At 64.2% G+C, this 57,671-nt stretch carries 52 protein-coding genes and 2 tRNA genes (1 of these 54 running past the window's edge); 19 read left to right on the plus strand and 35 right to left on the minus strand.

Annotation, left to right across the window (positions count from 1 at the left end):
- Window positions 1-189 precede the first annotated feature (189 nt).
- The 9 genes from msrQ to mrcB form a co-directional block, all read right to left on the minus strand.
- The gene (gene msrQ / locus NJF35_RS19420; RefSeq protein WP_225790218.1) at window positions 190-801 is read right to left on the minus strand and encodes a protein-methionine-sulfoxide reductase heme-binding subunit MsrQ; all 612 of its coding nucleotides are present in this window, start codon (window positions 799-801) and stop codon (window positions 190-192) included.
- The gene (msrP, locus tag NJF35_RS19425; RefSeq protein ID WP_225790219.1) at window positions 801-1,814 is read right to left on the minus strand and encodes a protein-methionine-sulfoxide reductase catalytic subunit MsrP; all 1,014 of its coding nucleotides are present in this window, start codon (window positions 1,812-1,814) and stop codon (window positions 801-803) included. Before msrP ends, msrQ begins: the two co-directional genes overlap by 1 nt.
- Window positions 1,815-1,891: 77 nt before the next feature.
- Entirely contained in the window at window positions 1,892-2,737 is an 846-nt protein-coding gene (gene pssA / locus NJF35_RS19430) for a CDP-diacylglycerol--serine O-phosphatidyltransferase (protein ID WP_225790220.1), read from the minus strand.
- Window positions 2,738-2,885: 148 nt separating this feature from the next.
- Window positions 2,886-3,902 carry a ketol-acid reductoisomerase gene (ilvC, locus tag NJF35_RS19435; RefSeq protein ID WP_225790221.1) on the minus strand — a complete coding sequence of 339 codons (1,017 nt, stop codon included), beginning with the start codon at window positions 3,900-3,902 and terminating at the stop codon, window positions 2,886-2,888.
- A gap of 59 nt (window positions 3,903-3,961) precedes the next feature.
- Complete coding sequence (ilvN, locus tag NJF35_RS19440; RefSeq protein WP_225790222.1) at window positions 3,962-4,453, minus strand: acetolactate synthase small subunit; 492 nt, start codon at window positions 4,451-4,453, stop codon at window positions 3,962-3,964.
- A 1-nt stretch (window position 4,454) separates the two neighbouring features.
- Window positions 4,455-6,179 (minus strand): acetolactate synthase 3 large subunit, encoded by a 1,725-nt coding sequence (locus NJF35_RS19445; RefSeq protein WP_253091389.1) that lies wholly within the window; start codon window positions 6,177-6,179, stop codon window positions 4,455-4,457.
- 407 nt (window positions 6,180-6,586) lie between these two features.
- Window positions 6,587-6,919 carry a YqcC family protein gene (locus tag NJF35_RS19450; RefSeq protein WP_225790224.1) on the minus strand — a complete coding sequence of 111 codons (333 nt, stop codon included), beginning with the start codon at window positions 6,917-6,919 and terminating at the stop codon, window positions 6,587-6,589.
- Window positions 6,916-7,665: a tetratricopeptide repeat protein gene (locus NJF35_RS19455; protein WP_225790225.1), complete on the minus strand. Its 750-nt coding sequence runs from the start codon at window positions 7,663-7,665 to the stop codon at window positions 6,916-6,918. The genes NJF35_RS19450 and NJF35_RS19455 overlap by 4 nt, the downstream gene beginning before the upstream one ends.
- Before the next feature lie 28 nt (window positions 7,666-7,693).
- Complete coding sequence (gene mrcB / locus NJF35_RS19460) at window positions 7,694-10,015, minus strand: penicillin-binding protein 1B (RefSeq protein ID WP_253080743.1); 2,322 nt, start codon at window positions 10,013-10,015, stop codon at window positions 7,694-7,696.
- 152 nt (window positions 10,016-10,167) lie between these two features.
- Here mrcB and NJF35_RS19465 point away from each other — a divergent pair, with 152 nt between their 5' ends.
- Window positions 10,168-11,730: an AAA family ATPase gene (locus NJF35_RS19465; RefSeq protein ID WP_253080742.1), complete on the plus strand. Its 1,563-nt coding sequence runs from the start codon at window positions 10,168-10,170 to the stop codon at window positions 11,728-11,730.
- Window positions 11,731-12,116: 386 nt separating this feature from the next.
- Window positions 12,117-12,395 (plus strand): TfoX/Sxy family protein, encoded by a 279-nt coding sequence (locus tag NJF35_RS19470; RefSeq protein WP_225790228.1) that lies wholly within the window; start codon window positions 12,117-12,119, stop codon window positions 12,393-12,395.
- A 193-nt stretch (window positions 12,396-12,588) separates the two neighbouring features.
- Here the strand turns inward: NJF35_RS19470 and NJF35_RS19475 are convergent, their stop codons facing one another.
- The 4 genes from NJF35_RS19475 to NJF35_RS19490 are packed head-to-tail and all read right to left on the minus strand — an operon-like array spanning window position 12,589 to window position 16,174.
- A complete protein-coding gene (locus tag NJF35_RS19475; protein WP_253091390.1) occupies window positions 12,589-13,476 on the minus strand; it encodes a ChaN family lipoprotein in 888 nt (295 codons plus the stop codon).
- A 12-nt stretch (window positions 13,477-13,488) separates the two neighbouring features.
- Window positions 13,489-14,256, minus strand: coding sequence for a heme ABC transporter ATP-binding protein (locus tag NJF35_RS19480; protein ID WP_225790230.1), 768 nt, complete (start codon window positions 14,254-14,256; stop codon window positions 13,489-13,491).
- Window positions 14,256-15,239, minus strand: a complete 984-nt coding sequence (locus NJF35_RS19485) for a FecCD family ABC transporter permease (RefSeq protein WP_253091399.1) — start codon at window positions 15,237-15,239, stop codon at window positions 14,256-14,258. The genes NJF35_RS19480 and NJF35_RS19485 overlap by 1 nt, the downstream gene beginning before the upstream one ends.
- 50 nt (window positions 15,240-15,289) lie before the next feature.
- Window positions 15,290-16,174, minus strand: coding sequence for a hemin ABC transporter substrate-binding protein (locus tag NJF35_RS19490; RefSeq protein ID WP_225790231.1), 885 nt, complete (start codon window positions 16,172-16,174; stop codon window positions 15,290-15,292).
- 152 nt (window positions 16,175-16,326) lie between these two features.
- Between NJF35_RS19490 and NJF35_RS19495 the strand changes: the two genes are divergently transcribed.
- Window positions 16,327-16,644, plus strand: coding sequence for a Rieske (2Fe-2S) protein (locus tag NJF35_RS19495; RefSeq protein WP_225790232.1), 318 nt, complete (start codon window positions 16,327-16,329; stop codon window positions 16,642-16,644).
- Here NJF35_RS19495 and sfsA read toward each other — a convergent pair.
- Window positions 16,634-17,347 carry a DNA/RNA nuclease SfsA gene (gene sfsA, locus NJF35_RS19500; RefSeq protein WP_225790233.1) on the minus strand — a complete coding sequence of 238 codons (714 nt, stop codon included), beginning with the start codon at window positions 17,345-17,347 and terminating at the stop codon, window positions 16,634-16,636. The genes NJF35_RS19495 and sfsA overlap by 11 nt on opposite strands.
- Window positions 17,347-18,519 carry a pyridoxal phosphate-dependent aminotransferase gene (locus NJF35_RS19505; protein ID WP_225790234.1) on the minus strand — a complete coding sequence of 391 codons (1,173 nt, stop codon included), beginning with the start codon at window positions 18,517-18,519 and terminating at the stop codon, window positions 17,347-17,349. Before NJF35_RS19505 ends, sfsA begins: the two co-directional genes overlap by 1 nt.
- Window positions 18,520-18,730: 211 nt before the next feature.
- Between NJF35_RS19505 and dksA the strand changes: the two genes are divergently transcribed.
- The 14 genes from dksA (at window position 18,731) to NJF35_RS19575 (ending at window position 37,467) form a co-directional block, all read left to right on the plus strand.
- Window positions 18,731-19,177: an RNA polymerase-binding protein DksA gene (gene dksA, locus NJF35_RS19510; RefSeq protein ID WP_225790235.1), complete on the plus strand. Its 447-nt coding sequence runs from the start codon at window positions 18,731-18,733 to the stop codon at window positions 19,175-19,177.
- A 65-nt stretch (window positions 19,178-19,242) separates the two neighbouring features.
- Window positions 19,243-20,130 (plus strand): tRNA glutamyl-Q(34) synthetase GluQRS, encoded by an 888-nt coding sequence (gene gluQRS, locus NJF35_RS19515; protein ID WP_225790236.1) that lies wholly within the window; start codon window positions 19,243-19,245, stop codon window positions 20,128-20,130.
- A gap of 153 nt (window positions 20,131-20,283) precedes the next feature.
- Window positions 20,284-20,460: a hypothetical protein gene (locus NJF35_RS19520; protein ID WP_003250005.1), complete on the plus strand. Its 177-nt coding sequence runs from the start codon at window positions 20,284-20,286 to the stop codon at window positions 20,458-20,460.
- Entirely contained in the window at window positions 20,444-23,419 is a 2,976-nt protein-coding gene (locus NJF35_RS19525; RefSeq protein ID WP_225790237.1) for a sensor histidine kinase, read from the plus strand. Before NJF35_RS19520 ends, NJF35_RS19525 begins: the two co-directional genes overlap by 17 nt.
- Window positions 23,420-23,423: 4 nt before the next feature.
- A complete protein-coding gene (locus NJF35_RS19530) occupies window positions 23,424-24,872 on the plus strand; it encodes a sigma-54-dependent transcriptional regulator (protein ID WP_253091391.1) in 1,449 nt (482 codons plus the stop codon).
- A 343-nt stretch (window positions 24,873-25,215) separates the two neighbouring features.
- On the plus strand, window positions 25,216-25,779 hold the full coding sequence (locus tag NJF35_RS19535; protein WP_253091392.1) for a hypothetical protein: 564 nt from the start codon (window positions 25,216-25,218) through the stop codon (window positions 25,777-25,779).
- Window positions 25,773-27,161 carry a polynucleotide adenylyltransferase PcnB gene (locus NJF35_RS19540; RefSeq protein ID WP_253091393.1) on the plus strand — a complete coding sequence of 463 codons (1,389 nt, stop codon included), beginning with the start codon at window positions 25,773-25,775 and terminating at the stop codon, window positions 27,159-27,161. The genes NJF35_RS19535 and NJF35_RS19540 overlap by 7 nt, the downstream gene beginning before the upstream one ends.
- 2 nt (window positions 27,162-27,163) lie before the next feature.
- Window positions 27,164-27,643, plus strand: a complete 480-nt coding sequence (gene folK / locus NJF35_RS19545; protein WP_253080738.1) for a 2-amino-4-hydroxy-6-hydroxymethyldihydropteridine diphosphokinase — start codon at window positions 27,164-27,166, stop codon at window positions 27,641-27,643.
- A 250-nt stretch (window positions 27,644-27,893) separates the two neighbouring features.
- Window positions 27,894-28,694, plus strand: coding sequence for a 3-methyl-2-oxobutanoate hydroxymethyltransferase (gene panB / locus NJF35_RS19550; RefSeq protein ID WP_225790241.1), 801 nt, complete (start codon window positions 27,894-27,896; stop codon window positions 28,692-28,694).
- On the plus strand, window positions 28,691-29,554 hold the full coding sequence (gene panC / locus NJF35_RS19555) for a pantoate--beta-alanine ligase (protein ID WP_253091394.1): 864 nt from the start codon (window positions 28,691-28,693) through the stop codon (window positions 29,552-29,554). Before panB ends, panC begins: the two co-directional genes overlap by 4 nt.
- 214 nt (window positions 29,555-29,768) lie before the next feature.
- Window positions 29,769-31,433 carry a glucose-6-phosphate isomerase gene (gene pgi / locus NJF35_RS19560; RefSeq protein WP_225790243.1) on the plus strand — a complete coding sequence of 555 codons (1,665 nt, stop codon included), beginning with the start codon at window positions 29,769-29,771 and terminating at the stop codon, window positions 31,431-31,433.
- 178 nt (window positions 31,434-31,611) lie between these two features.
- On the plus strand, window positions 31,612-33,546 hold the full coding sequence (acs, locus tag NJF35_RS19565; protein ID WP_225790244.1) for an acetate--CoA ligase: 1,935 nt from the start codon (window positions 31,612-31,614) through the stop codon (window positions 33,544-33,546).
- 40 nt (window positions 33,547-33,586) lie between these two features.
- The gene (locus NJF35_RS19570; protein WP_225790245.1) at window positions 33,587-34,456 is read left to right on the plus strand and encodes an oxygenase MpaB family protein; all 870 of its coding nucleotides are present in this window, start codon (window positions 33,587-33,589) and stop codon (window positions 34,454-34,456) included.
- An 80-nt stretch (window positions 34,457-34,536) separates the two neighbouring features.
- Window positions 34,537-37,467, plus strand: coding sequence for a DUF748 domain-containing protein (locus NJF35_RS19575; protein WP_253080736.1), 2,931 nt, complete (start codon window positions 34,537-34,539; stop codon window positions 37,465-37,467).
- Window positions 37,468-37,526: 59 nt separating this feature from the next.
- On the opposite strand, the gene NJF35_RS19580 is transcribed toward NJF35_RS19575, so the two are convergent.
- A complete protein-coding gene (locus NJF35_RS19580; protein ID WP_225790247.1) occupies window positions 37,527-37,940 on the minus strand; it encodes a VOC family protein in 414 nt (137 codons plus the stop codon).
- Window positions 37,941-38,000: 60 nt separating this feature from the next.
- Here NJF35_RS19580 and NJF35_RS19585 point away from each other — a divergent pair, with 60 nt between their 5' ends.
- The gene (locus NJF35_RS19585) at window positions 38,001-38,303 is read left to right on the plus strand and encodes a putative quinol monooxygenase (RefSeq protein ID WP_225790248.1); all 303 of its coding nucleotides are present in this window, start codon (window positions 38,001-38,003) and stop codon (window positions 38,301-38,303) included.
- A gap of 72 nt (window positions 38,304-38,375) precedes the next feature.
- Here NJF35_RS19585 and NJF35_RS19590 read toward each other — a convergent pair whose 3' ends face one another.
- The 16 genes from NJF35_RS19590 to rlmE form a co-directional block, all read right to left on the minus strand.
- Entirely contained in the window at window positions 38,376-38,726 is a 351-nt protein-coding gene (locus tag NJF35_RS19590; protein ID WP_225790249.1) for a BON domain-containing protein, read from the minus strand.
- Between the two features lie 370 nt (window positions 38,727-39,096).
- Complete coding sequence (gene pnp, locus NJF35_RS19595; protein ID WP_225790250.1) at window positions 39,097-41,202, minus strand: polyribonucleotide nucleotidyltransferase; 2,106 nt, start codon at window positions 41,200-41,202, stop codon at window positions 39,097-39,099.
- Window positions 41,203-41,452: 250 nt separating this feature from the next.
- Window positions 41,453-41,722, minus strand: coding sequence for a 30S ribosomal protein S15 (gene rpsO / locus NJF35_RS19600; RefSeq protein ID WP_225790251.1), 270 nt, complete (start codon window positions 41,720-41,722; stop codon window positions 41,453-41,455).
- Window positions 41,723-41,869: 147 nt separating this feature from the next.
- Complete coding sequence (truB, locus tag NJF35_RS19605; RefSeq protein ID WP_225790252.1) at window positions 41,870-42,787, minus strand: tRNA pseudouridine(55) synthase TruB; 918 nt, start codon at window positions 42,785-42,787, stop codon at window positions 41,870-41,872.
- Window positions 42,788-42,790: 3 nt separating this feature from the next.
- Complete coding sequence (gene rbfA / locus NJF35_RS19610; RefSeq protein ID WP_225790253.1) at window positions 42,791-43,189, minus strand: 30S ribosome-binding factor RbfA; 399 nt, start codon at window positions 43,187-43,189, stop codon at window positions 42,791-42,793.
- A 115-nt stretch (window positions 43,190-43,304) separates the two neighbouring features.
- Window positions 43,305-45,830 (minus strand): translation initiation factor IF-2, encoded by a 2,526-nt coding sequence (infB, locus tag NJF35_RS19615; protein WP_253091395.1) that lies wholly within the window; start codon window positions 45,828-45,830, stop codon window positions 43,305-43,307.
- 27 nt (window positions 45,831-45,857) lie between these two features.
- On the minus strand, window positions 45,858-47,339 hold the full coding sequence (gene nusA / locus NJF35_RS19620) for a transcription termination factor NusA (protein WP_225790255.1): 1,482 nt from the start codon (window positions 47,337-47,339) through the stop codon (window positions 45,858-45,860).
- Window positions 47,340-47,398: 59 nt separating this feature from the next.
- Window positions 47,399-47,857 (minus strand): ribosome maturation factor RimP, encoded by a 459-nt coding sequence (rimP, locus tag NJF35_RS19625; RefSeq protein ID WP_225790256.1) that lies wholly within the window; start codon window positions 47,855-47,857, stop codon window positions 47,399-47,401.
- 130 nt (window positions 47,858-47,987) lie between these two features.
- Window positions 47,988-48,064 (minus strand) — tRNA-Met (locus NJF35_RS19630).
- 98 nt (window positions 48,065-48,162) lie between these two features.
- Window positions 48,163-48,248: transfer RNA gene (locus NJF35_RS19635), tRNA-Leu, on the minus strand.
- 21 nt (window positions 48,249-48,269) lie between these two features.
- Window positions 48,270-48,662 (minus strand): preprotein translocase subunit SecG, encoded by a 393-nt coding sequence (secG, locus tag NJF35_RS19640; protein WP_225790257.1) that lies wholly within the window; start codon window positions 48,660-48,662, stop codon window positions 48,270-48,272.
- Window positions 48,663-48,666: 4 nt separating this feature from the next.
- Window positions 48,667-49,422 carry a triose-phosphate isomerase gene (gene tpiA / locus NJF35_RS19645; protein WP_225790258.1) on the minus strand — a complete coding sequence of 252 codons (756 nt, stop codon included), beginning with the start codon at window positions 49,420-49,422 and terminating at the stop codon, window positions 48,667-48,669.
- A gap of 66 nt (window positions 49,423-49,488) precedes the next feature.
- On the minus strand, window positions 49,489-50,829 hold the full coding sequence (glmM, locus tag NJF35_RS19650) for a phosphoglucosamine mutase (RefSeq protein ID WP_225790259.1): 1,341 nt from the start codon (window positions 50,827-50,829) through the stop codon (window positions 49,489-49,491).
- A 16-nt stretch (window positions 50,830-50,845) separates the two neighbouring features.
- Window positions 50,846-51,697: a dihydropteroate synthase gene (gene folP, locus NJF35_RS19655; RefSeq protein ID WP_225790260.1), complete on the minus strand. Its 852-nt coding sequence runs from the start codon at window positions 51,695-51,697 to the stop codon at window positions 50,846-50,848.
- Window positions 51,698-51,705: 8 nt separating this feature from the next.
- A complete protein-coding gene (gene ftsH / locus NJF35_RS19660; protein ID WP_225790261.1) occupies window positions 51,706-53,613 on the minus strand; it encodes an ATP-dependent zinc metalloprotease FtsH in 1,908 nt (635 codons plus the stop codon).
- A 203-nt stretch (window positions 53,614-53,816) separates the two neighbouring features.
- On the minus strand, window positions 53,817-54,443 hold the full coding sequence (rlmE, locus tag NJF35_RS19665; protein ID WP_225790262.1) for a 23S rRNA (uridine(2552)-2'-O)-methyltransferase RlmE: 627 nt from the start codon (window positions 54,441-54,443) through the stop codon (window positions 53,817-53,819).
- Between the two features lie 102 nt (window positions 54,444-54,545).
- On the opposite strand from rlmE, the gene yhbY reads away from it, so the two are divergent.
- Complete coding sequence (gene yhbY / locus NJF35_RS19670) at window positions 54,546-54,854, plus strand: ribosome assembly RNA-binding protein YhbY (protein ID WP_225790263.1); 309 nt, start codon at window positions 54,546-54,548, stop codon at window positions 54,852-54,854.
- 12 nt (window positions 54,855-54,866) lie between these two features.
- On the opposite strand, the gene NJF35_RS19675 is transcribed toward yhbY, so the two are convergent.
- The 3 genes in view from NJF35_RS19675 to carB are tightly spaced (at most 2 nt apart) and all read right to left on the minus strand, a layout consistent with a single transcriptional unit that may run on beyond the window.
- Window positions 54,867-55,316, minus strand: a complete 450-nt coding sequence (locus NJF35_RS19675) for an MFS transporter (protein WP_225790264.1) — start codon at window positions 55,314-55,316, stop codon at window positions 54,867-54,869.
- The gene (greA, locus tag NJF35_RS19680; RefSeq protein WP_225790295.1) at window positions 55,294-55,770 is read right to left on the minus strand and encodes a transcription elongation factor GreA; all 477 of its coding nucleotides are present in this window, start codon (window positions 55,768-55,770) and stop codon (window positions 55,294-55,296) included. Before greA ends, NJF35_RS19675 begins: the two co-directional genes overlap by 23 nt.
- A gap of 2 nt (window positions 55,771-55,772) precedes the next feature.
- Window positions 55,773-57,671 carry the 3' portion of a carbamoyl-phosphate synthase large subunit gene (carB, locus tag NJF35_RS19685; protein WP_225790265.1) on the minus strand. Its footprint extends 1,323 nt past the window's final position, so 1,899 of the gene's 3,222 nt are visible here — the last part of the coding sequence; its start codon lies beyond the right edge, outside the window; it ends in the stop codon at window positions 55,773-55,775.

Raw genomic sequence — 57,671 nt, forward strand, 5'->3', positions numbered from 1 at the left:
CTGAAGCGTTCAACTCGTTGAATATCAAAGAGTTTTTCGTTTCGACTACGTCGGAAGTGGGGCGCATTATAAGGGGATTCGAAACCCCGTCAACCGTTATTTTCATAAATCCTTAATAAACTTCAACAATATGCCCGAGCGCATCGCCGGCAAGCCGGCTCCCCGGGCTCAGCGCAATCCAGGCAGTGCTTATGCCGCCCTACCCCGCCGCCCGAACAAGCGGGGCACACGTCGCCAGACCGCCGGAATCCGCAGCACCAACAAAAAACTCCCGATAGCGGCATACAGCACCCACTCCTTCAGGTCGGAACGCACCACCCACAGGAAATGCAGCAATCCCAACCCCAGGATCACGTAGACGAGCTTGTGCAACGTCTTCCAACGGGCGCCCAGACGCCGCTGGCTGTAGCGGTTGGAGGTGACGGCCAACGCCAGCAGCCCGAGAAAACCAAGGGCGCCGACGATGATATAGGGGCGCTTGCGCAACTCCACGCCCAACTGCCCCCAATCCAGCCCCAGGATGAACACCATGTAGGCCGTCATGTGCAACACGATATAGGCAAAGCACCACAGGCCGAGCTGCCGGCGCACGACGATCCAGCCCGACCACCCCGTCAACCGCTGCAAGGGCGTCATGGCAAGGGTGACCAAAAGAAAGATCAGCGCCCCCAGCCCCAGGCGATCCACCAGGATCTTTCCCGGGTCCGGGCCGAGCAGGTCCATCGCCGCCTCGTACAGCCACCAGGCGGGAAAGAAACACCCCACCAGGAAGATCGCCAAGCGAAACCAGGGGTAGCGCATCAGTAGTGCTTCCGCAGGTCGAGCCCGGTATACAGCGACGCCACTTCATCGGCATAGCCATTGAACATCAAGGTATCGCGCACATTGGGGCTGAACAGGCCACTGGGCAAGCGCCGCTCCCGGGCCTGGCTCCAGCGTGGATGATCGACCGTCGGGTTGACGTTGGCATAGAAGCCGTACTCATCGGGCGCCAGGCTCTCCCAGGTGGTCCGCGGCTGATCCGCTACCAGGCTGATGCGCACGATCGACTTGATGCTCTTGAACCCGTACTTCCATGGCACCACCAGGCGCAGCGGCGCACCGTTCTGGTTGGGCAACTCCCGGCCATACATGCCCACCGCCATGATCGCCAGCGGGTTCATCGCCTCGTCCAGGCGCAAGCCTTCCACGTAGGGCCAGTCGATCAGGGCGAAGCCTGAGCGCTGCCCGGGCATGTTCTGTGGGTCCTGCAGGGTCTCGAAGCGCACATAGCGCGCCCTGGAGGTCGGCTCGACCTGCTCGAGCACCGCCGCCAACGGAAAGCCCAGCCAGGGAATGACCATCGACCACGCCTCGACACAGCGTAGCCGGTAGATGCGCTCCTCGAGCTGGTGAGGCTTGACGAAGTCTTCGAGCGCATAGCGTCCGGGCTTGCCGACCTCGCCATCGACCACCAGACTCCAGGGCTCGGTCTTCAGGCTGCCGGCATTGGCCGCCGGATCGCCCTTGTCGGGCCCGAACTCATAGAAGTTGTTGTAGTGGGTGGCATCCTTGAACGGCGTGATCGCCTCGTCCTTGACCGTCACCGCCTGCCAGCGGGTATCGCCGAGCTTGTCGATGAACCAGCCAGGTGCGGCACCTGGCGCGACATCGGCATAGCGCGACGCCTCGACCGCCTGCGCGATGCCCGGCAACGTACCAAGGGCCAACCCGGCCAGGGAACCACCGAGCAGGGTGCGCCGGGAAAGATAAAGACCTTCGGGGGTGATCTCCGACCCTTTGCAGTCGGACGATCTGGGAAGCTTGATCAGCATGACGGCTCCACAGCACAGGTGACGGATGTACCAGTAAGACTATGGAGCCGGCAGGTTATTGCATCATTAAATCGTTGTCAGGCTTTGCGACGGCGCAGCAGGTACTGCACGGGGCCGGAGATCGCATAGCCGAGGAAGATCAGCAGCAGGATACGTGGCGGGTCGCTGAATACCACGGCGAACACCAGCACCACGGCCAGGATCGCCACGAACGGCACACGGCCCTTGAGGTCCAGTTCCTTGAAGCTGTTGTACTTGATGTTGCTCACCATCAGCATGCCGGCGGCAGCCACCAGCAAGGCCACCAGGAACGACAGCTTCGAGCCCTGGATACCGTAGTCGCTGAACGCCCACACGATACCGGCGACCACGCCTGCGGCTGCCGGGCTGGCCAAGCCGATGAAGTAGCGCTTGTCGGCGGTGCCGACCTGGGTGTTGAAGCGCGCCAGGCGCAGCGCGGCCCCCGCCACATAGATGAAGGCGACCATCCAGCCGACCTTGCCCATGTCGCCCAGGGCCCAGACGAACGCCAGCAATGCGGGCGCCACGCCGAAAGCGGCCATGTCCGACAGCGAGTCGTACTCGGCGCCGAACGCGCTCTGGGTGTTGGTCATGCGCGCCACGCGGCCGTCCAGGCTGTCGAGGACCATGGCCACGAAGATGGCGATCGCGGCGAAGGCAAAGTACTTGCTCGCCTCGCGCGGATCGCCCGCGCTGAGATAACCATGGGCGCTGATGGAGCTGACGATCGAATAGAAGCCGGCGAACAGATTGGCGGTGGTGAACAGGTTGGGCAGCAGGTAGATACCGCGGTGCCGGACCTTGCGTCCTTCGGCGTCGTGCCCTTCCTCGATGTGTTCATCGACAGGTAGCAGGCTTTCGGCGTCGGAGGGCTTGTTCGGCTCTTCGGGACGTTCGCTCATGAAAAATACCTTGCAGGATGGAAAATGTTCGACATGGGCTTGCGAAACAGGTGCTGACAGCAAGCCGTTGGTCGCTTTATACCAGAAGCGGGGCGCGTAAACGAAAAAACGCGGCCGAAGCCGCGTTTTTCATCTCGCCGGACCAGGATCAGTTCTTGGTCTTGTCGACGATCTTGTTGGCCGAGATCCAAGGCATCATGGAGCGCAGTTGCTCGCCGATGACTTCGATGCCGTGAGCGGCGTTGTTACGACGCTTGGCGGTCATCGATGGGTAGTTGGTAGCACCCTCGGAGATGAACATCTTCGCGTACTCGCCGTCCTGGATGCGCTTCAGAGCGTTGCGCATGGCCTTGCGGGATTCTTCGTTGATGACCTCTGGGCCCGTGACGTACTCACCGTACTCGGCGTTGTTGGAGATCGAGTAGTTCATGTTGGCGATGCCGCCTTCGTACATGAGGTCGACGATCAGCTTCAGCTCGTGCAGGCACTCGAAGTAGGCCATTTCTGGCGCGTAGCCCGCTTCGACCAGGGTTTCGAAACCGGCCTTGACCAGCTCGACGGTACCGCCGCACAGAACGGCCTGCTCACCGAACAGGTCGGTCTCGGTCTCGTCCTTGAAGGTGGTTTCGATGATGCCGGTACGGCCACCGCCGACGCCAGCGGCGTAGGACAGCGCGACGTTCTTGGCGTTGCCGGAAGCGTCCTGGTAGACAGCGATCAGGTCAGGGATACCGCCGCCCTTGACGAACTCGGAGCGAACGGTGTGGCCCGGGGCCTTCGGCGCGATCATGATGACGTCGAGGTCGCCACGCGGCACGACCTGGTTGTAGTGGATCGAGAAGCCGTGGGAGAAGGCCAGGGTAGCACCCTGCTTGATGTTCGGCTCGATCTCGCTCTTGTACAGGGCGCCCTGGAACTCGTCCGGGGTCAGGATCATGACCAGGTCGGCAGCGGCGACGGCGGTAGCGACGTCGGCGACTTTCAAGCCATGGGCTTCTGCCTTGGCGACGGTGGCCGAACCTTTACGCAGACCGACGGTAACGTCCACACCGGAGTCCTTCAGGTTGCACGCCTGGGCGTGGCCCTGGGAGCCGTAACCGATGATGGCGACTTTCTTGCCCTGGATGATCGAAAGGTCGCAGTCTTTGTCGTAATAAACTTTCATGAAATACCCCTGTTATATCTCGGCTCACGGAGCCATCACTGATTCTTGTCTTGCAGTATTCAGATGCTGAGCACTTTGTCGCCACGGGCGATGCCGGTGACGCCGCTGCGCACGGTTTCCAGGATCGACGCGGTGCCGATGGCCTGGATGAAGCTGTCCAGTTTGTCGCTGGTACCGCTGAGCTGCACGGTGTACACGCTGGAGGTGACATCGACGATCTGGCCACGGAAGATGTCCGTGGTGCGCTTGATCTCGGCGCGCTGGGCACCGGTGGCCTTGACCTTGACCAGCATCAGTTCGCGCTCGATGTGAGCACTTTCCGACAGATCGACCAGCTTGACCACTTCCACCAGCTTGTTCAGGTTCTTGGTGATCTGCTCGATCACTTCGTCATGACCAACGGTGGTCAGGGTCAGGCGCGACAGGGTTGGATCCTCGGTCGGCGCCACGGTCAGGCTTTCGATGTTGTAGTTGCGCTGGGAGAACAGGCCGACCACGCGAGACAAGGCACCGGGTTCGTTTTCCAGCAGCAGGGAAATGATGTGCCGCATATCAGGTACGCTCCGTCTTGCTCAGCCACATGTCACGCATCGAGCCGTCCTTGATCTGCATCGGGTAGACGTGCTCGGTCCTGTCGACCGCGATATCGATGAACACCAGGCGGTCTTTCATCGCGAAGGCCTCTTCCAGCTTCGGCTTGAGATCCTTCAGGCTGGTGATGCGGATACCCACGTGGCCATAGGCCTCGACCAGCTTGACGAAATCAGGCAGCGACTCCACGTAGGAGTGCGAGTGACGACCGTTGTAGGACATGTCCTGCCACTGGCGCACCATGCCCAGCACACCGTTGTTCAGGTTGACGATCTTCACCGGCAGGTCGTACTGCATGCAGGTGGACAGTTCCTGGATGTTCATCTGGATGCTGCCTTCACCAGTCACGCAGGCCACGTCCTGGTCGGGGAAGTTGAGCTTGATGCCCATCGCCGCCGGGAAACCGAAGCCCATGGTGCCCAGGCCACCGGAGTTGATCCAACGGTTGGGCTTGTTGAAGCGGTAGTACTGCGCCGCGAACATCTGGTGCTGGCCCACGTCGGAGGTGATGAAGGCATCGCCGTTGGTCACTTCGCAGAGGGTCTCGATCACGGTCTGCGGCTTGATCATGCTGCCGTCGCCCTTGTCGTAGGGGAACAGGCCGCGATCGCCGCGCCATTCGTCGATCTGCTTCCACCAGGCATCCAGCGCCGCCTTCTCAGGCTGCTCGCCGATTTCCTTGAGGATGGTCAGCATCTCGTTCAGCACGCTCTCGACCGGCCCGACGATCGGCACGTCGGCCTTGATCATCTTGGAGATCGACGCAGGGTCGATATCGATGTGGATGATCTTGGCATTCGGGCAGAACTTGGCCGAGCCGTTGACCACACGGTCATCGAAGCGCGCGCCGACCGCGAAGATCACGTCGGCATGGTGCATGGCCATGTTGGCGGTGTAGCTGCCGTGCATGCCGAGCATGCCGAGGAACTGACGATCGGTACCCGGGAAGCCACCCAGGCCCATCAGGGTGTTGGTGACCGGCAGGTTCAGCGACTTGGCGATCTCGGTGAGGGCTTCGGAGCCACCGCCGAGAACCACGCCGCCGCCGGAGTAGACCACCGGGCGCTTGGCCGCCAGGAGCATCTCGGCCGCCTTGCGGATCTGCCCGGAGTGGCCCCGAACGGCCGGGCTGTAGGAACGCAGCTTGACCTTCTTCGGGTAGACGTATTCGAACTTCTCGGCCGGGTTGGTCATATCTTTTGGAATGTCGACCACGACCGGGCCGGGACGGCCGGATTGCGCCAGGTAGAAGGCTTTTTTCAGAACTTCCGGGATTTCCGAGGCATGCTTGACCATGAAGCTGTGCTTCACGATCGGCCGGGAAATACCAATCATGTCAGTTTCCTGGAAGGCATCGGTGCCCACCATGGTGCTGGGCACCTGGCCGGACAGGATGACCATCGGGATCGAATCCATGTAGGCGGTGGCAATGCCAGTGATGGCATTGGTCGCGCCTGGGCCGGAGGTCACCAGCACCACGCCGGCCTTGCCGGTGGCACGGGCGTAGCCGTCCGCCATATGGGTGGCAGCCTGCTCATGGCGAACCAGGATGTGATTGATCTCCGGTTCCTTGAACAGGGCGTCGTAAACATGAAGGAGAGCACCACCAGGGTACCCGTAGATGTGCTTAACGCCTTCGTCACGCAAGAAGCGGACGACCATCTCAGCGCCAGATAAAAGCTCCACGTTGTTCACCTCTAAAACGCCAGAATACCGCCCACGCGGGCGGGTCTTAATAGGTTTACTGCCAAGCAGAGCATGAGCGAACGTCAGCACTGACTGAGCAAGTATTGGGATCGCCCCAGAGTGTTGCGGGGTCTTCCCACCCAGCGCGAGGTAACGCGTTGCGGGGTGTAACGAGTCGGCGCGGGTGTGCGCCTCATGATCTGCTTAGCGGGTCTGCTTCTGGCAGTCCCCCTACAGCGGAAACTGGATTCTTCTGATTCGCCGCGCGCAAGTCAAGAAAAATTATTGCCAATTTTCACCCAGGATGAATTCCTGCCACCACGAAAAAGGTAGCCAGCAGCAGAAAAATAAAGATTTCCACAAAAAAGGGCCACAATCTGCGGCCCTTGAAGGAAAAAGAGAAGAAATCAGGCGGAAGGGCTGATCAATTGGTCGAACGCTGCCAGCAGGCGCCGCAGCTCACGACTCTCTTGCGGACGATCGACGAACACCGTTTCGGCCATGACCAGGATGCCGGACGCATTGGGCAGGGGATCGCCGTGCTCGAGGATGAACTTCATGCGCGGCAGGAAGATCCATTGCAACCACTGCTCGAAGCTCATGGTATCGACCGCGAAAGGCGCCACGCTGGCCAGCGCCTGCTCGCTCGGCGGTTCGGCGCTCCACCAGCCCTGGACCTGCAGCTCGCGCTCGATCAATAGCAAATGATCGGCGATATCGAGGATGCGCTGTTCCATCACAGTTTGACCTGCGCCTTCTGCCGCGCCAGGGCGGCACCGGCGCTGTCGCCCTGCTTCTCGCGGGCCTGGGCGATGGTGTTCCACAGCTCGGCCTGTAAGTCGGGACGACCGTTGGCGTAAGTCAGGGCGCGTCGCGCCAGTTGCTCGGCCTGCGCCGCATCCCCTTGCGCCAGGCGTACCTGGGCCAGGCGGAACAGCACCTGCGGCTCGCGCGGGGCGATGCGCTGGGCGCGCTCCAGGCTCGAGGCCGCACCGTTGAAATCACCACCACCTTGCTGTTGCTGAGCGGTGGTCAGCAGCGCCAGAACCGGGCCGTCGAGCTGCTCGTCGGCCGCCAGGCCGCCACTGGAGACGTTGCCCGACGGAATGCCGGTCGGGGCGCTGGATGGACTGGGCGCGCTGTTCATCGAGGCGATGTCGAACGGCTCGTCGGCAACCGGGTTGGGGTTGGTCGTGATCGGCCCGGTGCTGATCGGTGCGGCGCCGCTGCCGGCCGGGAAAGCCTGGATCGGCGTGGAGCCCGTGCCCTGCGGGATCATCACGGTCACCCCGGAGTCCTCGGGCAGCGACTGCGCCTGGCTGGTGCCACCGCTGGTCGGATAGGTCGCGTTACGGTTGGCCGAGACGCGCTCACCGTTGGATACCGGGGAGCCCGAGTCGACCACTGGAATATTGCCGCGCGGCACGCTGGCACAGCCGTGGAGCACAGCCAGCGCCGCCAAGGCAGGAAACCACCACTTGTTCACTTCACACCTCTTCAAATGCAGCCTGTGCTCAATTCATCCAGCCCTTGACCCAGTCCATGACCGACTCGGCCGGATTCTGCTCGCCGCCACAGGCAGCCCCGGCGGGCGGTTCGCTCCCCTGAATATACGGCATCTGCACCGCCCCCGGACAGCTGCGGTCCGAACCCTGCCCGCTATACGGATCGATCCAGGCCTGCACGACATTGTCCGGCTGCGGCATGTCCAGCGGCAGCGGGTCTGCCTTGCGCATGAAGCTGGTCCAGACTTGCAAGGCACCGGTGGCGCCGGTGAAGGGGGTCTTGCCGTTGTCGTCACGGCCCAGCCAGACCACCGCCAGCAGGTCCTGGCTGAAGCCGGAGAACCAGCTGTCGCGCGAGTCGTTGCTGGTGCCGGTCTTGCCCGCCAGGGTCAGGGAGCGAGGCAGCACGTTGTAGACCGAGCGCCCAGTGCCTTCGCGCATGACCCGCTGCATGGCGTTCTGCACCAGGTAGATGGCCCCCGGATCGAAGGTCTGCTGGATCTGGAACGGATAGCGCTTGAGCGGCTCGCCCTCGGCGGTGAGCACGCTGCGGATGCCCCGTATCGGGGTGTTGAAGCCACCATTGGCGATGGTCTGGTACATGGTCGCGACCTGCATCGGCGACATGCCACCGGCCCCCAGCAGCATCGATGGGAACGCCGGCCAGTCGACGTCCACGCCGAGCCGGCCAATGGTCTTGATCACATTGGGCACCCCTACTTCCAGGCCGATCTTGGCGGTGGACAGGTTGTAGGAGTTGGCCAGCCCCTGGTACAGGTAGATGGTGCCGTGGGGACGGCGGTCGTAGTTCTGCGGGCGCCACACCTGGCCGTTGGCCCCTTTCACCGAGAACGGCTCGTCCTGCACCCAGCTGGTCAGTGTGTAGCGACTCGGTTTTTCCAGAGCCGTCAGGTAGACCGCCGGCTTGACCAGCGAGCCGATCGGCCGCACCGCGTCGATGGCACGGTTGAAGCCAGCGAAACCGGACTGACGGCTGCCGATCAACGCCTGGACCTCGCCGGTTTCCGGATTGGTCACCACCATCGCCGACTCCACGGCCTCGGCGCCCTTGCGCCCGGCCAGGCGCTTGAACGTCTCGCTCATGGCCGTCTCGGCCTTCATCTGCAGGATCGGGTCGAAGCTGGTGAAGATGCGCAAGCCTTCTTCGGTCAGGTCTTCGTCGCGGTAGTCCTGGCGCAGCTGACGCTTGACCAGGTCGAGGAAGGCCGGGAACGAGCTGTCGGCCAGGCTGCCGCGCTTGGTCACGCCCAGCGGCATCTTCTTCGCCGCATCGACCACCGCCTGGCTGGCCACGCCCTGCTCGGCCAGCAGGTCGAGCACCAGGTTGCGACGGGCCAGGGCGCGCTCGGGATAGCGGCGCGGGTTGTAGTAGGACGGTCCCTTGACCATGCCCACCAACAGGGCGATTTGGTGCAGCTTGAGCTCCGACAGCGGCTGGCTGAAGAAGAACTGGCTGGCCAGGCCGAAGCCATGCACCGCGCGCTGGCCATCCTGGCCGACGAAAACCTCGTTGAGGTAGGCCTCGAGGATCTCGCGCTTGTCGTAGTGCAGTTCGAGCAACACGGCCATCATGGCTTCGGTCAGCTTACGGCTGAGGCTGCGCTCGTTGGTCAGGTAGAAGTTCTTGACCAACTGCTGGGTCAGGGTACTGCCGCCCTGGCGCATGGCACCCGACGAGGTGTTGACCCAGGCGGCCCGGACGATGGACTTGGGCGAGACACCGAAATGGCTGTAGAAGTCGCGGTCTTCCACGGCCACCAGGGTTTCCAGCAGGTACGGCGGCACCTGGTCGATCTTGATCAGGATGCGGTCTTCGAGGTTCTTCGGATAGATGCCGCCGATCATCAGCGGCTCCAGGCGCACCACATCGAGCTTGCCGCCGTTGGCCCCGGACAGGCCCGCCACGTAGTCACCGGAGAAGCGCACACGGACGAACTGCGCCGGCTCCATGCCCTCGTAGAACTGGAAGCCGCGGGTATTGAGCTCGACGGTATTGCCGTTGACCGAGGCGGCGCCAGGGCCGTTGGCGGCGTTCTCGCGACGATAGCCAAGGGCATCGAGCTCGGTGAGGAAGTCGTTGCGGCTCAGTTTCTGGCCGACGAACAGCTCCAGCGGCCGGGCATACACCTTGGCCGGGATGGTCCAGCGCTTGCCGGAGAACTTCTCCTGGACGACGGCATCGAGGTAGATCGCAAAGCCGGCGACCACGACCAGGCCGACCAGGCTGAGCTTCAGGGCCCAGCCCAGCCAGGCGCGGGAGCGGCCACCGGGGCGTTTCTTGGGGGTACGGGGATTTCGGGTACGAGTCATGGCGGCGGATTATACGCACTTTGCAAGGGCTGGTGGCCTGTGGGCCGATTCGGACAACCGCGTACGATCGCCAGTATTTCCGGCGGTATGCAGGGACGGCACCATTGACCATAATGTCGCTTTCGAATTCCCTGACTCCTGAAGGATTGCCCGTGAGCCAAGCCCTGATCAGCGCACTGCAGAACCCCGCCCTCTACCCGCATCCGGTAGACGGGTTCCAACTCATCGAGACGCATATCTCCTGGGTGCTGCTGACCGGCGAGTACGCCTACAAGATCAAGAAGCCGATGAACTTCGGCTTCCTCGACTTCACCGCCCTGGACCAGCGCCGCCACTTCTGCCACGAAGAACTGCGCCTGAACCAGCGCCTGACCGACGGTCTGTACCTGGAAGTGTTGCCGATCACCGGTAGCCCCGAGGCCCCGCAATTGGATGGCGAAGGCGAGCCGATCGAGTACGCCCTGAAGATGCGCCAGTTCCCCCAGGGCCAGATGCTCGCGACCTTGCAGGCCAACGGTGAACTGAACGCCGGCCACATCGACCAGATGGCCCGGCAGCTCGCCGAATTCCACCTGCAGGCGCCCAGGGTCCCGGTCGAACACCCGCTGGGTACGCCGGAAAGCGTCATGGCGCCGGTGGAGCAGAACTTCGAGCAGATCCGTCCGTTCCTCAACGACAAGGCCGACCTGCAGCAGCTGGACAACCTGCAGGCCTGGGCCCGCGCCAGCTTCGACCGCCTGTACGACCTGCTCGCGGCACGCAAAGCCAACGGCTTCATCCGCGAATGCCACGGCGACGTCCACCTGGGCAACGCCACCCTGATCGACGGCAAGGTAGTGATCTTCGACTGCATCGAGTTCAACGAGCCGTTCCGCCTGACCGATGTCTACGCCGATACCGCCTTCCTGGCCATGGACCTGGAAGACCGCGGCCTCAAATGCCTGGCCCGGCGTTTCATCAGCCAGTACCTGGAACTGACCGGCGACTACGAAGGCCTGGAGCTGCTCAACTTCTACAAGGCCTACCGCGCCCTGGTACGCGCCAAGGTCGCCCTGTTCAGCATGCCGGCCGGAGCCGATGGCGTGCAGCGCGCCACCACCCTGCGTACCTATCGCAACTACGCCAACCTGGCAGAGAGCTACAGCGCCATCCCCTCGCGCCTGCTGGCCATCACCCACGGTGTCTCGGCAGTGGGCAAGAGCCACGTGGCCATGCGCCTGGTCGAGTCGCTGGGGGCGATCCGCGTGCGCTCGGATGTCGAGCGCAAGCGCCTGTTCGGCGAGCAGACGCCGCAGAACAGCGGGCAGGTGCAAACCGGGATCTACGATCAGGACGCCAGCCGCGCCACCTACCAGCGCCTGCATGACCTGGCCGCGATCATCCTGCGTGCCGGTTTCCCGGTGGTGCTCGATGCCACCTACCTCAAGCATGAGCAGCGCCAGGCGGCGGCAGAGGTCGCCAGCGAGACTGGCGTGCCTTTCTTGATCCTCGACTGCCATGCCCCGGATGCGGTCATCGCCAGCTGGCTGGAACAGCGCCAGGCGGCGAACGACGACCCCTCCGACGCCACCTTGGAGGTGATCAAGGCGCAACAGGCCAGCCGCGACCCGCTGGATGCCAATGAACAGCAACACAGCAAGCGTGTGGACACTCAGGAAAGCGCCAGCATGGACCAGTTGATCGAGCAGATCCGCCAGCGCCTGCCGGGTATCTGAGGCACAACCAGGATCCTGGTGGGGCGGCGGGGATCCTGGGGCTGCTAAGCAGTCTTTTCGCGACACAAGGCCGCTCCCACAAGATGCCCCGGCAAGCCGCATCATTCGTGGTTGGCTCGGGCCCTGGGTATGCCCCATCGCCGGCAAGCCGACTCCCCCACAGCCCTCTGCATGGCTGATGATGTGGCGTGAGCACCGCTGCACCCTGCGTGTGGGCTTGCCGGCGATGGACTGCGAAGCAGTCCCGATTCCTGGCATCGCGCAGCCCTACCTCGCCCCTCGCCGATGGCAAAAGGCCGCGTATTTCCCAACCCCCGCTACACTCCTCTCTGACCTGCTCGCGATTTATCCCCACGACACTCGTTCAGCCATCGCAAGGAGGCCCGATGAACGATGAATTGCAGCATCTGAGAAATCTTGGCAAGACCTCCGCGCAATGGCTCCACGCCGTCGGCATCCACAGTGCCTCGGACCTGCGCCGGCTGGGCGCGGTCGGTGCCTACCAGGCCGTGAAGTCGCGGGGCTTCCGGGCCTCGAAGGTGCTGTTGTACTCGATCGAGGCGGCACTGCTCGACATGCACTGGAACGACCTGCCGCCCGAGCGCAAGCAGGCACTCGACCAACAACTGGATGCCAAGAGCCCTACGCAAAAAAAATCAAAATAATCGGAGCGAAGGTATTGACGACGAAATGAGAATCGTTATGATTATCACAACTGGTCGCGAGACTGGTTGGATAAACTGACAGCCCCTGGTTCGGACTTTCAGATTATCTCCTCATCAGGCTAATCACGGTTATTGACCCGGCAATTTGCCGGGTCTTTTTTTGCCTGGAAATTCCGACCCCGGCCGAGCGCGATCAGCGCCGCAACTGGGCACAGTAGTCCTGCTCCGGCAAGGCTGCGGTGTACCACACATAATCGGCCATGCCCGGCCCAACCTGCTCGCCAACCTCCGCCAGCAACAGCACCTTCGTCTCGCCTTGGGCCCCCAGGTCGGCCAGATGCAGTGGTACCCCCAGGTCCTTGCGCGCGTGGTAGCTGCCCGTGAACAGCAAGGCCGGTTGCGCAGCGGCGAGTACCCGCTCGGCGATACGCCGATCACGTTGCTGCTGGACAGCCAGCATGGCGGGTAGCTGCGTTTCAGGCAGCAGGCCACAGTGCCCGGCGCGCACCTGCTCGAGCAGCGCAGCCTTCACGACCGGCGCATTCGAGCGCTCTCCTGGCAACACCGGCGAATCGCGATAGGCCTGGCGTACTTCATCCTGCGACAGGTTGGCCGCCAGCAGCGGGACGGGGCGCCGCAACGCCTCCCGCACGATCGGCCCGTACACCTGCCAGTCCCAGCCCTCCTGCCAGGCCAAGGCCTTGGGCAGGTCCTCGGGCAGCGTCGCCTGGCCTTGCAGCGCATCGACCAGCGGCTGCTGCGAAGGCTGCAGCATCTCCAATAGCAGGCTGCCCTGGGGACGGTGGGCTTCCAGGGCACGCAGCAACCACAGTTGCAGGGCGTGATGATCGGGGTTGTCGTGCTTTTCTCCCACCAGTACCCGTGGCGCCTGGGCCAGGCGCGCCACCAGTTGCCCGGGGCTGAGCACCTCGCCACTGGCCAGGTCACGGATCTGCCCCAGTTGCGTACTGTCGCACCCCTCGCTGCTCTGCCACGCAGGCAGGGCTGGCAAGCTGGCCTGGCAGCCCACCAGCACCAGGGCCAGCAGGATCGGCAGGCCGCACAACAAGGGATGGCGCATGGGGGAAGCCTCCTAGCGGGTGATGATCAGCGGATGACCACGCTCCGGATGCGGCTGGACCAGCACGTCGATGCCGAACACCGCTTTGAGCGCATCGGGAGTCAGGACCCGCTGCGGGGTATCCAGGGCATGGCAGCGGCCCTGCTCCAGCAACAGGATATGGTCACAGTAGCGCGCCGCCAGGTTCAGGTCATGCAGGATCACCAGCACTGCCGCGCCACGGTCGGCGAAGCTGCGCACCGCCTGCAGGGTCGTGTGCTGGTGCAGCGGGTCGAGCATCGAGGTCGGTTCGTCCAGCAGCAGCGTGGTGCCCTCCTCGCCCGGCCACAGCTGGGCCAGGACCCGGGCCAGGTGCACCCGTTGGCGCTCGCCCCCGGACAACGCCAGGTAACTGCGCTCCACCAGATGGCTGGCATCCGCCGCGCGCAGGGCCGCTTCGACGATTTCCCGGTCGCGCTGCTGGCCGCTGGCGTGGGGCAACCGGCCAAGGCCAACCACTTCCTCGACGCGAAAGGCAAAGCCAAGGTTGGAAACCTGCGGCAGCACGGCCAGGCGACGGGCCCGCTCCTGCCCTGTCCAATCCCCCAGCTCGCGCCCCAGCAAGCGTACCCGGCCCTGGCTGGGCGCCAGCTCCCCGCACAAGGCGGCCAGCAGGCTGCTCTTGCCGGCACCGTTGGGCCCGAGCACACCCAGGACCTGGCTGGGGCGCAGTTCCAACCGGATATCGTGCAGCACCTCGGTCGCGCCACGGCGCAGGTGCAGGCCTTCGACTTCAAGCATCAGTGCCGCCCTCGAACCAGCAGGAACAGGAAGAACGGCGCGCCGATGAAAGCCGTGACGATACCAATCGGCAGCTCCGCCGGCGCCAGGGCCAGGCGTGCCACCAGGTCGGCGAACAGCAGCAGCGAGCCACCCGCCAGCAACGAAGCCGGCAACAGCACCCGGTGATCGGGCCCTGCCACCAGGCGTACCAAGTGCGGCACCACCAGGCCGATGAAACCGATGAGCCCGGCAGCAGCGACGGCCGCGCCCACGCCCAGGGCGGTACAGAACACCAGTTCGCGCTTGAGCGACTCCACCTCGATCCCCAGATGGCGCGCCTCCGACTCACCCAGTAACAAGGCATTGAGTGCCTGGGCACGCCGCGGCAGCCACAGTGCCACCGCCACGGCCACCAGCAGCAAGGGCCACAGGCGTTCGTAGCTGGCGCCATTGAGGCTGCCCAGGTTCCAGAAGGTCAAGGTACGCAGGGTGGCGTCGTCGGCCAGGTAGGTGAACAGGCCGACCGCCGAGCCGCCCAGGGCGGTCAGGGCGATCCCGGCCAGCAGCATGGTGGCGACATTGGTCTGGCCGTCGCGACGGCCCAGGCGGTAGACCAGCGCCGTCACCCCGAGGCCGCCGATGAACGCACAGACCGACAACAGGTAAGGTGCGAGCACTTCCGGAATACCGCCCAGCCAGCTACCGCCGACGATCACCACCGCCGCCCCCAGGGCCGCACCACTGGCGACCCCGACCAACCCCGGGTCGGCGAGGGGATTGCGGAACAGCCCCTGCATGGCCACCCCGCAGAGCGCCAACACCGCCCCGACCGCCAGCCCCAGCAAGGTACGCGGCAGGCGGATCTGCCCCAGGATCATCCCGGCCTGCTCCAGGCCCTCGGCGGCGATGGGCAGCCCCAACAGGTGCAAGCCGGCGCGCAAGGTGTCGAACAACGGCAGGCTTACCGGGCCCAGGGCCAGCGACAGCCAGATCGCCAGCAGGCACAGCAGGGTCAGGCAGATGAACAGCGTGCGCGGCTGGACCCGCCGCTTCATTGGGCGAGCGAGCCCTTGGCCGCCGGATAGAAGGCGCCAGCCAGCTCATGCAGGGTGGCCGGCAGGCGCGGCCCCAGGCCACCGACCAACAGGGTCGGATCGAGGGACACCAGGCGTTTGTCACGCACCGCCCGGGAAGCGGCCAGGGCCGGGTTCTCCTTGAGCAGCGCCTGCAAGGCTTGCTCGCCGCTCAGGCTGCGGTCGGAGAACACCACCACATCCGGGTCCAGGGCCGCCAAGGCCTCCACGGAAAAGTTCTTGTAGCCCTGGTGATCGGCCAGGTTGCGCGCGCCGGCCTGGCGCAGCAGCCAGTCGCCGGCCGTGCCTTGCCCGGCGATCAGCGGCTTGGCGCCGGCATGGCCGACCAGCAGCAGCACGCCCGGCGCCTGCTGGCTGGCCTGGGCCTGCTTGACCTTGGCCTGCAACGCGTCGAGCTGCTGGTGGTACCCGGCGGCGAGCTCGGCGGCCTTCTGCTCGGCCCCCAGCAGGCTGCCCAAATGCTTGAGGTTCTCGTCCACGGCCCCCAGTTCGGCCTTGCTGGAGAACAGCTCGACCCGCACACCGGCCTTGCGGATCTGCGCCAGCACCGGTGGCGGGCCCATCTCCTCGGTGCCGACCAGCACATCCGGACGCAGGCTGAGAATGCCCTCGGCAGACAACTGGCGCTGGTAGCCGATGCTGGGCAAGGCCTTGAGCGATTCGGGGTGCTGGCTGGTGGTATCGACGCCCACCAGGCGCTGCTCGCCGCCCAAGGCACTGATCCACTCGCTCAAGGCGCCACCGGCACTGACCCAGCGTTGCGGCAGCTCGGCGGCCAGGGCCTGGGTGGCGAGGACAAGGCCGGCGCACAAGGCGGCCAGGGCAGCGGGACGACGCATCATCGTATTCCTTTGCAGAAGGCAGGCCGCACGCCTTGTGGCGGACGGCGGAACTGCGCACCATAGGCAGGCGTACACAGCGCATGCGGGCAATTTGATAATTATTCGCATTGAAGCGTCAAGCCATCCCTTCGTTACACGAGCCATACCCTGCGATGCATTTTCTCTGCACCTCCACCGACCTCGCCGAAGGCCACAGCCGCGCCTTCAGCGTAGCTGGCGAACGACTGTTCGGCGTGCGCCGCCAGGGCCGGGTCTATCTCTATCGCAACCGCTGCCCGCACCGGGGCATCGCCCTGAACTGGGATGAAAACGCCTTTCTCGACGACAGCGCCAGCCTGATCCATTGCGCCCATCATGGGGCACTGTTCCTGATCGAGAGCGGCGAATGCGTGGCCGGCCCCTGCGAAGGTGACCGGCTACAAGCCTTGGACTGCCTGGAAGACAGCCAGGGCATCTGGCTCAAGGCGTGAGCAGCACCGGCAGCGGGCGGTCGATGACGATTCGCGAGGCATCCAGGCGTGTGCCATAGGCCAGGACCTCGACACCATCCGCCACCGCGGCGCGCAGGGCCTGGGCGTAGGCGGCGTCGATCTCCTCAGCTGGGCGCACCGCTTCTATCCCGGTGAGGTTCACGCAATACAGCTGCACCGCACGGATACCCTGGCGCGCCAGGGCCGCCAACTCACGCAGGTGCTTGGCACCGCGCTGGGTCACCGCATCGGGGAAGGCGGCGACCGGGGTGTCCGGGTAGCCCAGGGTGACGCTCTTGACCTCCACATAGGCCGGGCCCTCGGCGAACTCCAGGCGAAAATCCACCCGGCTGCCCTCCTCGCCATAGGCCACTTCACGCCTGAGCGCGGTGAACCCGGCCAGTTCGGCGATCAGCCCGGCGCGCAGCGCCTCCTCGACCAGGGCATTGGCCCGGCCGGTGTTGACACAGGCCAGGCGTCCCTGGGGCGTCTCGCTGATCTCCCAGGTGCCCGGCAGCTTGCGCTTGGGGTCGTTGGAGCGGCTGAACCAGACCTGCCCGCCTTCACGCATGCAGTTGAGCATGGAGCCGGTGTTGGGGCAGTGGATGGTCAACTGTTCGCCGTTGGCCAGCTCGATGTCGGCCAGGAAGCGTTTGTAGCGACGCAGCAGGCGCGCCTGTTCGAGTTCGGGAAAGAACAGCATCAGCCTTGCCAGCTCCGCAGGCCACGGGCGATACGCTGCACCGCCTCTTCCAGGCGCGGCAGGCTCTGGGTGTAGGCGAAACGCACATGGTGGCTGGCCTGGTGGCGGCCGAAATCCAGGCCCGGGGTGAATGCCACGTGCTCGGTCTCCAGGAAATGCCGGCAGAAGGCGAAGGCATCGCCGCCGAAGGCACTGATGTCGGCGTACAGGTAGAAAGCGCCCTGGGGCTCCACGGCAATGCCGAAGCCCAGCTCGCGCAGGGCCGGCAGCAGGAAGTCGCGACGGCGGGCGAACTCGGCGCGACGCGCCTCGAGAATCGCCAGGGTCTGCGGCTCGAAGCACGCCAGCGCGGCATGCTGGGCCATGCTCGGGGCACTGATGTAGAGGTTCTGCGCCAGCTTTTCCAGGTCGCCCACCGCAGAGGGTGGCGCCACCAGCCAGCCAAGCCGCCAGCCGGTCATGCCGAAATACTTGGAAAAACTATTCAGGACAAACGCCTGGTCATCCACTTCCAGCACGCTCGGCGCGTCCATGCCATAGGTCAGGCCATGGTAGATCTCGTCCACCACCAGGTGGCCATGGCGTTCGCGGGTGGCCTGGGACAGGCTGGCCAGGGCCTGACGGTCGAGCACCGTACCGGTGGGGTTGGCCGGCGAAGCCACCAGGGCGCCCACGGTGTCCTTGTCCCAGTGGCGCTCGACCAGGTCGGCGGTCAGTTGGTAGTTGACTTCGGGGCCCACCGGTACCAGCTGCGCGCCGCCTTCTACCAGGCGCAGGAAGTGACGATTGCACGGGTAGCCAGGGTCTGCCAGCAGCCAGTGCTTGCCAGGGTCGACCAGCAGGCTGCTGGCCAGCAGCAGAGCACCGGAGCCACCCGGCGTGATGAGAATGCGTTCGGGGTCGAGGTCGACGCCATAGCGCTGACCATAGAAGCCGGCGATCGCCTCGCGCAGCGCCGGCAATCCACGGGCGGCGGTGTAACGGGTATGGCCGGCGGCCAGCGCCGCCTGGCCCGCTGCCACGATGGGCTCGGCGGTGGTGAAGTCCGGCTCGCCGATCTCCAGGTGAATGACATCATGGCCGGCCGCCTGCAACTCGTTGGCACGTGCCAGCAAGGCCATGACGTGGAAGGGTTCGATGGCGCGACTACGCGCACTGTGGGGCTGGGCCATGGGCCTTCTCTCAATTGGGTCTAAACTGTTGATTCTACCCTTGCGCAGCATCGAACGCGCGGCTAGCGCTGCTGTCAATTCCTAGGATCGGGCGGGGTAGCGCACCCCCGATCTATCTGGTAAGTTCGGCGGCTCGCAGTCGCAGGGCCGGCGGTCGCCGGAGATGGAGCAGCCTGCGCATTGGATCAGATGAGTGAGAGGCGGTCTATTCATGTCCACCGTAGAAAAGCAAAAAGCCGGTCAGACCATGTACGGTGTCGAACCCTATAAGGAAACACCGGGCGAGGAGTACATGGGTGAACCCATGCGCAAGCATTTCATCAAGCTCCTGAGCGCCTGGAAGCAAGAGCTGATGACCAGTGTGGATCGGACCGTAGACCACATGAAGGATGAAGCGGCCAACTTCCCCGACCCCGCCGACCGTGCCAGCCAGGAAGAAGAGTTCGCCCTGGAACTGCGCAACCGCGATCGCGAGCGCAAGCTGATCAAGAAGATCGACAAGACCCTGCAGTCCATCCAGGACGAAGAGTACGGCTGGTGCGAGGCCTGCGGCGTCGAAATCGGCCTGCGCCGCCTGGAGGCCCGCCCTACCGCCGACCTGTGCTTCGACTGCAAGGAGCTGGCGGAGAAGAAGGAAAAGCAGGTCGGCAAGGGTTGACCTGATTCCCGACCGAACGGGGCGCTATAGGCGCCCCGTTTCATTTGGTAGCCCTGCAAAAAACCATGAACGACTCCCGCTACATTGGGCGTTTCGCCCCCACCCCCAGTGGCTTCCTGCACTTCGGCTCGCTGGTCGCCGCCCTCGCCTCCTGGCTCGATGCCCGCGCCGCCGCAGGCCGCTGGCTGCTGCGCGTGGAAGACACCGACCCACCGCGGGAGATGCCCGGCGCCCGGGATGCCATCCTGCAAACCCTGGAGCGCTATGGCCTGGAATGGGATGGCGAGGTGGTGTACCAGAGCCTGCGCCACGAAGCCTATGCCGAGGTGGTCGAACGCCTACTGAGCATGGGCCTGGCCTACGCCTGTACCTGTTCGCGCAAGCAGCTCGAAGCTTATGGCGGAGTGTACCCGGGGCTGTGCCGCAACGCGGGCCATGCCCGCGAAGGAGCGGCGATCCGCCTGCGGGTGCCGGAGCTGGTCTACCGCTTCACCGACCGGGTCCAGGGCGATTTCCAACAGCACCTGGGCCGCGACGTGGGCGACTTCGTCATCCAGCGCCGGGATGGGCTCTATGCCTACCAACTGGCAGTGGTGCTGGACGATGCCTGGCAGGGCGTCACCGACATCGTGCGCGGCGCCGACCTGCTGGACAACACCCCACGCCAGCTGTACCTGCAGGAACTGCTGGGATTTTCCCAGCCGCGTTACCTGCACATTCCCTTGATCGTGCAGCCGGACGGGCACAAGCTGGGCAAGTCGTATCGCTCGCCGCCACTGGCGGCCGACCAGGCCACGCCGCTGCTGTTGCGCGCCTTGCGGGCCCTGGGCCAGGTCACGGAGCCGGCGCTGGAAAGCGCCAGCCCCGCCGAAGTGCTGGCGGTGGCGCGCCAGCGCTGGCGCCCCGAGGCCATCGCACGGCAGCGCACCCTGCCAGAGGCCGAGCTGCATTGATGGCCAAGGGGCTCCAGGGATAAGTGGAGAGCGCTTGGAAAAGTCCAACAAATTCAAATTGTTGCCGAGCAAGGCTGAATCCCGCTAGCATCGCCGCAGCCATTTGCGCCAATAATAAGTCCAAGCCCGCAGCGCCCAACCATCGAGGCCAGCATGTACATCTATCGTTTGGTCCTGCTTCTGGTCGTGGGGATCTACCTGTTCTCCCCGGCCATCATGGACTGGTGGATCGAACCGACCGGTGCCTGGTACCGCCCCTACCTGCTCTGGCTGATCCTGATCGTCGTCACCTTCATCCTGCAGAGCCAACGAGATGCCGATGAGCTTTAGCCTGACCCAGATGATCCTGATCAGCGCCGCCTACCTGCTGGTGCTGTTCGGCGTGGCCTGGATCAGCGAACGAGGGCTGATCCCGCGTTCGCTCATCCGCCACCCACTGACCTACACCCTGTCGCTGGGCGTCTATGCCAGTGCCTGGGCGTTCTACGGCTCGGTGGGCCTGGCCTACCAGTACGGCTATGGCTTCCTGGCCTGCTACCTGGGGGTCTCCGGGGCCTTCCTGCTGGCACCGGTGCTGCTCTACCCGATCCTCAAGATCACCCGCACCTACCAGCTCTCGTCGCTGGCCGACCTGCTGGCATTTCGTTTCCGCAGCACCTGGGCCGGTGCGCTGACCACCATCTTCATGCTGGTCGGCGTGCTGCCTCTGCTGGCGCTGCAGATCCAGGCGGTGGCCGACTCGATCAGCATCCTCACCGGCGAGCCGGTGAAGGCCCGGGTGGCCTTCGCCTTCTGTGTGCTGATCATTCTCTTCACCATCTTCTTCGGCTCGCGCCACATCGCCACGCGCGAGAAGCACGAAGGCCTGGTGTTCGCCATCGCCTTCGAATCGGTGATCAAGCTGCTGGCCTTGGGCGGCATCGGCCTGTACGCGCTGTACGGCGTGTTCGGTGGCCCGCACCAGCTGGAAGTCTGGCTGCTGCAGAACCAGACCGCGCTGGCCGCGCTGCACACACCCTTGCAGGAGGGGCCATGGCGCACCCTGCTGCTGGTGTTCTTCGCCTCGGCCATCGTCATGCCGCACATGTACCACATGGCCTTCACCGAGAACCTCAACCCCCGCTCGCTGGTCAGCGCCAGCTGGGGCCTGCCGCTGTTCCTGCTGCTGATGAGCCTGGCCGTGCCGCTGATCCTCTGGGCAGGCCTGCGCCTGGGGGCGAGCACCAACCCGGAGTACTTCACCCTCGGCCTGGGGATCGCCGCCGACAACCAGGCCCTGACCCTGCTGGCTTATGTCGGTGGGCTATCCGCTTCCAGCGGGCTGATCATCGTCACGACCCTGGCCCTCTCGGGCATGGCCCTCAACCACCTGGTGCTGCCGCTCTACCAGCCGCCGGCCGAAGGCAACATCTACCGCTGGCTGAAGTGGACCCGGCGCGCCCTGATCGTCGCCATCATCGCCGCAGGCTTCGTCTTCTACCTGACCCAGAACTACCACCAGAGCCTGGCCAACCTGGGTATCGTCGCCTTCGTCGCCACCTTGCAGTTCCTGCCCGGCGTGCTCTCGGTGCTGTACTGGCCGACCGCCAACCGGCGCGGTTTCATCGCCGGCCTGCTGGCGGGCATCTCGGTGTGGATGGTGACCATGCTGCTGCCCCTGCTGGGCAACCTGCAAGGCTTCTATATCCCGTTGCTGAACATGATCTACGTGCTGGACGACACCAGCTGGCACATGGCGGCGATCGCCTCGCTGGCGGCCAACGTCCTGCTGTTCACCCTGATCTCGCTATTCACCAATGCCAGCAGCGAAGAAGTCAGCGCGGCCGAGGCCTGTGCGGTGGACAACGTGCGCCGCCCCCAGCGCCGCGAACTGCACGCCGCCTCGCCACAGGAGTTCGCCACCCAGCTGGCCAAGCCACTGGGCGCCAAGGCTGCGCAGAAGGAAGTCGAACAGGCCCTGCGCGACCTCTACCTGCCCTTCGACGAGCGTCGCCCCTATGCCCTGCGCCGGCTGCGCGACCGCATCGAGGCCAACCTGTCCGGCCTGATGGGCCCGAGCGTGGCCCAGGACATGGTCGAGACCTTCCTGCCGTACAAGTCCGGCAACGAGAACTACGTCACCGAAGACATTCACTTCATCGAAAGCCGCCTGGAAGACTACCACTCGCGCCTGACCGGCCTTGCCGCCGAACTCGATGCCCTGCGCCGCTACCACCGTCAGACCCTGCAGGAACTGCCCATGGGCGTCTGCTCGCTGGCCAAGGACCAGGAGATCCTGATGTGGAACAAGGCCATGGAGGAGCTGACCGGGGTCGCCGCCAAGCACGTGGTCGGCTCGCGCCTGGTCACCGTCGCGGAGCCCTGGCGCAGCCTGCTGCAGAACTTCATCAACGTGCCCGACGAACACCTGCACAAGCAGCGCCTGGCCCTGGACGGCCAGACCCGCTGGCTCAACCTGCACAAGGCCGCCATCGCCGAACCGCTGTCGCCCGGCAACAGCGGCCTGGTGCTGCTGGTCGAGGACCTCACCGAGACCCAGGCCCTGGAAGACAAGCTGGTGCACTCCGAGCGCCTGGCCAGCATCGGCCGCCTGGCCGCGGGCGTGGCCCACGAGATCGGCAACCCGATCACCGGCATCGCCTGTCTGGCGCAGAACCTGCGCGAGGAGCGCGAGGACGATGGCGAGATCACCGAGCTGTCCAGCCAGATCATCGAGCAGACCAAGCGCGTCTCGCGCATCGTCCAGTCGCTGATGAGCTTCGCCCATGCCGGCGGCAGCCACCAGAACAGCGAGGAGCCGGTGTGCCTGGCCGAGGTGGCGCAGGATGCCATTGGTCTGCTGGCGTTGAACCGGCGCAATTTCGAAGTACAGTTCTTCAACCTCTGCGACCCCGACCACTGGGTCGAGGGCGACCCCCAGCGTCTGGCCCAGGTGCTGATCAACCTGCTCTCCAATGCCCGTGACGCCTCGCCGCCCGGCAGCGCCGTGCGGGTGCGCAGCGAAACGAACGAGCACACCGTCGACCTGATCGTCGAGGACGAGGGCAGCGGGATCCCGAAGAACATCATGGACCGCCTGTTCGAACCTTTCTTCACCACCAAGGACCCGGGCGAAGGCACCGGACTTGGGCTTGCTCTGGTCTATTCCATCGTGGAAGAGCATTATGGGCAAATCACCATCGACAGCCCGGCCGATATCGAACGGCAGCGTGGCACCCGGATCCGCGTGACCCTGCCCCGGCATGTCGTAGCGACGTCCCCTGAAATTCGAGACCGTCGAGAGAATTGAATCAATGCCGCACATTCTGATCGTCGAAGACGAAACCATCATCCGTTCGGCCCTGCGCCGCCTGCTCGAACGCAACCAGTACCAGGTCAGCGAGGCCGGCTCGGTGCAGGAAGCCCAGGAGCGCTTCAGCATTGCCACCTTCGACCTGATCGTCAGCGACCTGCGCCTGCCCGGCGCCCCCGGCACCGAGTTGATCAAGCTCGGCCAGGGCACGCCGGTGCTGATCATGACCAGCTACGCCAGCCTGCGCTCGGCGGTGGACTCGATGAAAATGGGCGCGGTGGACTACATCGCCAAGCCCTTCGACCACGACGAGATGCTCCAGGCCGTGGCGCGCATCCTGCGCGACCGGCAAAACGCCACGGCCGCCCCCACCAGCGCCGAACCACGGGCGAACGGCAAGGCCGCCACGGCCGACAAGGGCAGCGCCGCAGTGGCCAACGGCGAGATCGGCATCATCGGTTCCTGCCCGCCCATGCAAGACCTGTACGGCAAGATCCGCAAGGTCGCGCCCACCGATTCCAATGTACTGATCCAGGGTGAGTCCGGCACCGGCAAGGAACTGGTCGCCCGGGCCCTGCACAACCTGTCGCGGCGGGCCAAGGCACCGATGATCTCGGTGAACTGCGCGGCCATTCCGGAAACCCTGATCGAGTCGGAGCTGTTCGGCCACGAGAAAGGCGCCTTCACCGGCGCCAGCGCCGGCCGTGCGGGCCTGGTGGAAGCGGCCGACGGCGGCACCCTGTTCCTCGACGAGATCGGCGAACTGCCGCTGGAAGCCCAGGCGCGCCTGCTGCGTGTGCTGCAGGAAGGCGAGATCCGCCGAGTCGGCTCGGTGCAGTCGCAGAAGGTCGACGTACGCCTGATCGCCGCGACCCACCGCGACCTGAAGAACCTGGCCAAGGCCGGCCAGTTCCGTGAAGACCTTTATTACCGCCTGCACGTCATCGCCCTGAAACTGCCGGCCCTGCGTGAGCGCGGCAGCGATGTCAACGAGATCGCCAATGCCTTCCTGGCTCGCCAGAGCGCACGCATCGGGCGTGATGACCTGCACTTCTCCAGCGAGGCCGAGCAAGCGATCCGCCACTACGGCTGGCCGGGCAACGTGCGTGAACTGGAGAACGCAGTGGAACGCGCGGTGATCCTCAGCGAGAGCGCGGAAATCTCCGCCGACCTGCTGGGCATCGACATCGAGCTGAGCGACCTGGAGGACGAGGAAGCCTTCGACAGCAGCCCGTCCGCATCCAACGCCAGCGCCAACAACGCCAGCCACGAGCCGACCGAGGACCTCTCGCTGGAAGACTACTTCCAGCACTTCGTCCTCGAACACCAGGACCACATGACCGAGACCGAGCTGGCCCGCAAGCTGGGCGTCAGCCGCAAGTGCCTGTGGGAGCGGCGCCAGCGCCTGGGTATCCCGCGGCGCAAGAGCAACGCTACCAGCGACAACTGATCGCCCTTCCTCTATATAGGCAGGAGAGTGTCCTCCTGCCTCCTCCTTGGGCTCCCCCCATTCGCGGGCAAGCCCGTCATCTGTGATCGACTCGGTCCAGTGGCAGATCTCATTTGGGGCCGCTTCGCGCCCCATCGCCGGCAAGCCGGCTCCCACAGGGGACTGCGGTGTCCATCAATCATGTGGCATACAGACGATTCTATGGGAACCGGCTGGCCGGCGACGGGCTGCAAGGCAGCCCCAAGACTCCCCGGAATCTGTTACCCCACCAACCCAGACGTAACATCCGCCGAGGCGTACGGTAACGAAATGTCTACATTTTTTGCCCGCCGAATCCCCCCCGATGCTGCCAACCCCCCGTTTTCATTGGGTTTTAAAAAGTTGGCACGGCATCTGCTATATCTCTGGCACAAGAACAATAACAAGCACTGCAACCCAGAATAAGAACAAGACGAAACGGCTCACGCACAATAAAAACAAGACGGCGGAGGCGCAGCTAACTGATTCTTTTGGAGAGGAGTTGTGTTTGGGCTTGCCCCACAACCAGGCAGAGAACAACAAAAACTGCACTAAAAAGCAGCGCCTGAACTGGTTGGATCGAACGATCAACATAACATCAGCGACCAAAGCAATCCGTTTGCTCTTCACCCCCGGGTTGGGGGTCGTCCACAAGCTTCGAGATTTGTGGGCAGGGCACTCAACAAAAACAAGAAGCCCAGCAGAAGAACAACAAGAGCACGCAACGACTTCTTGGGGAGCCTCGGCTCCCCATGTCGTTTCTCCCGCCTACAGCCCTTGGCGCACCGCCTACACCATTCCCCGAGTAAATGCTAGAATCCCCGCCCATCATGCGGCCATTCTCCTATTCTTGGCCGAACATTCCTTCAAACAGTGCATCCCATGCTGAAGAAGCTGTTCCAGTCGTTCCGTCCTCCCGTTCGTGGTCAACACCACAGGCGCACCACGCCTGAAGTGATCAACAAGAGCCAGCACTCGCTGCAGCGCAGCCAGTTCAGCCGCCACGCGGTGAGCATCGTCGAGCGCCTGCAGAGCGCCGGCTACCAGGCCTACCTGGTCGGTGGCTGCGTCCGCGACCTGCTGCTGGGCATCACGCCCAAGGACTTCGACGTCGCCACCAGCGCCACCCCCGAGCAGGTGCGCGCCGAGTTTCGCAATGCTCGCATCATCGGTCGCCGCTTCAAGCTGGTCCACGTGCATTTCGGCCGTGAGATCATCGAAGTCGCCACCTTCCGTGCCCATCACACCGAAGAAGACCAGAGCGACAGCCACCGTTCGTCGCACAATGCCAGCGGGCGTATCCTGCGCGACAACGTGTACGGCACCCTGGAAGACGATGCCCAGCGTCGCGACTTCACCATCAACGCCCTGTACTACGACCCGGTCAGCGAGCGCATCCTCGACTATGCCAACGGCGTGCACGATATCCGCAATCGCCTGCTGCGCCTGATCGGCGACCCGACCCAGCGCTACCAGGAAGACCCGGTGCGCATGCTGCGTGCCGTGCGCTTCGCCGCCAAGCTCGACTTCGGCATCGAGAAGCACACCGTGCAACCGATCCGCGAGCTGGCGCCACTGTTGCGCGAGATCCCGCCGGCGCGGCTGTTCGAGGAAAGCCTCAAGCTGTTCCTCTCCGGCCAAGGGGCGATCTCCTTCGAGATGCTGGTCGACCTGCAACTGTTCGACCCGCTGTTCCCGGCCAGCACCCACGCACTGGAAGAACGCCCGACCTACACGCACACCCTGATCAGCCAGGCGCTGAGCAACACCGACCTGCGGGTCAAGCAGGGCAAACCGGTGACTCCGGCGTTCCTGTTCGCCGCCCTGCTCTGGCCGGCCTTGCCAGGCCGCGCCCTGTACCTGCAGAGCCAGGGCGTGCCGCCGATCCCGGCGATGAACGAAGCCGCCCACGACCTGATCGCCGAGCAATGCCAGCGCATCGCCATTCCCAAACGCTTCACCCTGCCGATCCGCGAGATCTGGGACATGCAGGAGCGCCTGCCACGGCGCAGCGGCAAACGTGCCGATGCCATGCTGGACAACCCGCGCTTCCGCGCCGGCTACGACTTCCTGCTGCTGCGTGAAAGCGCCGGTGAGCAGACCGACGACCTCGGCCAGTGGTGGACCGACTACCAGGAAGCCAGCGACAGCGAGCGGCGCGACATGATCCGCGAGCTGGGCAGCCGCGACGAGGGTGCCGCCGCTGCGCCTCGCAAGCGCAAGCGCAGTGGTGCAAAGCGCAAGCGCAGCACTGACGAGACCTGGGACTGAGCATGACGACGCGCGCCTACATCGGCCTGGGCAGCAACCTGGCCGATCCTGCCGAGCAGTTGCGCAGCGCCCTTGGGGCGCTGGACAGCCTCGCCGCTAGCCGCCTGGCGGCGGCGTCCGCCTTCTATGCCAGCGACTCGCTGCTGCCCGGCCAGCCACGCTACACCAATGCCGTGGCCGCCCTGGACACCAGCCTGGAACCGCTGGCCCTGCTCGACGCCCTGCAGGCCATCGAGAACGATCAGGGCCGCGAGCGCAAGGAACGCTGGGGCCCGCGTACCCTCGACCTGGACGTGCTGCTGTACGGCGACCAGGTGATCGACGTACCCCGCCTCAAAGTCCCGCACTACCACATGCAGGCCCGCCCTTTCGTGCTCTACCCGCTGGCCGAGCTGGTACCGGCCGACTTCCGCCTCGCCGACGGCCGGGCCTTGGCGCAACTGCTGGCAGATTGCCCGTTCGTCGGCCTGGAACGCCTGTAGACCGGGCGTTCCCCCTGGCGGTAACGCCAGTAACACCCTGATCGTAACAATGCGGTAACAGGGTGATTGACTTCCCCCCCCTCGCTCACGACTATAGGCGTCCCGTGGCGCCGATGTGCCGCATATCACCTATTTAGGCTCGGACGGACCTGTGCCCCGAACATCACACGCGATGATGTGCCGCTCCGGAAGATGAATACACGCGTTGTACGCAGTCGTTTTTCACAGCGCCTGAACGAGGATTTCCTACATGCCTGAAGTAACCCTGACTACCCTGCACGGCCTCAAGGCCAAGGGTGAGAAAATCACCATGCTGACCTGCTACGACGCGACCTTCGCCAAGATCGCCAGCCAGGCCGGCGTGGAAGTCCTGCTGGTGGGGGACTCCTTGGGGATGGTCCTGCAGGGCCATGACAGCACCCTGCCCGTCACCACCGCCGAGATGGCCTACCACACCGCCAGCGTCAAGCGTGGCAATGACGGTGCGCTGATCCTCGCCGACCTGCCGTTCATGGCCCACGCCACCCCCGAGCAGGCCTTCGCCAACTGCGCCACGCTGATGCAGGCCGGCGCCCACATGATCAAGATCGAAGGCGCTGCCTGGCTGGCCGAGACCATCCGCCTGCTGGCCGAACGCGGCGTGCCGGTGTGCGCGCACATGGGCCTGACCCCACAGACGGTCAACGTGCTCGGTGGCTACAAGGTCCAGGGGCGCCAGGAAGCCCAGGCGCGGCAGATGCGTGCCGATGCCATCGCCCTGGAGCAGGCCGGTGCGGCCATGCTGCTGCTCGAATGCGTGCCCAGCGAGCTGGCCGCAGAAATCACCCAGGCGGTGGGCATCCCGGTGATCGGTATCGGCGCCGGCAGCGCGACCGATGGCCAGGTGCTGGTCATGCATGACATGCTCGGCCTGTCCCTGAGCGGCCGGGTGCCGAAGTTCGTGAAGAACTTCATGGCCGGCCAGGCGGACATCCAGGGCGCCTTCGCCGCCTATGTCGCAGCGGTCAAGGACGTCAGCTTCCCAGGCAGCGAACACGGGTTCAGCGCATGAACACAGTCAAGACCGTCCGAGAATTGCGCGCCGCCGTAGCGCGTGCCCGCGGCGAGGGCAAGCGCATCGGCTTCGTACCGACCATGGGCAACCTGCACAGCGGCCACGCCGCCCTGGTGACCAAGGCCGCCCAGCGCGCCGACTTCGTGGTCGCCAGCATCTTCGTCAACCCGCTGCAATTCGGCGCGGGCGAAGACCTCGACAAGTACCCGCGCACCCTCGCCGCCGACCAGGAGCGCCTGCTCCAGGCCGGTTGCCACCTGCTGTTCGCGCCTGGCGTCGAGGAGATGTACCCCGACGGCATGGCCGTGCAGACCCGGGTCAGCGTGCCGCAACTCTCCGAAGGCTTGTGCGGTGCCAGCCGCCCCGGGCACTTCGAGGGCGTGGCGACGGTGGTCAACAAGCTGTTCAACATGGTCCAGCCCGACCTGGCCGTGTTCGGCGAGAAGGACTTCCAGCAACTGGCGGTGATCCGCGCCATGGTGCGCGACCTGAACATGCCGATCCAGATCATCGGCGAGCCCACCGTACGTGCCGAGGACGGCCTGGCATTGTCGTCGCGCAACGGTTACCTGACCCCGGAACAGCGGGCCACGGCGCCTGCCCTGTACCGCGTGCTGAGCGAACTGGGCGAGGCCCTTCGACGCGGGCGGCGCGACTACCCGGCGCTGCTCGCCGAAGGCCAGGCACAACTGGTGGCCGCGGGCTTGCGCCCGGACTACCTGGAAGTGCGCCACGCCCTGACCCTGCGCCCGGCCATGCTGGACGATCGCGACCTGGTGATCCTGGCAGCGGCCTACCTGGGCACGACCCGCTTGATCGACAACCTGTACGTGCATCTGGACGAAAAGACCGCGTAATCCTCGCAGCCCCTCGCGACACAAGGCCGCTCCCCCAGGCAACCCAGTTCGGTGTCTGTGGGAGCGGCCTTGTGTCGCGAAAGGGGCGCACAGTGCCCCAGCTCCTCTCCCCCATTCCCCCCAAGCCGCCAATGCCTATAATGATGGCCACCCTGCAACTGGCAGCAACTGCCAGTGTCCAAGGCCAGACCACGCACCAAGGAAAACATCCGCAATGGCGTATTACCGTACCCCCCACGATGTGACGGCGCTGCCCGCCTGGCAGGCGCTCCAGCAACACCGCGACGCCATGCAGGGCTTCAGCATGCGCGAAGCCTTCGCCGCCGACGCCAAGCGCTTCGAACAATTCTCCCTGAGCAGCTGTGGCCTGTTCCTCGACTACTCGAAGAACCTGATCACCGAACAGACCCGCGACCTGCTGGTGAACCTGGCCAACGAGGTGGGCCTTGCGCACGCCATCAGGTCGATGTTCGACGGCGAGATCATCAACGCATCGGAAGGTCGCCCAGTGCTGCACACCGCCCTGCGCCGCCCGGTGGGCGACAAGCTCAGCGTGAATGGCGTCAACGTGATGCCGGAAGTGCACAAGGTACTCAACCAGATCACCGAGCTGGTCGGCCGCATCCATGACGGCCTGTGGCGTGGCTACAGCGAAAAGCCGATCACCGATGTGGTGAACATCGGCATCGGCGGCTCGTTCCTGGGCCCCGAGCTGGTTTCCGAGGCCCTGCTGCCGTACGCCCAGCGTGGCGTGCGCTGCCACTACCTGGCGAACATCGACGGCAGCGAATTCCATGAACTGTCGGCCAACCTGCGCGCCGAGACCACCCTGTTCATCGTCTCGTCGAAATCGTTCAACACCCTGGAAACCCTGAAGAACGCCACCGCCGCGCGTACCTGGTACCTGGCCCAGGGCGGCTCGGAAGCCGAGCTGTACCGCCACTTCATCGCCGTCTCGAGCAACAAGGCCGCCGCCGTGGCCTTCGGCATCCGCGAAGAGAACATCTTCCCCATGTGGGACTGGGTAGGCGGGCGCTACTCGCTGTGGTCGGCCATCGGCCTGCCGATCGCCCTGGCCATCGGCACAGCCAACTTCAAGGAACTGCTGTCGGGTGCCTACACCATGGACCAGCACTTCCAGACCGCGCCGTTCGCCAGCAACATGCCGGTGCTGCTGGCCCTGCTGGGCGTGTGGTACGGCAATTTCTGGGGTGCCCAGAGCCACGCGATCCTGCCGTACGACCACTACCTGCGCAACATCACCAAGCACCTGCAGCAATTGGACATGGAGTCCAACGGCAAGAGCGTGCTGCAAGATGGCAGGCCCGTGAAGACCGACACCGGCCCGGTGATCTGGGGCGGTGTCGGCTGCAACGGCCAGCATGCCTACCACCAGTTGCTGCACCAGGGCACCCAACTGATCCCAGCGGACTTCATCGTCCCGGTGGTGAGCTTCAACCCGGTGGCCGACCATCACCAATGGCTGTATGCCAACTGCCTGTCCCAGAGCCAGGCCCTGATGCTGGGCAAGACCCGCGCCGAAGCAGAGGCCGAGCTGCGTGCCAAGGGGCTCAACGATGCAGACATCGAGAAGCTGGCGCCGCACAAGGTGATCCCGGGCAATCGCCCGAGCAATACCCTGGTGGTCGAACGCATCAGCCCACGCCGTCTCGGCGCGCTGGTGGCGATGTATGAGCACAAGGTGTTCGTGCAGAGCGTCATCTGGGGCATCAACGCCTTCGACCAGTGGGGCGTGGAACTGGGCAAAGAGCTGGGCAAGGGGGTCTACCAGCGCCTGGTCGGCAGCCTGGAAGACAGTGCCGAAGATGGCTCGACCCAGGGGCTGATCAACTACTTCCGCGGTCGTCACCGCGGCTGATCGTCCCTTCCCTGGGCCCCAACTGCCAGTTGGGGCCCATCAACCCAGGAACGTCTCCTATAGCTACACTGTCCAATCGAATAGCCGTTGCACCTCATCCTGCCGGCGATCGAGTCATTGCCTTGCCCGCCGGCATGTCGTGCAGTCCATCGCCCCGACAAGAGCAGGACAACCCGCCATGTTCGATATCCGCGATTATCCCCAGGCCCAGGCCGTCAGCCAGTCCGCCCAGCTCACCCCCGAAGAATACCGTCGCCTGTACCGCCAGTCGGTGGAGGATCCCGATACCTTCTGGGCCGAACAGGCCAAGCGCCTGGACTGGATCAAGCCCTGGTCGACTGTACAGCAGTGCGACCTCAGGACTGGCGCTGCGCGCTGGTTCGATGGAGGGCAGCTGAACGTCAGCCATAACTGCATCGACCGTCACCTGGCCACACGCGGCGAGCAGACCGCCCTGCTCTGGGAGGGCGACGAGCCGAACGACTCCAGGGCCATCAGCTACCGCGAGCTGCACCGCCAGGTCTGCCGCCTGGCCAACGCGCTCAAGGCGCGCGGGGTCGGCAAAGGCGACCGGGTGTGCATCTACATGCCGATGATCCCCGAAGCCGCCTATGCCATGCTCGCCTGCGCGCGCATCGGCGCCATCCATTCGGTGGTGTTCGGTGGCTTCTCGCCCGATGCCCTGCGCGATCGCATCCTCGATGCCGACTGCCGTACCGTCATCACCGCCGACGAAGGCATCCGTGGCGGCAAGCGCATCCCGCTCAAGCAGAACGTGGACAAGGCCCTGGCCAGTTGTCCCGACGTCAGCAGCGTGCTGGTGGTGCGCCGTACCGGCGCCGAGGTGGCCTGGAGCGAGGGCCGCGACCTCTGGTACCACGAGGCCACGGAAAAGGCCGGCGACGACTGCCCGCCCGAAGCCATGGCGGCCGAAGACCCGCTGTTCATCCTCTACACCTCCGGCAGCACCGGCAAACCCAAGGGCGTGCTGCACACTACCGCCGGCTACCTGCTGCAGGCCACCCTGACCTTCCAGGTGGTGTTCGACTACCGCGACGGCGAGGTGTTCTGGTGCACCGCCGACGTCGGTTGGGTCACCGGCCACAGCTACATCGTCTACGGCCCGCTGGCCAACGGGGCGATCTCGCTGATGTTCGAAGGCGTGCCGAACTACCCGGACAGCTCGCGTTTCTGGCAGGTGGTGGACAAGCACCAGGTCAACATCTTCTATACCGCGCCCACCGCCTTGCGCGCTCTGATGCGCGAAGGCACAGGTCCCTTGCAGGGCACCTCGCGGCAGAGCCTGCGCCTGCTCGGCAGCGTGGGCGAACCGATCAACCCCGAAGCCTGGGAATGGTACTTCGAGGAGGTCGGGCTCAAGCGCTGCCCGATCGTCGACACCTGGTGGCAGACCGAAACCGGCGGCATCATGCTCAGCCCGCTGCCGGGCAACCGGCAGCTCAAGCCAGGCTGCGCCACCCAGCCGCTGTTCGGCGTGCAACCGGTGCTGCTGGACGACAAAGGCACGCTCATCGAAGGCCCCGGCGCCGGCCTGCTGGCGATCAAGGCCAGTTGGCCCGGGCAGATCCGCAGCGTCTACGGCGACCACCAGCGCATGGTCGACACCTACTTCAAACCCATGCCCGGTTATTACTTCACCGGCGACGGCGCTCGCCGCGACGCCGATGGCGACTACTGGATCACCGGGCGCGTCGACGATGTGATCAACGTCTCCGGCCACCGTATCGGCACCGCCGAGGTGGAAAGCGCCCTGGTGCTGCACGACAGCATCGCCGAAGCCGCGGTGGTCGGCTACCCACACGACTTGAAGGGGCAAGGCATCTACGCCTTCGTCACGCCCATGAACGGCGTCACCCCGGACGACACGCTCAAGGCCGAACTGCTGGCCCTGGTCAGCAAGGAGATCGGCAGTTTCGCCAAGCCAGAGCTGATCCAGTGGGCCCCGGCCCTGCCCAAGACCCGCTCGGGCAAGATCATGCGGCGTATACTGCGCAAGATCGCCTGCAACGAGCTGGACAACCTCGGCGATACCTCGACCCTGGCCGACCCGAGCGTCGTGCAGGGGTTGATCGACAAACGCTTGAATCAATGACGGCAGCTCCATGGCGGGCTGCCTTTTACAGCAGGTCACCATGGAAACCTTACGCCGCCGTATCGAAACCCAGGTCATGAGCCTTACCGGGCTGGCCCTCGGCCAGCTCGACCTGGAGTCGCCCAAGGGCGATCCGGGGTTGTTCGGCCCACAGAGCATCAGTTGGCAGGTGCACGGCGACTTTCCCAGCATGCTGGTCGGTGGCATCAGCGCCCTGATGCTGCAGTTGCTGCACCCCCTGGCCCTGGCCGGGGTCTGGGACCACTCCAACTTCCGCCAGGACCTGCTCGGCCGCCTGCGCCGCACCAGCCAGTTCATCTCCGGCACCACCTTCGGCTCGACCCGCGACGCCGAATGGCTGATCGACAAGGTCCGCACCATCCATCTCCAAGTGGTCGGTACCGCGCCCGATGGCCGCTCCTACGCCGCCAGCGACCCTGACCTGCTGACCTGGGTCCACGTCGCCGAGGTCAGCAGTTTCCTCGCCGCCCACCTGCGTTACCGCAACCCCAACCTCTCACTCGCCGACCAGGACAGCTACTACGACGAGATCGCCCTGATCGCCGAACGCTTGGGGGCACGCGACGTACCGCGCTCCTGTCGCCAGGTGGATGATTACCTGCGACGCATGCGCCCACAGTTGCAGTGCGATGCGCGCAGTCATGAAGTGATGAAGATCCTGCTCGAAGCGCCCGCGCCCAGCCGCCTGGCCGAACCGGTGGGCAAGCTGATGCTGCGTGCCGGCATCGACCTGCTGCCGGACTGGGCCCGTGAAATGCTCGACCTGCACCAGGGCCCCTTGCAGCGCCGCATGATCCGCCTGGGCATCGAACGTACCGCGCCAGTGCTGCGCTGGGCCATGCGCGACGGTTCGGCGCACCGTGCCAGGCGGCGCATGGGCATCGAGTGAGCTATTCTGCTCGTTTCATTGGAACCGTTTTAACGTGCCATACTCCAAGGCACCCCTGCTCCAGATAGATGACGCCATACATGCCCAAAGGATTGACACGCGCCCTCGGCGCCTTGCTGGCCATCGTAGCCTTGTACAGCCTGCTCGGCTTTTTCATTCTTCCCGGCGTCGGCCTGCGTATCGCCAACCAGCAGTTGGCCCAGTACGCCACGGTGCCGGCGCACTTGCAGCGCATCGAGCTCAACCCGTTCAGCCTCGAACTCACCCTCCACGGGCTGCAGATCGGCGAGCCCGGCAAGGAACAGGTGGGCTTCGAACGCCTGTATGCGAATCTTTCGCTCGACAGCCTGTGGACCGGAGCCCTGCACCTGGAGGCGGTCGAACTGGACAAGCCGCGCAGCGAGGTGCTGTTCGCCAAGGACGGTACCCTCAACCTGACCCAGCTGTTCAAGCTGCCGCCCAGCGAACCCGAGCCGCAGGAGCCGGCAGGCGACCCGTTTCCGCTGCGCATCGGCAGCATCAAGCTCAGCGAAGGCTACCTGCACTTCCAGGACCTGCGCCCGAGCGAGCCCATCGAGTTCCTCTACGACTCCATGAACCTGGAGCTGAAGAACCTCAGCACCCTGCCGGACGACAACGCCGACATGAGCCTGGTGGCCAACGGCCCGAACGGCGGCCGTATCGACTGGAGCGGCACCCTGAGCCTGGCGCCCATCGCCTCGGAAGGCACCCTCAAGGTCACCGAAGGCAAGATGAAGGCCTTCTGGCCCTACGTGCGCGACGCCGTGCCCCTGGTGCTGGAGGACGGCGTGGTGAGCCTCGATACCCACTACAAACTCAACCTGGCCAAGGAAACCGAGCTGTTGCTGGACAAGACCTCGGTACGCATCGCGCCGTTCGCCATCAAGGCCCCGGACGGTCGCCCACTGGCGCGCCTGGCCACGCTGGAGGTGAGCGAGACGTCCATCGACCTGGCCAAGCAATTGGTCACCGTCGGCAAGGTGCGCAGCGAAAAACTCGAAACCTGGGCCGCGCTGGAAGCCGACGGCCAGCTCGACTGGCAGAAGCTGTTCGCCAGCCAACCGGCCAAGGCCACCCCACAGGAAAAGACCGAACCGGCCGCCGCCGAGCCCAGCCCCGAGGAAAATGCCGCGAAAGCCCCTGCCAAGCCCTGGCAGGTGCTGCTCAAGGACGTGCAACTGCGCAACTACCTGGTGCACCTGGCCGACCGTAGCCAGAAGGAACCCGTGGCGCTGGACGTCGGCCCGCTCAACCTCGACGTGCAGGGCTTCGACAGCCTCAACCAGTCACCCTTCACCCTCAAGCTCGACACCGGCGTCGGCAAGCAGGGCAAGCTGCAGGCCGCGGGGCAGGTGAACCTGGACCCGGTCACCGCCAAGCTCGACGTCAGCACCCGCGACATCGACCTGCGCGTGGCCCAGGCCTACATCAGCCCGTTCATCCGCCTGGAGCTGCGCAGCGGCATGCTCGCCAGCGACCTGAAGGTCGATCTCAAGAGCACCGAGCCACTGGCCTTCAGCGTTGGCGGCAAGGCCCAGGTCAGCCAGTTGCACACCCTCGATACCCTCAAGGACCGGGACTTCGTCAAATGGCAGCGGCTGGACCTCGACGGCCTGTCCTATGTCCACGGCGATGCCCTGTCGATCGACAAGGTGAGCCTGCTGCAGCCCTATGCGCGCTTCATCATCAACGAGGATCGCACCACCAACGTCGACGACCTGCTGATCCCGCAACCGGCCAGCCCCGCGTCCGCTCCCAGCCAAGCCAGTGCCAGCGCCGAGAAACCGCTGGGCATCCGCATCGGCGGGATCGACATCGACGACGGCTCGGCGAACTTCGCCGACCTGACCCTGCGGCCCCACTTCGCCACGGCGATCCAGCAGCTCAACGGCCAGATCGGCACCATCGACAACCGCAAGCCGGCACCGGCGAAGGTGGACGTCAAGGGCAAGGTCGACCGCTACGCCCCGGTGACCATCAAAGGTGCGCTCAACCCGTTCAACCCGCTGGCCAGCCTGGATATCGCGACCAGCTTCAAGCGCGTCGAGCTGACCACCTTGACACCCTACTCCGGCAAGTTCGCGGGCTTTCGCATTCGCAAGGGCCGGCTCAACCTCGACCTGCACTACCTGATCACCAATGGCCAGCTCAAGGCCGAGAACAAGGTGGTGGTCGAGCAATTGCAGTTGGGGGAGAAAGTCGACAGCCCGGACGCCGTGGACTTGCCGATCCGCCTTGCGGTGGCCTTGCTCAAGGACACCGAGGGCAAGATCTCCATCGAGCTGCCGGTGTCCGGCGACCTGAACAACCCTGAGTTCAGCGTCATGCCGATCGTCTGGCAAACCTTGCGCAACCTGGTCCTACGCGCGGCTCAGGCGCCGTTCAAGTTCATCGGCGGGCTGGTCGCCGGAGGGGGAGCGGAGGACCTCGGCACCGTAGCCTTCACGGCCGGCTCCAGCGAACTGAGCGGCGACGCCCAATCGGCCTTGGACAAGCTGGCCGCCGCCCTCAAGGAGCGGCCGGAACTGCGCCTGGAGATCGAGGGAACCAGCGCCCAGAGCAGCGATGGCCCGTTGATTGCCCAGGAGCGCCTGGAGCGCGAATACCAGGCCATCTGGTACAAGATCCTGCAGCGACGCGGTGACAAGGTACCGGCCAACGCCTCCCTGTTGGAAGTCGACGAGGATGACAAGCCCGCCATGCTCGAAGGCATCTACCGCACCCGCCTCAAGCAGCAGCCACCTGCCGAATGGCAGGAGCTGAGCCGCGACGAGCGCACCACCAAGTTGCGTGAAGCAGTGATCAAATCCTGGGCCGAGAACGCCGCACTGTTGCGTCAGTTGGGCCAGGCCCGAGCCGCTAGCATCAAGGACTACCTGGTGGACAAGGGCCAACTGGAAGACGACCGGGTGTACTTCCTCGATACCACGCTCGGCCAGGCCGAGGCCGATGGCCGGGTGATCACGCCCATGCACCTGGACGCCGAGTAAGCCAGACGCGTCAATCTGGGGCGCCTCGCGCCCCAACTACCCCACATCCAACACCCTGCTCAGACCAGCCGCTGCCCGGACACCGCCGGGTGATACAGCGGCTGTACCTTGTTCCCTGCCGGGTCGAGCAGGTGGAAGCTGCGCGCCCCGTCGCCATGGTCGAAGGGACGGTCCAGCAGGGTCACGCCATGGGCCTTGAAGTACTGATACCAGGCCTCCAGTTCCTCGACGCTGTCGACGATGAAACCGTAGTGGTCCAGGGTCTGCAAACCATTGGCGGCGCCGGCGCCGCGCCCCAGGGATAGGTTGTCGTTGCCACAGGTGAGGTAGACCAGGTCTTCATTGGCACGGTGCAGCACTTCCATGCCGAGCAGGTCGACGTAGAAGCGCTCGCACTCTTCCAGGTTCGGCACCAGCAGGGCCAGGTGGCGTAGGCCGTTCAGGCGGCCGGGGCGGACAGGGAGTTCGGACATGGACGCGATTCCTTTTTTGTATACAATTCAGAAACGAATTTAAAACAAAAGGGACGTCCTGTGTACAGTCTGTTCATCAAGACCCGCGTCAAGCCTGGCAGCGCCGAAGATTTTCTCAATGCCATCAAAGTCAATGCCGCTGCCTCGGTGGCCAACGAACCCGGTTGCCTGGTGTTCGATGTGTCGCAGGATCGCGAGGATCCGGATGTGATCTACCTGTACGAGATCTACCGCGACGATGCGGCGTACGAGGCGCATACCCAGACTGCGCATTTTCGCGACAGCCGGCCGTTGGTGGAGCCGTTGATCGTCGAGCAGGTATGTTTCGAGAGCGATGTGGTGGTGCGTAATCCGGTGGGGTGAGAGAGAGCCTGGGGCCGCTTCGCGCCCCAGGAATTAGGATGGCCAATTCCCTTTGGCCGACGGGACAATCCCTTATTCGGCTTTCAGACCGTCAGCCGACACGGCCTGCACGCCTTCGATCTTCTGGGCGATGGCGATCGCCTGCTCTTTCTGCGACGCGGTAATGGCCACATCGGACGACAGGGACACCACACCCTTGTTGGTTTCGACCTTGATGTCACTGCCAGGAATACCTTTCTCGGTCATCAGGTCGGCCTTGACCTTGGTGGTGATCCAGGTATCGGAGGCCGCTTCCTTGGTCTTGGTCACCTCACCGGCCGCCAGCATCATCGGGGCCTGGGCGGGCTGTTGGGCGAATGCCGCGTTAGCCATGGTCAGGGTCAGAGCGGTAGCAGTAGCGGCAGCAATGGCGAACTTCTTCATACGAGACACTCCTGTTTTTCGAAAGGTCTGCGCCGAGATTCCTGGCGTCAGGTATGAGTGATGTTGCACGGCGTGTGCCAGCTTTTCCGCTTCGCTTAACCTCTTTTAAATCAAAGGCTTACTAAAAAACACCCTCCCTCTCGGTCGTGCATTTTGCAAGCCCTGGCACAATCCTGCATGCAAGATGCAAGTCCTCCCGAGCGTCAAGCCGCAAGCTTCCAGCTTCAAGCTGATCGGCGCAGAATGCCCTGACAGCGCTCGGCCCTCATGATCGCCGCCTGCCTCTTTCTTGCATCTGGCAGCTTGCAGCTAAAAAAAGACCCTGCGTCCCCAAAAGGGATCGCAGGGTCTTTTTCGTCAGCCGTGTCGCTTAGACGCCGGAAGCCTTGGCAGCCGGAACGTCCTTGATCGACAGCTTGATGCGGCCGCGGTTATCCACGTCCAGCACCAGTACTTCGACTTCCTGGCCTTCCTTCAGCACGTCGGTGACCTTCTCGACACGCTCGTTGCTGAGCATGGAGATGTGCACCAGACCGTCCTTGCCCGGCAGGATGTTGACGAAGGCACCGAAGTCGACGATGCGCTCGACCTTGCCGACGTAGATCTTGCCGATCTCGGCCTCGGCGGTGATGCCCAGGATGCGCTGGCGGGCGGCCTCGGCAGCTTCCTTGGTCTCGCCGAAGATCTTGATCGAGCCATCGTCTTCGATGTCGATCGAGGCCTTGGTCTCTTCGCAGATGGCTCGAATGGTGGCGCCACCCTTGCCGATGACGTCGCGGATCTTGTCGGTATCGATCTTCATCGACAGCATGGTCGGGGCGTTGGCCGACAGCTCGCTGCGCGACTGGGCGATCACCTGGTTCATCTGGCCGAGGATGTTCAGGCGCGCTTCCAGGGCCTGGCCCAGGGCGATTTCCATGATCTCTTCGGTGATGCCGTTGATCTTGATGTCCATCTGCAGCGCGGTGACGCCCTTGGCGGTACCGGCTACCTTGAAGTCCATGTCGCCCAGGTGGTCTTCGTCACCCAGGATGTCGGTCAGGACCGCGAACTTGTCGCCTTCCTTGACCAGGCCCATGGCGATACCGGCCACCGGCGCCTTCATCGGCACACCAGCGTCCATCAGTGCCAGGGAAGCACCGCAGACCGAGGCCATGGAGCTGGAACCGTTGGATTCGGTGATTTCCGAAACCACGCGGATGGTGTACGGGAACTCGTCGTCGCTCGGCAGCATGGCCTGGACGCCACGGCGGGCCAGGCGGCCATGACCGATCTCGCGACGGCCGGCACCACCCATGCGGCCACACTCGCCCACCGAGAACGGCGGGAAGTTGTAGTGCAGCATGAAGGCGTCTTTCTTCTCGCCTTCCAGGGTGTCCAGCAGCTGCGCATCACGGGCGGTGCCCAGGGTCGCGACGACCAGGGCCTGGGTTTCGCCACGGGTGAACAGGGCCGAACCGTGGGTCTTGGGCAGTACGCCGACTTCGATGTTCAGCGGACGCACGGTGCGGTTGTCACGGCCATCGATACGCGGCTTGCCATTGACGATGTTCTCGCGGACGGTGCGGTATTCCAGCTCACCGAAGATCTCTTTGATCTGCGCGGCGGTCGGGCCAGCCTCTTCGTTGGACAGGCGGGCGACGGCCTGGTCGCGCAGCTCGCCGAGGCGGTTGTAGCGGTCGGCTTTGAGGGTGATGGTGTAAGCCTGGGAAATGGCCTCGCCGAACTCGGCGCGCACCAGGTTCAGCAGCTCGGTGTTGGCGGCGGCTGGCTGCCAGTCCCAGGTCGGCTTGCCGGCTTCGGCGGCCAGTTCCTTGACGGCCTGGATCACGACCTGGAATTCGTCGTGGGCGAATAGGACGGCACCCAGCATCTGGTCTTCGGTCAGCTCCTTGGCTTCCGATTCGACCATCAGCACGGCACTTTCGGTACCGGCGACGACCATGTCCAGGCTGGAGGCCTGCAGTTGCTCGTAGGTCGGGTTCAACAGGTAGCCGGTGCTTTCATGGAACGCGACGCGGGCAGCGCCGATCGGGCCTTCGAACGGAATACCGGAAATGGCCAGGGCAGCCGAGGTACCGATCATCGCAGCGATGTCCGGATCGGTCTTCTTGCTGGTGGAAACCACGGTGCAGACGACCTGCACTTCGTTCATGAACCCTTCGGGGAACAGCGGGCGGATCGGACGGTCGATCAGGCGCGAGGTCAGGGTCTCCTTCTCGGAAGGACGGCCTTCACGCTTGAAGAAGCCGCCAGGGATCTTGCCGGCAGCGTAGGTCTTTTCCTGATAGTGGACCGACAACGGGAAGAAGCCCTTGCCTGGATCGGCCTGCTTGGCACCGACCACGGTCACCAGCACGGTGACGTCGTTGTCGACGGTGACCAGCACGGCGCCGGTCGCCTGGCGGGCGATGCGGCCCGTCTCGAGAGTAACGGTCGACTGACCGAACTGGAATTTCTTGATTACCGGGTTCACGGTTTCCTACCTTTTTTCAGTGGCTCTGGGGGAACTTGCTCTTGCGAATGCTTGGGCAGAACGGGGTATCGGCCCCATTGACCGTCCAGATACAACACGAGGCTGGGAGCCTGGCCACCGGGCGGAAAATCCGCTCAGCAACACCAGGCTGCCAACCTCGCAGATACGCGTGGCGTGTCCGACGGCAACGCTGCCAGGCAGCGCTCCCGAAGCATGCGACACGCCATGCACACCACTGGCCAGGCCGCTATTAGCGACGCAGGCCCAGGCGACCGATCAGGGCGCTGTAACGAGTGGTGTCTTTGCCCTTCAGGTAGTCCAGCAGCTTACGACGCTGGTTGACCATACGGATCAGGCCACGACGGGAGTGGTGGTCTTTCTCGTTGGCCTTGAAGTGGCCTTGCAGCTTGTTGATGTTGGCGGTCAGCAGAGCAACCTGCACTTCCGGGCTACCGGTATCGCCGGCGGCTTGCTGGTATTCGGCAACGATCTTAGCTTTTTCTTCAACGCTGAGGGCCATTTGGCTTCTCCTGATCAAGGGGCCCGCGAACGGGCTCCAATAGGCCAGGGACGAATCCCCGTATTAATAGAAGAGGCGTGACCGTGCCTATTAACAGCCACCCTCGATTACGCAGGTTTCAGCCAGGGCCTCGGCCTGCGGTTCCGGTCATTCCGACCGAATCAGTCGACGCGGCGCGATGCGCCCGTCTTCGCTCACTTCACCGATACCGATGAAGCGTTCATTGTGATCCTGTACCCGGACCATGCCGAACTGCGGTGCATCCGGGGCACGTACCGCCTGCCCGTGCAGCCAGTAGAACGCGCTGTGCTCGGAGAGACGCACCAGTGGCCAGTCCTGCAGCCCGCTGTCGGACGGCATCAGGAAGCGGTCGAGCGCTTCGTTGCCACCTTCGGCATGGGCCTGCTCGAGCGTCTCGAGGGTCACGGTCTGTGCCAACTCGAAAGGCCCGGCGTGGGTTCGACGCAATTCAGCGACATAGGCGCCGCATCCCAGGGCTTCGCCGATATCCTCCACCAGGGTGCGGATATAGGTGCCCTTGCTGCAACCGACCGACAGGCGCACGCGGGTGCCTTCGCACTCGAGCAACTCCAAGCGGCTAATAGTAACAGAACGCGCCTCGCGCTCCACTACCTCTCCTGCACGCGCCAGTTTGTACAGCGGCTGGCCGTCACGCTTGAGCGCCGAGTACATCGGCGGTACCTGGCTGATTTGCCCGCGAAAACGCGGCAGCACGGCCTCGATATCGGCGCGACCAACGGTCACTTCGCGGGTCTGCAGGACTTCGCCCTCGGCGTCCGCGGTGCTGGTCGTCTGCCCCAGTTGCATGACCGTTTCGTAGCCCTTGTCGGAGTCGAGCAGGTACTGGGAAAACTTGGTCGCCTCGCCGAAGCACAACGGCAGCACACCGCTGGCCAAGGGATCGAGGCTGCCGGTATGGCCGGCCTTCTCGGCGTTGAGCAGCCAACGGACCTTCTGCAGCGCCGCGTTGGAGGTAAAGCCCAGGGGCTTGTCGAGCAGGATGATGCCGCTGACATTGCGGCGGATTCGTTTGACCTGGGCCACCGGTTACTCCTCGGCGTCCGCTTTGTCGGCATCCTTGTGCAGGCGGTCTTCGGCCATCGCCCGCTCGATCAGCGCCGACAGGTGGGCGCCACGGCTGATGCTCTCGTCGAAGTGGAAATGCAGTTGCGGCACGCTGCGCAGCTTCATCACCTTGCCCAGTTGCAGGCGCAGGAAGCTCGCGGCGCTGCCGAGGGCCTTGAGCGACTGCCCGACCGCATCGGAGCCGTCCGCCCCCATGACCGTGATGAAGACCTTGGCATGGCCCAGGTCGCGGCTGACGTCGACGGCGGTGATGGTCACCAGGCCGACGCGCGGATCTTTGACTTCACGACGGATCAGTTCGGCCAGCTCGCGCTGCATCTGGTCGCCGATGCGTTGGGTACGGCTATATTCTTTTGCCATTCTTGCTACCTGTAACTAAAGCGGCAAACGCCCGGACAGGCTCATGCCTGACCGGGCGCCACCTTCAGAGGCTCCGCCGACCGCCCTGGGGCGGGGCTTTCGCCATGCCCGCGCCTCAGAGGGTACGGGCCACCTGGACTTTCTCGAAGACTTCGATCTTGTCACCGACCTTGACGTCGTTGTAGCTCTTGACGCCAATGCCGCACTCCATGCCCGAACGAACCTCGGCAGCGTCGTCCTTGAAGCGACGCAGCGACTCCAGCTCGCCTTCGAAGATCACCACGTCCTCGCGCAGCACGCGGATCGGACGGTTGCGGTACACGGTACCCTCGATGACCATACAGCCGGCGATGGCGCCGAACTTCGGCGAACGGAACACGTCACGCACCTCGGCGACACCCAGGATGTTCTCGCGGACATCGCTGCCGAGCATGCCGGTCAGGGCCTTCTTGACGTCTTCGATGATGTCGTAGATCACGTTGTAGTAACGCATATCCAGACCTTCCTGCTCGACGATCTTGCGCGCACCGGCATCGGCACGCACGTTGAAGCCGAACAGCACCGCGTTGGACGCCAGGGCCAGGTTGGCATCGCTCTCGGTGATACCACCGACGCCGCCACCGACCACGCGGACCTGCACTTCGTCGTTGCCCAGGCCGCCGAGCGAGCCCTGCAGCGCCTCGAGGGAGCCGCGCACATCGGTCTTGAGGACGATGTTGAGGGTCTTCTTCTCTTCCTGACCCATGGTCTCGAAGATGTTTTCCAGCTTGCCGGCGTGGGCACGGGCCAGCTTGACCTCGCGGTACTTGCCCTGGCGGAACAGGGCGACCTCGCGGGCCTTCTTCTCGTCGGCGACCACGGACAGCTCGTCACCGGCTTCCGGCGTGCCATCCAGGCCGAGGATCTCGACCGGGATCGACGGGCCGGCTTCCTTCACAGGCTTGCCGTTCTCGTCGAGCATGGCGCGCACGCGGCCATAGTTGGAGCCGACCAGGACCATGTCGCCCTGGCGCAGGGTACCGTCCTGGACCAGGATGGTGGCCACCGGGCCACGGCCCTTGTCCAGGCGCGATTCGACCACGACACCACGACCAGGCGCGGTCGGGGTGGCGGTGAGTTCGAGGATCTCGGCCTGCAGCAGCACGGCCTCGAGCAGGTCGTCGACACCGGTACCCATCTTCGCCGAAACCTTGACGAACGGGGTGTCGCCACCCCACTCCTCGGAGGTCACGCCGTGAACGGCCAGCTCGTTGCGGATACGCTCGTCGTTGGCGCCCGGCTTGTCGATCTTGTTCACCGCCACCACCAGCGGAACACCGGCGGCCTTGGCGTGCTGCACGGCCTCGATGGTCTGCGGCATCACGCCGTCATCGGCCGCCACCACCAGGATGACGATGTCGGTGGCCTTGGCACCACGGGCACGCATCGCGGTGAACGCGGCGTGGCCCGGGGTGTCGAGGAAGGTGATCATGCCGCGATCGGTTTCCACGTGGTAGGCACCGATGTGCTGGGTGATGCCACCAGCCTCGCCCGCGGCAACCTTGGCGCGACGGATGTAGTCGAGCAGCGAGGTCTTGCCGTGGTCGACGTGGCCCATGACGGTCACTACCGGCGCACGCGGCTCGATCTCGCCTTCGAACTTCAGCGATTCGGCCAGGGAGTCTTCCAGGGCGGTATCGCTGATCAGGGTCACCTTGTGGCCCAGTTCCTCGGCTACCAGCTGGGCGGTTTCCTGGTCGAGCACCTGGTTGATGGTGACCGGGGTACCGAGCTTGAACATGAACTTGACGACTTCGGCGGCCTTGACCGACATCTGCTGCGCCAGCTCGGAGACGGTGATGGTCTCGCCGATGGTGACGTCGCGGATGACCGGGCCGGTCGGGTTCTGGAAGCCATGCTGGTTGCGCTTCTTCAGCTTGCCCTTGCCACGACCGCCACGACGGAAGCCATCGCTCTCTTCGTCGGTGGTGCGCGGTGCGGCACGAGGAGTCGGCGCCTTTTCCTTCTCCTTGACCTTGACCTTGATCGAGACACGCGGCGCTTCGCCACGACGCTCGCCACCACGGCGGTCGTCGTCGCGGCCACGGCTGTCGCTGCGGCGGCTGTCGTCCTTCTTGCGCTCGGCCGCACGCGGGGCCTCGTCGACGGCAGGTGCCTCGGCCGCTACCGGAGCCGGTGCAGGCTCGGAGGCAGGCGCAGGCGCCGGCGCGGCCTTGGCGGCCTCGGCCGCGTCGCGGCGGGCCTGCTCCTCGGCACGCTGGCGAGCTTCGGCGTCGGCCTTCTCGCGGGCGGCGTTCTCGGCCGCGCGGCGCTCTTCCAGCTCGCGCTTCTGCTCGGCCTGGATCTCTTCCTGGCTGCGCTGCACGAAAACTTTCTTCTTGCGTACTTCTACGCTGATGCTCTTGCTACCGGCGACACGCAGGGTGCTGGTGGTCTTGCGCTGCAACGTGATCTTGCGCGGCTCTTCCACCTTGCTCTTGTGGCTACTTTTCAAATGGGTCAACAGAACCTGCTTCTCATTATCGGTCACTACCTGACCGGCGTCGGTGTGCGGCAGACCTGCCTCACGCATCTGCTGCAGCAGGCGCTCTACCGGTGCCTCGACCTCTTGGGCCAGTTCTTTCACCGTGACTTGCGTCATGCACTTCTCTCCTCAGGCCACGCCTAATTACTCGAACCAGTGGGCTCGGGCGGCCATGATCAACTTGCCGGCACGCTCTTCGTCGATGCCGTCGATGTCGAGCAGATCGTCTATAGACTGCTCGGCCAGGTCTTCGCGGTTAACCACGCCGCGCACCGCCAGTTCCGCCGCCAGGTCCTTGTCCATGCCCTCGAGGGAGAGCAGGTCTTCGGCCGGATGGGCGTCTGCCAGTTTTTCTTCGGTAGCGATGGCCTTGGTCAACAAACGGTCCTTGGCACGAGCACGCAGCTCGTTGACGATGTCCTCGTCAAAGCCATCGATGTTGAGCATTTCTTCCAACGGTACGTAGGCAATTTCTTCGAGGCTGGTGAAGCCTTCGTCGACCAGCACCTGTGCCAGCTCTTCGTCGACTTCCAGTTCCTCGATGAAATTACGCAGGATGTCACCGGTTTCTGCCTGCTGCTTGGCCTGGATGTCCTTCTCGGTCATCACGTTCAGGGTCCAGGCGGTCAGCTGGCTGGCCAGGCGAACGTTCTGACCGCCACGGCCGATGGCCTGGGCCAGGTTGTCCTCGGCCACGGCGATGTCCATCGCATGGGCGTCCTCGTCAACGATGATCGCCGCGACCTCGGCGGGCGACATGGCGTTGATGACGAACTGCGCCGGGTTTTCGTCCCACAGGACGATATCCACGCGCTCACCGCCCAGCTCGCCGGAAACGGCCTGGACGCGCGAACCGCGCATGCCGATGCAGGCGCCTTGCGGGTCGATACGCTTGTCCTTGGAGCGGACGGCGATCTTGGCGCGCGATCCCGGATCACGGGAGGCGGCCATCACCTCGATCAGGCCCTCGGCGATTTCCGGCACTTCGATGCGGAACAGTTCGATCAGCATCTGCGGCGCGGTACGCGACAGGATCAGCTGCGGGCCACGGTTCTCGGTACGGATCTCCTTGAGCAGCGCGCGCAGGCGCACGCCGACCCGGAAGGTCTCGCGTGGAATGATGTCTTCACGGGCCAGCAAGGCCTCGGCGTTGTTGCCCAGGTCGACGATGACGTTGTCGCGGGTGACCTTCTTCACGGTGCCGGAGATGATCTCGCCGACCCGCTCACGGTACGCGTCGACCACCTGGGCGCGCTCGGCCTCGCGGACCTTCTGCACGATCACCTGCTTGGCGGTCTGGGCGGCGATACGACCGAACTCGATCGACTCGATCTTCTCCTCGATCACGTCGCCGACCTTGGCGTCGGGGTGGGTTTCGTGGATCTTGCTCGGCCAAGTCTCGATCGCCGGGTCCTGGAGCGCGTCCTCGTCGACCACGGTCCAGCGACGGAAGGTCTCGTAGCTACCCGTGTGGCGGTTGATTTCCACACGCAGGTCGACTTCATCCTCAAAACGTTTCTTGGTTGCAGTGGCCAGAGCCACTTCCAGCGCTTCGAAAATGACGCCGGGTGGTACACCCTTTTCGTTGGATACCGATTCAACAACCAGCAGTACTTCTTTGCTCATCGTACGCCTCGCCTTGCGCAAGCCATTGGGCCCGGATAGTCCGCCGGGCCCGGCACGTCTCAGTCAAAACTGGGAATAATATTGGCCTTGTCGATCGAGTCGATCGGCAACAGGAACTCATGTGTGTCCACCTGGACCACCACGTCCTGGTCCTCCACGCCGCGGAGAAGGCCCTGGAAGTTACGACGACCTTCGAAGGGCGTACGCAGCTTGATCTTCACTTGTTCGCCGGCATGCTTGGCAAACTGTTCAAGGGTGAACAGCGGGCGATCCATGCCTGGAGAGGACACCTCGAGGGTATATTCGGTACTGATCGGGTCTTCCACGTCGAGAACGCCACTGGCCTGACGGCTGACCACTTCGCAGTCGTCCACCAGGACACCGCCTTCCTTGTCGATGTAGATACGCAGGACCGAATGCTTGCCCTGGGAGATGAACTCGATCCCCCAGCATTCGTAGCCAAGACCCTCGACAACCGGGGCCAACAAGGCCTGCAACTGTTCTAGCTTGCTCGACACCTGAACCCCCTCGTGCATGCTGTGCAAATAAAAAATGGGCAAAGCGCCCATCCCTGAAAACGCCGTTGGACAACGACGCGAAGAACTGTCCAGCTAGCAAAAAGCCCCTGAAAAGGGGCTCCGCTATGGCTGGTTGCGGGGGCTGGATTTGAACCAACGACCTTCGGGTTATGAGCCCGACGAGCTACCAAGCTGCTCCACCCCGCGTCAAAGCTGGGGCGAAAGTATAAGACCGAACCCTCTACAGGGTCAATCCGACCTCCACCTGCAAGAAAGCCCGCTAAAGCGGGCTCTCATGCTTCAATTGGTACCGAGAAGGGGACTCGAACCCCTACACCCTATGGGCACAACCACCTCAAGGTTGCGTGTCTACCAATTCCACCACCTCGGCAATACTACTACTTGAAACCCGTTACTTCTGCTCTTCGGCTGGAGGAGGTACATCACCAGTGTTGGTGGTTTCGCTCTTCTGCTCCTGGAGCACCGGTACATCATCATTTACTGCCGGCTTCTGCTCTTTGACTTCCAGTACTGCTGGATCTGGCAGACCTGCTTGAGTCAGCTGATGAGCTTTCTCTTTAGCGAAGTATCCTAACCCAAGAGCAGTCAAAAAGAAAGTGGCAGCAAGTATAGCAGTAACTTTACTCAAAAAGGTAGCGGAACCTTGGCTTCCGAACACAGTATTTGAAGCACCTGCGCCGAAAGATGCACCTGCTTCCGCACCTTTACCCTGTTGCAGCAATACCAGCACGACCACTGCCAGTGCAGCCAACAGATGAAAAACAACTACGACTGTTTCCAGCATTTGTTCAGTTTCCTGCGGCGCGACAAATTGCACCGAATTCGTCTGCGTTCAGGGACGCTCCACCAATGAGCCCCCCATCGATATCCGGCATGCCGAACAGTTCGGCCGCATTGGCCGCCTTCACGCTGCCGCCGTACAGAAGCTGCACTTTCGCGGCAACTTCGGCGTCCTGCGCCGCCAGCTGGGCTCGGATGGCGGCATGCACATCCTGGGCTTGCTGGGGCGAGGCCGTCAGACCCGTACCGATGGCCCAAACGGGCTCATAGGCGATTACCGCATCGGCAAAAGCCGTAACACCGAACGCATCGATGATACTGCTCAGTTGACGCCCCACGACTTCGAGCGTCTTACCGGCCTCGCGCTCCTCGAGGGTTTCCCCTACACAGAGCACGGGCTTCAAACCACTTGCCTGGGCGGCTGCAAACTTGCGGTTGAGCACGTCGTCGTTCTCGCCAACGATCTGGCGACGCTCCGAATGCCCGACCAATACCAGCCTGCAACCCGCTTCAGCCAGCTGACTCGGGGCGATTTCGCCGGTCAGCGCGCCCTGTTCGGGCTGTACCGCAGAATTCTGGGCTCCAACGGTGATCCCCTTGCCTTCCAGGCCATCAATCACCTGATTGATGAACAGGGCCGGCGGAAACACCGCGACCTCCACACCGCTCGGCAGGGCCAGATTGCTCAAGCCCCGGATAAGCTCAGCGACGCTGGCGCGGGTACCGTGCATCTTCCAGTTACCAGCTACCATGGGGCGACGCATGCTTTACCTCGTCGGTCAAAGTGGGCGCAGATCTTACCCAACCCGAACTGCGCTGGCAAGCGTCTTTCAGGCACAAACTTCGGCGACCAGCTTGGCCAGGGCTTCGGCATGGCCGCGGACCTGGTTTTCGTCGTCGCCTTCGACCATCACACGCACCAGCGGCTCGGTGCCGGACTTGCGCAGCAGGACCCGGCCACGCCCCGCCATGGCCTCGGTGACCTTGGCACTGGCCTCCTTCACCTCGGGGCTTTCCAGCGGATCGACCTTGCTGGCACCGAAGCGCACGTTGATCAGCACCTGCGGGCACTTGCGGATGGCTTGGCGCGCCTGGGCCAGGTTCTCGCCACGGTGCTTGAGCGCCATGAGCACTTGCAGGGCCGCGATGATGGCGTCGCCGGTCGTGGTGTGGTTGCAGCACACCAGGTGCCCGGAATTCTCGCCACCGAGCTGCCAGTCGCGCTCGAGCAGCTCGGCCATGACATAGCGGTCGCCGACCTTGGCCCGGGCGAACGGGATGCCCAGCTCCTTGAGCGCCAGCTCCAGGCCCAGGTTGCTCATCAGGGTGCCCACCACCCCGCCCTGCAGCTTGCCGCGCTCCTGCAGGTCGCGGGCGATGATGAACAGCAGTTCGTCACCGTCGACGATGGCACCGGTGTGATCGACCATCAGCACCCGGTCGCCATCGCCGTCGAAGGCGATCCCCAGGTCGGCATGCCCCACCAACACGGCGGCCTGCAACGACTCGATATGGGTGGAGCCGCATTTTTCGTTGATGTTCAGGCCATCGGGCTCGGCATGCAGCACGGTGACGTCGGCGCCCAGCTCGCGGAACACGCTCGGGGCCACCTTGTAGGTCGCACCGTGGGCGCAATCGATCACCAGCTTGAGCCCTTCGAAGCTGGTGCTGGTCGGCACGCTGCTCTTGCAGAACTCGATGTAGCGGCCAGCCGCGTCGTTGATGCGCGAAACCTTGCCCAGCTTGCCCGATTCCACCACGTTCATCGGCTGGTCGAGCAACTCCTCGATCATCAGCTCCACCTCATCCGGCAGCTTGGTGCCCTGCCCGGAGAAGAACTTGATGCCATTGTCGTCGTGCGGGTTGTGCGACGCACTGATGACGATGCCCGCCTCGGCGTGGAAGGTACGCGTCAGGTAGGCGATGGCCGGGGTCGGCATCGGCCCGAGCAGCAGTACGTCGGCGCCGGCCGCGGAAAGCCCGGCCTCGAGCGCGGACTCGAACATGTAGCCAGAGATCCGCGTGTCCTTGCCCACCAGCACGCGGCAGTTGCCCTGCTTGCGGAACGCCATGCCGGCGGCCCAGCCAAGCTTCAGCATGAAGTCGGGGGTGATGGGGTATTCGCCGACGCGGCCACGGATACCGTCGGTACCAAAGTATTTTCTGCTCATAGGGACTCCAATGTTCTTATTCGGCGTTCTGCACCGCGGCGATCATGCGCACCACGTCGACGGTCTCGGCCACATCGTGCACACGCAGGATGCTGGCACCCTTGGTCATGGCCAATGCCGCCAGCGCCAGGCTGCCATAGAGGCGTTCGCCGACCGGGCGATCGAGCGTCAGGCCGATCATGCTCTTGCGCGAGACACCCACCAGCAGGGGGCGACCCAGGCGGTAGAGCGCTTCCATGTGCTTGAACAGGCTCAGGTTGTGATCGAGCGTCTTGGCGAAACCGAACCCCGGGTCGAGGATGATCTTCCTGGCGTCGATGCCAGCCGCCGCGCACACGGCCATACGCTCTTCAAGATAGCGCGTCACGTCGGCGGTCACGTCGTCGTAATGCGGATTGTCCTGCATGGTGCCCGGCTCGCCACGCATGTGCATCAGGCACACCGGCAGGCCGGTATCGGCGGCGGCGTCGAGCGCACCATCGCGCTCCAGGGCTCGCACGTCGTTGATCAGGCCAGCCCCCAGCCGCGCCGACTCGCGCATGACCGCGGGCGTGGAGGTATCGACCGAGATGATCACGTCGAGCCGGCTGGCGATCGCCTCGACGATGGGCGCCACACGCTCCAGCTCTTCGGTGGGAGACACCGCCCGGGCGCCCGGACGGGTGGACTCGCCGCCGACGTCGATCAGCGTCGCGCCGGCCGCCACCATCGCCTCGGCGTGGCGCAGGGCCTCGTCGCGCTGGCTGAAGCGCCCGCCATCGGAGAAGGAATCGGGGGTGATGTTGAGGATACCCATGACATGGGTACGGGACAAATCAAGAACCCGGTTGCCGCAAGGCAACCGGGTCGGGTACTGCTGTGAGGTCATAGATGCCCTTAGTGTTGAGCCGCTGGACCGCCGATCGGCGACTCCGGACGATCGCCCTGGGAGGCCTGGTTGCCGGAGGTGCCGGCATCGTTGTCCCAGTCGCGTGGCTCGCGTGGCGTGCGGCCGGCCATGATGTCGTCGATCTGGTCGGCATCGATGGTTTCGTACTTCATCAAGGCCTCGGCCATGGCGTCCAGCTTGTCGCGGTTCTCGGTGAGGATCTGCTTGGCCGTGGCATAGCAGTGATCGATGATGCTGCGCACCTCGGAGTCGATCAGCTTGGCGGTCTCGCCCGATACGCTGGCATGCTGGCTCGCCGCGCTGCGACCGAGGAACACCTCGCCCTCCTCTTCGGCGTACATCAGCGGGCCGAGTTTCTCGGACAGGCCCCACTTGGTCACCATGTTCCGCGCGATCTGGCTGGCGCGCATGATGTCGTTGGAGGCGCCGGTGGTGACACCGTCGAAGCCCAGGGTCATCTCCTCGGCGATACGGCCGCCGTACAGCGAGCAGATCTGGCTGATCAGCGCACGCTTGGACAGGCTGTAGCGGTCTTCCTCGGGCAGGAACATGGTCACGCCCAGCGCCCGGCCACGCGGGATGATCGACACCTTGTAGACCGGATCATGCTCGGGGACGATACGGCCGACGATGGCATGGCCAGCCTCGTGATAGGCGGTGTTCTGCTTTTCTTTCTCGGACATGACCATGGTCTTGCGCTCGGCGCCCATCATGATCTTGTCCTTGGCCAGCTCGAACTCCTTCATTTCCACCAGGCGTTTGCTGGAACGGGCAGCGAACAGCGAGGCCTCGTTGACCAGGTTGGCCAGGTCGGCACCGGAGAAGCCGGGGGTACCACGGGCGATGACCGCCGGGTTGACGTTCTCGCCAACCGGGACCTTGCGCATGTGCACCTTGAGGATCTGCTCGCGACCACGGATGTCCGGCAGGCCGACCACCACCTGGCGGTCGAAACGGCCCGGACGCAGCAGCGCCGGGTCGAGCACGTCGGGACGGTTGGTGGCAGCGATGACGATGATACCGTCGTTCATCTCGAAGCCGTCCATCTCCACCAGCAACTGGTTGAGGGTCTGCTCGCGCTCGTCGTGACCACCGCCCATGCCGGCGCCACGATGGCGACCGACAGCGTCGATCTCGTCGATGAAGATGATGCACGGGGCGTGTTTCTTCGCCTGCTCGAACATGTCGCGGACACGGCTGGCGCCCACACCGACGAACATCTCGACGAAGTCCGAACCGGAGATGGTGAAGAACGGCACCTTGGCCTCGCCAGCGATGGCCTTGGCCAGGAGGGTCTTACCGGTACCGGGTGGGCCGACCATCAGCACGCCCCGGGGGATACGGCCACCCAGGCGCTGGAACTTGCCCGGATCACGCAGGAACTCGACCAGCTCGCCCACTTCTTCCTTGGCCTCGTCGCAGCCCGCGACGTCGGCCAGGGTGGTCTTGACCTGGTCCTCGGAAAGCAGGCGCGCCTTGCTCTTGCCGAAGCTCATCGGGCCGCCCTTGCCGCCCGCACCGCCCTGCATCTGGCGCATGAAGAACATGAACACGGCGATGATCACCAGGATCGGGAAGCTGGCCACCAGCAACTGTGTCCAGATGCTCTGCTGCTCGGGCTGCTTGCCTTCGATCACCACGTGGTTGTCGACCAGGTCGCCGATCAGGCCGTTGTCGGTGATGGCCGGACGAACGGTCTTGAAGTTGTCGCCATCGGTGCGCTTGCCGGTGATGACGTAGCCGTCGACGGTCACACGCTCGACCTTACCGTCCTTGACCTGCTGGATGAAGTCGGAATAGTTGAGGGTCTGTGGCTCGTTAGGGCTGGAGAAGTTGTTCATCACCGTCACGAGGACAGCCGCGATGATCAACCACAGGATCAGATTCTTTGCCATGTCGTTCAATTAGCTACCCTCTGAGGCCGGCGCACGACGCTGCCGTGCCTCGCATGATATTCACCGCCCTAACTTACTACATTACCTACGCATCCGCAGGCGCCGTCTGTAACCCTTTATGAAAGCTAGACTACACGAAGTTCGGACGATCCTGACGGAACCGCCGATTGGAAATAACTATCGACCACCCCGCAACACGCCGCTCACCCGCCTTTGAAGCCCCGGCCCAGCAGGTACTGTTCGCGGGAACGATCGCGGGAAGACGACGGCTTGCGCATCTGCACCTTGTCGAACTTGCCGCGTACGTCCTTGAGGTACTGGTCGAAACCTTCACCCTGGAAGATCTTGATCAGGAAGTCCCCTCCCGGGCGCAGCACGCGGGTGGCCAGGTCCAGGGCCAGTTCGCAGAGGAACATGGCCCGCGGCATGTCCACGGCGGGCGTACCACTCATATTGGGGGCCATGTCGGAAATCACAAGGTCTACGTGCGAATCGCCGACCGCCGCGAGGATGCGCTCGAGCACCTCGTCCTGGGTGAAATCGCCCTGAATGAAAGTCACGTCGGGGATCGCATCCATTTCCAGGATGTCCGAGGCGATCAGCCGACCCTGGCCGCCGATCAGACGACTGGTCACCTGCGACCAGCCCCCGGGCGCCGCGCCCAGGTCGATCACGCTCATGCCCGGGCGGATCAGCTTGTCCTTCTCCTGGATCTCCAGCAGTTTGTAGCTCGCACGCGAGCGGTAGCCATCCTTCTGCGCCTGTTTGACGAAAGGATCGTTGAAATGCTCTCTCAGCCAGTTATGGCTGCTCTTGGAACGCTGCGCCACGGGGCACCTCGATGATAAGCGTCGTGATTGACTGGGCGGAGCCACGGGCCCTCGGGTAAAATGGCCGCCAATTTTACAGAATCAGACGAAAAGGGTCAGATTATGCCGCTCAATAACGAGCAGAAGAAACAGTACAAGTCCATTGGCCATGACTTGAAACCGGTGTTGATGGTCGCCGGCAACGGCCTGAGCGAAGGCGTCCTGGCCGAACTGGAACGCGCCCTGGCCGATCATGAACTGATCAAGGTCCAGGTCAAGCTGGAAGACCGCGAGGAACGCCGGGCGGTCATCGACGAGCTGTGCAAGGCCGGCCGCGCGGAGCTGGTGCAGACCATCGGCAAGATGGCGCTGATCTACCGCAGGAACCCGCAGCCGAACAAGCAGCTGTCCAACATCCACCGCTACAAGTGACGGTGGCTCCGGTCAGCGGCGCGGCTGGCGCGCCCTGACCGGGACCGGCTGGGCGACCAGCACGATGCCGGAAAAGCCCAGCACCAGGAAACAGAACATCTGCCAGCGCTCGCCCACGGATATCCCGTAGCGCAACGTGTAGTAGCTGACGCAGGCACCGAAGCCCAGCAGCAGCATCTGGCCACGGAACTGCCGCCACCAGGCCGCCAGGCCATCCACCCTCGCCAGCACCGCCAGCTGGGTCATCAAGCCGAGCAAAGCCACGCCGATCAACCAACGGTCGATCTGCGCGGCCACGTCCTGCACCAGCAGGGGCGCCAGGCCACTGACCTTGAGCGCAGGCACCAGCCCCACATGGAACACCCACAGGCCACCGACCCAGAAGACCTGGGCCAGTTGCCAGAGGATCCCTTCGAGGGATGGCGCCCGCTGGTGCCGGTCAGAGGTGCTTGACTTCGACAATCTCGTACTCGACCGTGCCGCTTGGCGTCTTGACGACGACGATGTCACCTTCTTCCTTGCCGATGATGGCGCGGGCGATCGGCGCACTGTGCGAGAGCTTGCCTTTCTTGATGTCTGCCTCGTCCTCGCCGACGATCTGGTAGCTCACCTGCTCGTCGGTTTCGGTGTTGGCCAGGTCGACGGTGGTGCCGAAGATCACCTTGCCAGAGTGAGGAATGGTGGTGACATCGATCACCACCGAGTTCTGCAGGCGACCTTCGATATCACGGATACGGGCCTCGACCATGCCCTGCTCCTCGCGGGCGGCATGGTATTCGGCGTTCTCCTTGAGATCGCCCAGCTCACGGGCCTCGCCGATCGCCTGGCTCAGGCGCGGACGCTCGGTCTTGCTCAGGAAGGTCAGTTCCTCTTCCAGGGCGCGAGCGCCCTGGACGGTCATCGGGTATTTGGTAATGCTCATGCTTTCAATCCTGCATGCAGATCCTGCAAGCGACGGACGGTCTTCTCGGGACCGAACTTGAGCGCTTCGCAGATGGCCTCACCCGCCGCAATGGTGGTCGTGCAGTAGATCTTGTGCTGCAGCGCATTGCGACGAATCGAATAAGAGTCGGCGATCGACTGACGGCCCTCGGTGGTGTTGATGATCAGCGAGACTTCGTCGTTCTTGATCATGTCGACCACATGCGGGCGACCTTCGGTCACCTTGTTCACACGGCGCACCTTCAGGCCAGCCGCCTCGATGACCTTGGCGGTGCCCGCGGTTGCGACCACTTCGAAGCCCAGGGCGATCAGGTCGCGGGCGACACCCGCCACCTGCGGCTTGTCGTCGTCGCGCACGCTGATGAAGGCGGTACCGCCGCTTGGCAGCACTTCGCTGGCGCCCATCTGGGCCTTGGCGAAGGCTTCGCCGAAGCTGTCGCCGACACCCATGACTTCACCGGTGGATTTCATCTCAGGGCCGAGGATCGGGTCAACACCCGGGAACTTGGCGAACGGGAAGACCGCTTCCTTGACGCTGTAGAAGTTCGGGATGATTTCCTGGGTGAAGCCCAGCTCTTTCAGCGATTTGCCAGCCATGACACGGGCCGCGATCATCGCCAGGGAAGTGCCGATGCACTTGGAGACGAATGGCACGGTACGCGAGGCGCGCGGGTTGACTTCGATCACGTAGATCTTGTCGCCCTGCAGGGCCAGCTGCACGTTCATCAGGCCGACCACGCCCAGTTCCAGGGCCATCTTGCGCACCTGCTCGCGGACTTCGTCCTGCACGTGGGCCGGCAGCGAGTACGGCGGCAGCGAGCACGCCGAGTCACCGGAGTGAACACCGGCCTGCTCGATGTGCTGCATGATCGCGCCGATCACCACGTCGGTGCCGTCGCAGACCGCGTCCACGTCCATCTCGATGGCGCAGTTGAGGAAGTGGTCGAGCAGGACCGGGCTGTCGTTGGACACCTGAACCGCTTCGCGCAGGTAGCGCTTGAGCTCTTCGGGCTCGTAGACGATTTCCATGGCACGGCCGCCCAGGACGTAGGACGGACGCACGACCAGCGGGTAACCGATCTCGGCAGCGGCGCGAATCGCCTCGTCTTCGCTGCGCACGGTGGCGTTCGGCGGCTGGCGCAGGTTCAGGCGCTGGACCATCTGCTGGAAGCGCTCGCGGTCTTCGGCGCGGTCGATGGCGTCCGGGCTGGTGCCAATGATCGGCACACCGGCCTCTTCCAGGGCACGGGCCAGTTTCAGCGGGGTCTGGCCGCCGTAGTGGACGATCACACCCTTGGGCTTCTCGACACGGCAGATCTCCAGGACGTCTTCCAGGGTCAGCGGTTCGAAGTACAGGCGATCGGAGGTGTCGTAGTCGGTGGAGACGGTTTCCGGGTTGCAGTTGACCATGATGGTCTCGTAGCCGTCTTCACGCAGCGCCAGGGCCGCGTGCACGCAGCAGTAGTCGAACTCGATACCCTGGCCGATGCGGTTCGGGCCACCGCCGAGGATCATGATCTTGTCGCGGGTCGAGGGGTTGGCCTCGCACTCTTCCTCGTAGGTGGAGTACAGGTAGGCGGTGTCGGTGGCGAACTCGGCGGCGCAGGTGTCGACGCGCTTGTAGACCGGGAAGACTTCCAGCTTGTGGCGATGGCGGCGCAGGGTCTTGTCGGTGACGCCCAGCAGCTTGGCCAGGCGCTGGTCGGAGAAGCCCTTGCGCTTGAGGCGGCGCATCAGCGCAGCGTCGACGTTGGCCAGGCCCAGGGTCTTGACCTTCTCTTCTTCCTTGATCAGGTCCTCGATCTGCACCAGGAACCAGTGGTCGATCTTGGTCAGGGCGAAGATCTCGTCGCGGCTCATGCCCGCACGGAAGGC

It is taken from the genome of Pseudomonas guariconensis, assembly GCF_024127895.1.
Classification (GTDB): domain Bacteria; phylum Pseudomonadota; class Gammaproteobacteria; order Pseudomonadales; family Pseudomonadaceae; genus Aquipseudomonas; species Aquipseudomonas guariconensis_B.

Excerpts from the sequence above, each read along its gene's own strand:
- msrQ (WP_225790218.1), bottom strand. The coding sequence starts at position 801 with ATGCGCTACCCCTGGTTTCGCTTGGCGATCTTCCTGGTGGGGTGTTTC.
- msrP (WP_225790219.1), bottom strand. The coding sequence starts at position 1,814 with ATGCTGATCAAGCTTCCCAGATCGTCCGACTGCAAAGGGTCGGAGATC.
- pssA (WP_225790220.1), bottom strand. The coding sequence starts at position 2,737 with ATGAGCGAACGTCCCGAAGAGCCGAACAAGCCCTCCGACGCCGAAAGC.
- ilvC (WP_225790221.1), bottom strand. The coding sequence starts at position 3,902 with ATGAAAGTTTATTACGACAAAGACTGCGACCTTTCGATCATCCAGGGC.
- ilvN (WP_225790222.1), bottom strand. The coding sequence starts at position 4,453 with ATGCGGCACATCATTTCCCTGCTGCTGGAAAACGAACCCGGTGCCTTG.
- mrcB (WP_253080743.1), bottom strand. The coding sequence starts at position 10,015 with ATGACTCGTACCCGAAATCCCCGTACCCCCAAGAAACGCCCCGGTGGC.
- NJF35_RS19470 (WP_225790228.1), top strand. The coding sequence starts at position 12,117 with ATGAACGATGAATTGCAGCATCTGAGAAATCTTGGCAAGACCTCCGCG.
- NJF35_RS19475 (WP_253091390.1), bottom strand. The coding sequence starts at position 13,476 with ATGCGCCATCCCTTGTTGTGCGGCCTGCCGATCCTGCTGGCCCTGGTG.
- NJF35_RS19480 (WP_225790230.1), bottom strand. The coding sequence starts at position 14,256 with ATGCTTGAAGTCGAAGGCCTGCACCTGCGCCGTGGCGCGACCGAGGTG.
- NJF35_RS19490 (WP_225790231.1), bottom strand. The coding sequence starts at position 16,174 with ATGATGCGTCGTCCCGCTGCCCTGGCCGCCTTGTGCGCCGGCCTTGTC.
- NJF35_RS19495 (WP_225790232.1), top strand. The coding sequence starts at position 16,327 with ATGCATTTTCTCTGCACCTCCACCGACCTCGCCGAAGGCCACAGCCGC.
- sfsA (WP_225790233.1), bottom strand. The coding sequence starts at position 17,347 with ATGCTGTTCTTTCCCGAACTCGAACAGGCGCGCCTGCTGCGTCGCTAC.
- NJF35_RS19505 (WP_225790234.1), bottom strand. The coding sequence starts at position 18,519 with ATGGCCCAGCCCCACAGTGCGCGTAGTCGCGCCATCGAACCCTTCCAC.
- dksA (WP_225790235.1), top strand. The coding sequence starts at position 18,731 with ATGTCCACCGTAGAAAAGCAAAAAGCCGGTCAGACCATGTACGGTGTC.
- gluQRS (WP_225790236.1), top strand. The coding sequence starts at position 19,243 with ATGAACGACTCCCGCTACATTGGGCGTTTCGCCCCCACCCCCAGTGGC.
- NJF35_RS19520 (WP_003250005.1), top strand. The coding sequence starts at position 20,284 with ATGTACATCTATCGTTTGGTCCTGCTTCTGGTCGTGGGGATCTACCTG.
- NJF35_RS19525 (WP_225790237.1), top strand. The coding sequence starts at position 20,444 with ATGCCGATGAGCTTTAGCCTGACCCAGATGATCCTGATCAGCGCCGCC.
- NJF35_RS19530 (WP_253091391.1), top strand. The coding sequence starts at position 23,424 with ATGCCGCACATTCTGATCGTCGAAGACGAAACCATCATCCGTTCGGCC.
- NJF35_RS19535 (WP_253091392.1), top strand. The coding sequence starts at position 25,216 with ATGCTGCCAACCCCCCGTTTTCATTGGGTTTTAAAAAGTTGGCACGGC.
- NJF35_RS19540 (WP_253091393.1), top strand. The coding sequence starts at position 25,773 with ATGCTGAAGAAGCTGTTCCAGTCGTTCCGTCCTCCCGTTCGTGGTCAA.
- folK (WP_253080738.1), top strand. The coding sequence starts at position 27,164 with ATGACGACGCGCGCCTACATCGGCCTGGGCAGCAACCTGGCCGATCCT.
- panB (WP_225790241.1), top strand. The coding sequence starts at position 27,894 with ATGCCTGAAGTAACCCTGACTACCCTGCACGGCCTCAAGGCCAAGGGT.
- panC (WP_253091394.1), top strand. The coding sequence starts at position 28,691 with ATGAACACAGTCAAGACCGTCCGAGAATTGCGCGCCGCCGTAGCGCGT.
- pgi (WP_225790243.1), top strand. The coding sequence starts at position 29,769 with ATGGCGTATTACCGTACCCCCCACGATGTGACGGCGCTGCCCGCCTGG.
- acs (WP_225790244.1), top strand. The coding sequence starts at position 31,612 with ATGTTCGATATCCGCGATTATCCCCAGGCCCAGGCCGTCAGCCAGTCC.
- NJF35_RS19570 (WP_225790245.1), top strand. The coding sequence starts at position 33,587 with ATGGAAACCTTACGCCGCCGTATCGAAACCCAGGTCATGAGCCTTACC.
- NJF35_RS19575 (WP_253080736.1), top strand. The coding sequence starts at position 34,537 with ATGCCCAAAGGATTGACACGCGCCCTCGGCGCCTTGCTGGCCATCGTA.
- NJF35_RS19580 (WP_225790247.1), bottom strand. The coding sequence starts at position 37,940 with ATGTCCGAACTCCCTGTCCGCCCCGGCCGCCTGAACGGCCTACGCCAC.
- NJF35_RS19590 (WP_225790249.1), bottom strand. The coding sequence starts at position 38,726 with ATGAAGAAGTTCGCCATTGCTGCCGCTACTGCTACCGCTCTGACCCTG.
- rpsO (WP_225790251.1), bottom strand. The coding sequence starts at position 41,722 with ATGGCCCTCAGCGTTGAAGAAAAAGCTAAGATCGTTGCCGAATACCAG.
- rbfA (WP_225790253.1), bottom strand. The coding sequence starts at position 43,189 with ATGGCAAAAGAATATAGCCGTACCCAACGCATCGGCGACCAGATGCAG.
- infB (WP_253091395.1), bottom strand. The coding sequence starts at position 45,830 with ATGACGCAAGTCACGGTGAAAGAACTGGCCCAAGAGGTCGAGGCACCG.
- nusA (WP_225790255.1), bottom strand. The coding sequence starts at position 47,339 with ATGAGCAAAGAAGTACTGCTGGTTGTTGAATCGGTATCCAACGAAAAG.
- secG (WP_225790257.1), bottom strand. The coding sequence starts at position 48,662 with ATGCTGGAAACAGTCGTAGTTGTTTTTCATCTGTTGGCTGCACTGGCA.
- tpiA (WP_225790258.1), bottom strand. The coding sequence starts at position 49,422 with ATGCGTCGCCCCATGGTAGCTGGTAACTGGAAGATGCACGGTACCCGC.
- glmM (WP_225790259.1), bottom strand. The coding sequence starts at position 50,829 with ATGAGCAGAAAATACTTTGGTACCGACGGTATCCGTGGCCGCGTCGGC.
- folP (WP_225790260.1), bottom strand. The coding sequence starts at position 51,697 with ATGACCTCACAGCAGTACCCGACCCGGTTGCCTTGCGGCAACCGGGTT.
- ftsH (WP_225790261.1), bottom strand. The coding sequence starts at position 53,613 with ATGGCAAAGAATCTGATCCTGTGGTTGATCATCGCGGCTGTCCTCGTG.
- yhbY (WP_225790263.1), top strand. The coding sequence starts at position 54,546 with ATGCCGCTCAATAACGAGCAGAAGAAACAGTACAAGTCCATTGGCCAT.